The sequence below is a fragment of the Nitratireductor sp. CH_MIT9313-5 genome, assembly GCF_037029545.1.
In the GTDB taxonomy this organism is placed as follows: domain Bacteria; phylum Pseudomonadota; class Alphaproteobacteria; order Rhizobiales; family Rhizobiaceae; genus Chelativorans.
In genome coordinates this window covers 1-57282 of the sequence record NZ_JAYMER010000014.1, presented here as the reverse complement: position 1 = coordinate 57282, position 57282 = coordinate 1, and the positions used below count along the sequence as shown (strand labels likewise).

Sequence of the window (57282 nt, the reverse complement as noted above, 5' to 3'; positions counted from 1 at the left end):
GGGCACCTCGTAGCAGATGTGGTGCATGCCGCCTGACGGATTACGCTCCAGAAACTGCGCTATAGGCGAATTCTCGCCAAGCGGCTCCAGCAGTTCCACCTTGGTGTTGCCAAGATCGATAAAGACGACAGTGACACCGTGCTCGGGAAGCTCCTGGCGCTGGGACAGCGATGCACCAAGCGCATCGCGATAGGTGATGCAGGCCGCCTCGAGATCCGGAACGGCAATGGCAACGTGGTTGAGCTTCCCGATCATATGCCCTCTCCTACTGGGTGACGAAGACCGTCACGATCGGCTTTTTGCCCCAGGACTGGGCGGATGCGCCACGAACGGCACGACGCACCGCTTCCGCCACAAGGTCCAGATCGCGACGCTTCTGGCGAGGGATGGAGCGAACCGCCGAAATCGCCGATTCCGTCATCAGATCCTCGATATATGCGCCGCTGTCATCCTTTTCAGGCACACCGATGGCAACGAGATCCGGATCGCCGTCGAGATTGAGCTTGTCATCCAGCACGACATTGACCGCCACGTGACCGGCAAAGGACAGTTTGCGGCGGTCGCGCACGCCTACCTGCTCATCATCACCAATGATCTTGCCATCGCGGAAGATGCGACCGACCGGTGCCTGATCGATGATCTCGGCTGCACCGGGCGCAAGCCTCAACACGTCACCATTGCGGATCTGGGCGACTTCCGGAATACCCGCCTGGGCGCCAAGCGCACCATGTGCCACCAGATGCGCCGCCTCGCCGTGAACAGGCACGAGCACCTTGGGCTTCACCCATTCATACATCTGGCGGAGTTCATTGCGGCGTGGATGTCCGGAGACATGGACGAGCGCGTCCGTATCCTCGATGATCTTGATGCCCTGCTCGATGAGCAGGTTCTTCGTCTCAAGAATTGCTTTCTCATTGCCGGGAATAACACGGGAGGAATAGACGACGGTATCGCCCGCCGTCAGCGCCACATTGCGCATCTCGTCGCGTGCAAGCTTGGCGAGTGCCGCGCGGGATTCGCCCTGGCTGCCGGTACAAAGAATGACCGCGTTCTCGCGCGGGAGGTAGCCGAAGTCCTCTTCCGGCAGGAATGGCGGCAGGCCTTCGAGATAGCCCAGATCGGTCGCGACATCGATGACGCGCTTGAGCGAACGGCCAAGCACGAGCACCTGACGGCCTGCATCGCGGGCGGCTTCCGCGATGGAACGGATGCGACCGACATTGGAGGAGAAGGTGGTGACCGCAACGCGGCCTGCCGCCTCTTCGATGACTTCTCGCAGTCCCTTGCCGACGGCTTCTTCCGAAGGCGATTCGCCTTCACGCATCGCGTTGGTGGAATCACACACCAGTGCCAGAACACCCGCCTCCCCCAATTCCCGGAAACGCGCTTCATCAATGCGCTGGCCGAGCGATGGAGCGGGATCGATCTTCCAGTCACCCGTATGGATGACAGTGCCAACCGGGGTGGTGATTGCAAGCGATACGGGCTCGGGGATGGAGTGGGTCACATGGATCGCTTCGATGGAGAATGGACCAACATCGAAGGTTTCACCCGGCTTGAAGATGCGCACAGGCACGTCGGGTGCGTTGTGCTCGCCCTCGCGCTTTGCTTCCAAAAGGCCGGCGGTGAACGGGGTCATCCAGACTTCGGCCTTCAGGCGCGGCCAAAGGTCAAGAAGAGCGCCATAATGATCTTCGTGGGCGTGGGTGATGATGATGCCACGCAGGCGCTTCACCTCACGCTCGATGAACTGCGTGTCAGGCAGAACCAGATCGACGCCCGGCAGGTCGGGGCCCGGGAAGGTCACGCCGCAATCGACCACGATCCACTCGCGCTTGTCGCGAGGGCCATAGCCGTAAAGGCCGAAATTCATCCCGATTTCGCCGACGCCGCCCAAGGGGCAGAAGACCAGCTCGTTCTTATCGTTTGCCACGTTCTTTCACCTGTTCTTCATTGCCGCACGGAGGCGACAGCGCCAAAATGCACATCGCCTGCTGCGATGCGCGTGCGCGTTCCATCATTTTCCCGGATAACAAAGCGACAGCTTTCGTCAATGGTTTCAAACACACCACGGACGACCCGCCCGTCGACGCGGACGGCGACATCGCTGCCGAGACCTGCGGCCTTTTCAAGCCATCGATCGCGTATCGCAGGCAGGCCCTGTCCCTTGTCCCAGAGGCGATAATTTTGCACCCAACAGGCGCTCAACATTTCGAAAAGCTCTTCGGCTTTCAGACTTGAACCGAGTGCGGCGAGCGAGCTTGCCGGATATGGCAGCCCTTCCGGTGCCGCGACCACATTCACGCCAATGCCAATGACAACAGAAAAGCGCCCATCCTGCAGTATGGAGCTTTCAAGAAGAATTCCCGAAAGCTTTGCCCCGTCGGCAAGAACATCATTGGGCCATTTGAGCTGAAACAGCGGACGGGCATTTTCGTCCTGAGCATAGTCAGGCGCCATCCGCATCCGCAGTTCAGGTGCGGCCATTTCGAGGGCATCGGACAAGGACAGGCCCGCAACGAAGCCAAGCGAGGCCGCAATGGCGGGGTCGAGATCGTCCGCGAGGAGCAGCGAGGCTGCGAGATTGCCGTGGGGCGATGCCCAGTCGCGCCCTCGCCTGCCTCGGCCGCTGGTCTGCTGGAGTGCTGCAAGCCAAAGCGGGCCCCGCTCACCGGCAGCAGCCCGCTCAAGTCCCAAAGCATTGGTCGAACCGACCGCGTCGAAGCCCTCCAGGCGATAGCCTGCTTCGAGGGCTTCTGGCGCGAGCGTGAACATCAGCCTCTTAGAAGAAGGATGTTGCAGCGGCTTCGGCCATCAGTTCGACGGGTGCGCCGACGAGCATGTAAAACAGGACGAAGGCACCCGACAGCAGCATGACGAAGCGCAACTCGCCTGCCATTGGCTGAAATCCGCCAGCGGATTCGTCGAACCACATCACCTTCACGACACGCAGATAGTAGAAGGCACCAACGACCGATGCGAGCACGCCAATGACCGCGAGTGCGATCAGGCCAGCATCGATGGCTGCCAGGAAAACATACCACTTGGCCCAGAAACCGGCCATTGGCGGAATGCCTGCAAGCGAGAACATCATGATGGTCATGATGGTCGCCATCATCGGATTGGTCGAGGAAAGACCCGCCAGATCGCTTACCTGCTCGACATTGGTGTCGTTGCGGCGCATGGCGAGGATGATGGCAAATGTACCAAGCGTCATTGCCAGATAGATCAGCATGTAGACGGCAACGGCGCGAACACCAGCTTCGGAATTGGCCGAAAGACCAACAAGCGCGTAGCCCATATGGCCAATCGACGAATAGGCCATCAGCCGCTTGATGTTGCGCTGACCGATTGCAGCGAATGCGCCCAGCACCATGGATGCGATCGAGATGAAGACGACAATCTGCTGCCAGTCGACGGCGATCGGCTCGAAAGCACTCATGGTCACGCGCACGAGAAGTGCGACCGCTGCCATTTTCGGTGCAGCGGCGAAGAATGCCGTGACGGGCGTCGGGGCGCCTTCATAGACGTCTGGTGTCCACATATGGAAGGGAACGGCAGAGATCTTGAAGGCCAGGCCTGCGAGAACGAACACCAGACCGAAGACGAGGCCGAGCTGACGCTCACCGCCGCTGAGTGCTGCCGCAATGGCATCGAACTGCGTGCCACCGGTGAAGCCGTAGACGAGCGAAACGCCGTAGAGCAGCATGCCCGAGGAAAGCGCGCCAAGGACGAAATATTTCAGGCCGGCTTCGGTCGCACGGGCGCTGTCGCGGTTGATTGCGGCAACGACATAAAGCGCCAGCGACTGCAGCTCGAGGCCGAGATAGAGCGCGATCATGTCATTGGCAGAAATCATCAGCATCATGCCAAGAACCGAGAGCATGATGAGGACCGGATATTCGAACTTGTCGAACTTTTCCGCCTTGGCGAAGCCCACCGACATTATGAGCGTGACGGCCGCACCGATCAGCGTCAGCACCTTGAAGAAGCGCGAAAAGCCGTCGGAGACGAAGGCACCGGCAAACGCGTAGCCTTCGGTCGGGAAGATAATTATCCAGGCAATGGCGCCAAGGAAGAGCGCCACGGCAAGGCCGGTCACGGTCGTGTCGGCTCGGTCGCCTGAAAAGACGCCGATCATGAGGAGCAGCATCGCGCCGAGGGCAAGTGCCAACTCGGGAACGGCGAGGATCAGGCTGGAGGTCAGATCAAATGTCATCGTCTAGCGTTCCCGTTCAGTTTGCTGCGGCGGCTTGCGCCGTTTCGGCCGATACACCGACCTGGTTGATAAGCGCCTCGACGGAAGCTGCCGTCACATCGAGCAGCGGAGCCGGATAGACGCCAAAGAAAATCACCAGGATGACAAGCGGATAGAGGATGGTCTTCTCGCGCAGCGACAGGTCCGAAAGGCCCTTGAGGCTTTCCTTGGTCAGCGCGCCGAAGATCACCCGACGATAGAGCCAGAGCGCATAGCCTGCGGACAGGATCACGCCTGTTGCCGCGAAGAAGGCGACCCAGCTGTTTGCACGGAAGGCGGCCATCAGGGTCAGGAACTCACCGACAAAGCCGCTGGTGCCCGGCAGACCGACATTGGCCATGGTGAAGACAAGGAACACCACCGCATATTTCGGCATGTTGTTCACCAGACCGCCATAGGCCGCGATCTCTCGGGTGTGCATGCGGTCATAGATGACACCCACACACAGGAAGAGCGCGCCGGAAACGAGGCCGTGCGAGATCATCTGGAAGATTGCGCCCTGGATGCCCTGCTCGTTGAGAGCAAAGATACCCATGGTCACGAAGCCCATGTGAGCGACGGACGAGTATGCGATCAGCTTCTTGATGTCTTCCTGCATCAGCGCCACCAGTGAGGTGTAGATGATGGCGATGACCGACAGGGTGAAGACCAGCGGAGCCAGGTCGATGGAGGCGACCGGGAACATGGGCAGCGAGAAGCGCAGGAAGCCGTAGCCACCCATCTTCAAGAGGATGCCTGCCAGGATGACCGAGCCGGCGGTAGGCGCCTCGACGTGGGCGTCCGGCAGCCAGGTATGTACCGGCCACATGGGCATCTTCACCGCGAAGGAGGCAAAGAAGGCGAACCATAGCCAGTATTGCATGCCTGACGGGAAGACATGGGTCAGGAGCTGCGGGATATCGGTCGTGCCTGCATCCCAATACATCGCCATCATGGCCAGCAGCATGAGCAGCGAGCCGAGCAGCGTGTAGAGGAAGAACTTGTAGCTGGCATAGACGCGGCGCTTGCCGCCCCACACACCGATGATGATGAACATCGGGATGAGGCCGGCTTCGAAGAAGACGTAGAACATGACGATGTCGAGCGCGCAGAAGACGCCGATCATCAGCGTTTCCAGGATCAGGAACGCGATCATGTATTCCTTCACGCGATGCTCGATCGCTTCCCAGCTCGCCAGGATGCAGAAGGGCATGAGGAAGGTCGTCAGGATGACGAAGAGCATCGAGATGCCGTCGACACCCATGTGGTACTTGATGCCGGAGGCAAGCCATTCCTGCTTCTCAACCATCTGGAAGCCGGGCGCGGAATTGTCGAAGCCGATCCAGATGAAGAGCGACAGGATAAAGGTGAAGACGGTCGTCAGCAGCGCGACATTGCGGATATTGCGCCGCGCATTCGCGCCATCATCCCGGATAAGCAGGATGAGGAACGCGCCGACCAGCGGCAGGAAGGTGACCGTGGAGAGAATGGGCCAGTCGGTCATTGTGCCAAAATCCATTTCTTTATCATGGTGCTGCCGCCCCCGATGACGACGTCGCCGATATCAATCATTTTCAGAACGAGCCCCCGAGCATCATCCAGGTGACCAGTGCCGCGACACCGATCAGCATGGCGAAGGCATAGTGGTAGAGATAGCCGCTCTGCAGCTTGACCATGCGGTTGGTCACATCGACCACTCGGGCCGAAATGCCGTCCGGGCCAAGGCCGTCGATGACCATGCCGTCGCCCTTCTTCCACAGGAAGTGGCCAAGGCGCTTTGCAGGACGGACGAAGAGGAAGTCATAGACCTCGTCAAAGTACCACTTGTTGAGCAGGAAGGCGTAGAGGCCGCGATGCTGTGCTGCCAGTTCCTTCGGTGCTTCCGGTGAGCGGATATAGAATTTCCACGCAAGAGCCAGGCCAAACAGCATGGCGAAGAGCGGTGAGAACTTCACCCAGAGGGGGACCTCATGGAAGTCATGAAGGACATGGTTTTCCGGCAGCGTGAAGAGCGCGGTCTTCCAGAAGTGGTCGTATTCGTGACCGATGAAGAAGTCGTGGAACACGATGCCTGCAAAGAGCGCACCTGCTGCCAGGATGAACAGCGGAACCAGCATGACAAGCGGCGACTCGTGCACATGATGCATGACATCTGCGGAAGCGCGCGGCTTGCCGTGGAATGTCATGAAGATCAGGCGCCAGGAATAGAAGCTGGTCATTGCGGCGGCCACGACGAGAAGCACGAAGGCTACCGCGGCAACCGCATTCTCACCCACGAAGATGCCTTCGATGATCGCATCCTTGGAGAAGAAGCCGGCGGTACCGATAATCGTGCCGGGGATGCCGACGCCGGTCAGCGCGACCGTGCCGATGATCATCATCCAGTAGGTCTGCGGGATCAGCTTGCGTAGCCCACCCATCTTACGCATGTCCTGCTCGTCGGAGACTGCGTGGATGACCGAACCGGCTCCAAGGAAAAGCAGAGCCTTGAAGAAGGCATGCGTGAAGAGGTGGAAGATCGCCGCGCTGTAAAAGCCCGTGCCGAGTGCCACGAACATATAGCCAAGCTGCGAGCAGGTCGAATAGGCGATGACGCGCTTGATGTCGTTTTGCACCAGGCCGACCGTTGCCGCGAAGAAGGCGGTGAATGCGCCGACTGCGGTCACGACTGTCAAAGCGGTGTGCGACAGCTCGAAGATCGGCGACAGGCGCGCGACCATGAAGACACCGGCGGTGACCATGGTTGCGGCGTGAATGAGCGCCGAAACGGGTGTCGGGCCTTCCATGGCGTCAGGCAGCCAGGTGTGCAGCGGCACCTGAGCCGACTTGCCCATTGCACCGAGGAAGAGCAGCAGGCACGTCACGGTGAGCGCGCCACCCATGGTCAGCGTGTAGCCCAGGAAGGTCATTACCGTTTCACCGGCAGTCCCCTCCCCGCCTTCCACCGGAACATAGTTGGCGGCAGCAGCGAAGATCGTGTCGAAATTGACCGAGCCGAATAGTACGAAGACACCGAAGATGCCGAGAATGAAGCCGAAGTCACCGACGCGGTTGACGATGAAGGCCTTCATGGCAGCAGCGCTTGCCGATGGCTTCTTGTACCAGAAACCGATCAGCAGATAGGAGGCCAGACCCACGCCTTCCCAGCCGAAGAACATCTGCACCAGATTGTCAGACGTCACCAGCATCAGCATGGCGAAGGTGAAGAGCGACAGATAGGCGAAGAAGCGCGGGCGGTGCGGGTCGTGGTGCATATATCCGATGGAATAGATATGCACGAGCGCCGACACCGAGTTCACCACGACGAGCATGACGACCGTCAGCGTGTCGATACGCAGCGCCCAGTCGACCTGCAACGAGCCCGAAGAAATGAAATGCAGCACCGGCACGGTGAAGGTCTCACCGGAGCCAAAGGCTACGGTGAAGAACGCCACCCATGACAGGAGAGCTGCCACGACCAGCAGGCCGGAGGTGACATATTCGGATGCCTTGGCGCCAATCGACCGGCCGAAAAGACCGGCGATCAGAAAGCCTATGAGCGGAAGGAAAACGATCAGGTGATACATGTTCTTATGCGTTCCCTCTTCAGCCCTTCATCATGTTGATGTCTTCGACCGCGATGGAGCCGCGGTTGCGGAAGAACACGACGAGGATGGCAAGGCCGATGGCGGCTTCTGCGGCGGCGACTGTCAGCACGAACAGGGCAAAGACCTGGCCGACGAGATCCCCCAGCACGGCCGAGAAAGCCACGAAGTTGATGTTGACGGCGAGCAGGATGAGCTCGATCGACATCAGGATGATGATCACGTTTTTCCGGTTCAGGAAGATGCCGAACACGCCGAGCGTGAACAGGATCGCCGAGACGGTGAGAAAATGTGCGATACCGACTTCCATCGTCAGATGCCCTCGCCCGATTCAACCTTGCGGATTTCGATAGCGGTCTCCGGCGTACGCGCCACCTGAGCCGGAATGGACTGACGCCGCACGCCTTCCTTGTGGCGCAGGGTCAGCACGATTGCGCCGATCATTGCCACCAGCAGAACCATGCCTGCAATCTGGAAGAAGTGGATGTAGTCCGTGTAGAGAATGTCGCCGAGTGCCGCCGTGTTGTGGCGTTCGGCAATGTCTGGAATGGGCTTGGCAATCTCCGTCGCCACTTCCGGCGAGAAGGCGTAGCCGCCCAGAACAACGATCAGTTCGACTGCCAGGATTATGCCGATGACAGCGCCGATGGGCGCATATTGAAGAGCGCCACGCTTCAATTCGGCAAAGTCCACATCCAGCATCATGACGACAAAGAGGAAGAGCACCGCCACCGCGCCGACATAGACGACGAGCAGGATCATCGCCAGGAACTCCGCGCCGGTCAGCAGGAAGAGTGCCGCCGCATTGAAGAAGGTGACGATCAGATAGAGCACCGAGTGCACCGGATTGCGCGCGGCAATGACCATGAAGGCCGCCGCCACTCCAATAAAGGCGAAGAGATAGAAGAAGATCGCCTCAAGTCCTGTAAGCATGGTTCCCTCGGTACCTGACCCGCACCTGACGCGGGGCTGCCCCTAGTGAGTTCTGCCTTGCCCCAAAACGAAGCCCGGCAGGTTTTGCGTGTCTCTTAGACCATGAGGGGGCGCACATGAAGCGCTGACCCTCAGGTCCGTTCAGTTGTTCACCGGACAGAGTTCCGCCCGGCCTAAAAAGCCCTTCCCTTAGCGGTAGGGCCCATCAAGCTCGATATTGCGCGCAAGTTCGCGCTCCCAACGGTCGCCATTGGCGAGCAGCTTTTCCTTGTCGTAGTAAAGCTCTTCGCGGGTTTCCGTCGAGAACTCGAAATTCGGGCCCTCGACAATGGCATCCACCGGGCAGGCTTCCTGGCAGAAGCCGCAATAGATGCATTTCACCATGTCGATATCGTAGCGTACGGTGCGGCGGGTGCCGTCATTGCGGCGCGGGCCGGCCTCGATGGTGATGGCCTGCGCCGGGCAGATGGCTTCGCACAGCTTGCAGGCAATGCAGCGCTCTTCGCCATTGGGATAGCGACGCAGCGCGTGCTCACCACGGAAGCGCGGGCTGAGTGGGCCCTTTTCGTGCGGATAGTTGATCGTGGCCTTGGGCGCGAAGAAGTGCTTCATCGAGAGCACGACGGCTCCGAAGAACTCTTTCAGGAGCAGCGATTTCGCGGCCTGTGCAAGAGCTGACATTGTCATTCTCCAGCTTGGGTGGCGTTGATGACGACGCGCATCATGCAAGCCCCGTGATCTTGAGGAAGGCGGCGGTCGCCACCACCATGAAGAGCGAGATTGGCAGGAAGACCTTCCAGCCAAGGCGCATCAGCTGGTCGTAGCGGTAACGCGGCACGAAGGACTTCACCAGTGCGAACATGAAGAAGACCATCACGACTTTCAGCACGAACCAGATCAGGCCCGGCACCCAGGTGAAGGGTGCGAAGTCGAAGGGCGGCAGCCAGCCACCAAGGAAGAGAATGGTGGTGAGCGCGCACATCAGGACGATGGCAACATATTCGCCAAGGAAGAAGAGCAGGAACGGCGTCGAGGAATACTCGATCATGTGACCGGCTACCAGCTCCGATTCCGCTTCGACCAGATCGAAGGGCGGACGGTTCGTCTCGGCAAGTGCCGAGATGAAGAAGATGATGAACATCGGGAAGAGAACGAGCCAGTTCCAGTCGAGGAAGCTGTTCGGCAGGCCGATCATGGTGCCAAGACCGTCACTCTGCGACAGGACGATGTCCGTGAGATTAAGAGAGCCGACCGTCAGCAGGACCGTCACGATGACGAAGCCGATGGAGACTTCGTAGGAGACCATCTGTGCGGCAGAACGCAGCGCGCCGAGGAACGGATATTTCGAGTTCGAAGCCCAGCCGCCCATGATCACGCCATAGACTTCAAGCGAAGCGATGGCGAAGATGTAGAGAATGCCGACATTGATGTCCGCGATCGCCCAGCCTTCGCTGACGGGAATGACCGCCCATGTGGAAAGGGCGAGCACTGCGGCGACCAGTGGGGCAAGGATGAAGACGACCTTGTTCGCGCCGGACGGGATCACCGGCTCCTTGAAGACGAATTTCAGAAGATCGGCGAATGCCTGGAATAGCCCCCACGGGCCGACCACATTCGGGCCGCGGCGCAGCTGGACGGCGGCCCAGATCTTGCGGTCGGCATAAAGGATATATGCCACGAAGATCAGAAGCACCGAGATGAGGAAGACCGACTGTGCGAGGATCAGCAGGCCTGGAAGCACATAGCTGGAAAAGATGGATTCCATGGTCTCTCTCTATTCCGCCGCCTGTTTCAGTTCGCCGCGCGCAAGTGCGGAGCACTCGGCCATGACAGCAGAAGCGCGTGCAATCGGGTTGGTGAGGTAGAAGTCGGTTACAGGCGAAACGAATGCCGCGCCCGACATCTTCTTTGCAAGCTTCTTCAGTTTGGCAAGCGATGCCGCATTGCCCGCCTGGACGGCGTCGATGGCTGCCATATGCGGGAACTCCTCATAGAGCGAAGCGCGCAGCTGGGTAGCGGAGTCGAAGGGCAACTTGTGGCCGAGAACCTCCGAAAGTGCGCGGATGATCGCCCAGTCTTCCTTGGCCTCGCCAGGAGCGAAACCGGCGCGGGTGGTCATCTGCACGCGGCCTTCGGTGTTCACATAGGTCGCTGACTTTTCCGTATAGGTCGCAGCCGGCAGGATTACATCGGCGCGGTGGGCGCCTGCGTCACCATGGGTGCCGATATAGACGGTGAAGGCTTCACCCAGCGAAGCCATGTCGATCTCGTCAGCGCCGAGCAGGAACATGACATCCATGTTTCCACCCATGCCTGCAATGTCGCGACCGCCCTCGCCCGGCACGAAGCCGATATCGAGCGCACCGACGCGCGAAGCGGCGGTGTGGAGAACGGCAAAACCGTTCCATTCTTCGCCAACGGCACCGACGGCATCGGCAAGCTTTGCCGCCTGGCCGAGAACCGCTTGGCCGTCATCGCCCATCAGCGCGCCCTGACCGATGATGATCATCGGGCGCTTTGCGTTCTTCAGAACATCGAGGAAGGCGCCATTGCCTCCTGCCAGTTCGGCAAGCGTGTCGGAACCGGCGCCGAGCATTTCGTAGTCGTAGCGCAGGTCACCCGGATTGCCGATCACGCCGATGGGGAAGTCGCCCATGCGCCAGCGCTTGCGGATGCGCGCATTGATGACGGAGGCTTCGAAGCGCGGATTGGAGCCGATGATCAGCAGAGCGTCTGCCTCATCAATGCCCTCGATCGTGGGATTGAAGAGATAGCTTGCGCGGCCAAGGGACGGATCAAGCTTGGTGCCGTCCTGGCGGCAGTCGTGATTGGTCGAGCCCAGCGACTGCATCAGCTTCTTGAGCGCGAACATCTCTTCGACACCGGCAAGATCGCCGGCAATCGCGCCGATCTTCTCGCCGGAGGTCTTGGAGACGGCCTTGGCGATTGCCTGGAAGGCTTCTACCCAGGTTGCCGGCTGAAGGCGCTTGCCCTTGCGGACATAGGGACGGTCGAGGCGCTGCGTGCGCAGGCCATCCCAGACGAAGCGGGTCTTGTCGGAAATCCACTCCTCGTTCACCGCCTCGTTCACGCGCGGCATGATGCGCATGACCTCGCGGCCACGGGCATCGACGCGGATGGCCGAGCCGACCGCATCCATCACGTCGATGGACTGGGTCTTGGACAGCTCCCACGGACGCGCCTGGAAAGCGTAGGGCTTGGAGGTGAGCGCACCGACCGGGCACAGGTCGATGACATTGCCCTGAAGCTCGGACGTCATGGCCTGTTCGAGATAGGTGGTGATCTCCATATCCTCGCCGCGGCCTGTCGCGCCGAGCTCGGAAATGCCTGCAACTTCAGTGGTGAAGCGGACACAACGCGTGCAATGGATGCAGCGCGTCATGATCGTCTTGACGAGCGGTCCGATATATTTGTCTTCAACCGCGCGCTTGTTCTCGTGGAAGCGCGAGGAATCCACGCCATAGGCCATGGCCTGGTCCTGCAGATCGCATTCGCCGCCCTGATCGCAGATCGGGCAGTCGAGCGGATGGTTGATGAGCAGGAACTCCATGACGCCTTCACGCGCCTTCTTCACCATTGGCGTCTTGGTGAAGATTTCCGGCGTCTCGCCATTGGGGCCAGGACGCAGGTCGCGCACACCCATGGCGCAGGATGCGGCAGGCTTGGGCGGTCCGCCCTTCACTTCCACCAGGCACATGCGGCAGTTGCCGGCAACCGACAGGCGCTCATGGAAACAGAAGCGCGGCACTTCCGCGCCCGCTTCTTCAGCGGCCTGCAGCAGCGTGTAGTGATCGGGTACTTCGATCTCCGTGCCGTCGACTTTGAGTTTTGCCATTATCGCTGTCCGTTGCCTCTCGCCCTCACTAAGGGCTTGAACCTTTAACCTACTCCGCTGCCACCATCGCCGGTTCGGCGCGGTGTGCGTTGCGGGTGAATTCATCGATGCGCCGCTCGATCTCGGGGCGGAAGTGGCGGATGAGACCCTGGATGGGCCATGCAGCCGCGTCGCCAAGCGCACAGATCGTGTGGCCTTCAACCTGCTTGGTCACGTCAAGCAGCATGTCGATCTCATGCTTGTGGGCTTCGCCGCGCACGAGACGCTCCATGACGCGCCACATCCAGCCGGTGCCTTCGCGGCACGGCGTGCACTGGCCGCAGCTTTCGTGCTTATAGAAGTAGGAGAGACGGGCGATCGCCTTCACGATATCGGTGGACTTGTCCATCACGATGACCGCCGCGGTACCCAGACCCGACTTCAGTTCGCGCAGACTGTCGAAATCCATCGGCGTGTCGATGATCTGCTCGGCGGGCACGAGCGGCACCGAAGAACCGCCCGGAATGACGGCAAGCAGATTGTCCCAGCCGCCGCGAATGCCACCGCAATGGCGCTCGATCAACTCGCGGAACGGGATCGACATCTCTTCTTCCACAGTACACGGATTTTCCACGTGACCGGAGATGCAGAAGAGCTTGGTGCCCTTGTTGTTTTCGCGCCCGAAGGAGGAGAACCACGAAGCGCCGCGACGCAGGATGGTCGGTGCAACGGCGATGGACTCGACATTGTTGACCGTGGTCGGGCAGCCATAAAGACCGACATTGGCCGGGAATGGCGGCTTGAGGCGGGGTTGGCCCTTCTTGCCCTCAAGGCTTTCCAGAAGTGCGGTTTCCTCACCGCAGATATAGGCGCCTGCACCGTGATGGACGAACACGTCCATGTCCCAGCCGCATTTGTTGTTCCGACCCAGAAGCCCTGCGTCATAGCATTCGTCGATGGCGCGCTGCAGAGCCTCGCGCTCACGAATGAACTCGCCGCGGACATAGATATAGGCGGTGTGCGCACCCATGGCGAAGCCGGCAATCAGGCAGCCTTCGATCAGCGTATGCGGATCGTGACGCATGATGTCGCGGTCCTTGCAGGTGCCCGGCTCCGACTCGTCGGCATTTACGACGAGATAGTGCGGACGTTCGCCCTGCTCCTTCGGCATGAAGGACCATTTGAGACCGGTCGGGAAGCCTGCGCCACCACGGCCGCGAAGGCCGGAAGCCTTCATCTCGTTGATGATCCAGTCGCGGCCTTTCGCGATGATCTCGTTGGTGCTGTCCCAATGGCCACGCGACATGGCGCCCTTCAACGACTTGTCGAAGCGACCATAGATATTGGTGAAGATGCGGTCCTGATCCTGAAGCATCAAACTCTCCTCACCGCGGCTTCTTGCCGAAAACGCGGATATATTCGGCTTCGCCACCACGGGCCAGCGCGTCTGCCTGCTTTACCCAGTTGTCGCGATCAATGCGACCCTTGAAGCGCAAATATCCGTCGACCCAGTCGCGCTGATCCTGCGTCCAGGCAGCAATCTGCGCGAAGGTATAGATGCCCAGCTCGTTCAGGATGCCCTCGATCTTCGGGCCAACGCCTGAGATCATCTTGAGGTCATCCGGTTCAGCCGGACGGCGAATGCCTTCGGGTCGGCGCTCGTCATCAAGCGAAGGCTTTGCGGCCTTGTTGGGCGCAGGCGATTCCGGTCCCGGCTCGGGATCACGAACGGCCTTGGCCTTCTGCAATTCGGGAGATTCGAGCTCCGGTTCCTCGCCCTCAACGCGATGCCCATCGCTGTGATTGCGGGTCTTGACCGTCTTTTCGGTCTCTTCGGCCACGCGATCGGCCTGAACCGGCTTTTCCTTCGGCGCGTCAGCGCTTGCAGCCTTCTCTACCGAATTGTCGCTCTTGACCGGCGATGGCGACTTGATTGCGGGATCGGTCTCGCGCGCATCCGTTTCGGGCTTCGCGGCACGGGACGGCGGGACCTGGGTGTCGGCTTCTGCAGCACTTGGCTCTTCGGCATTGGCAGAGCCCTGCCAGTGCTTGCGCTTCACCGCCTGTTCGTCGGTGAGCGAGGTGAGGCCGGAGGCCGGAGCGGAATAGGTGCGGTCGATCTGGGGACCAGGCGTGATCGTATCGCCCTTGTCCGCCTCGAAAGCCTCAATGATCTCATCGAGCCGCTCAACCGTCAGATCTTCATAAGTGTCCTTGAAGATCATGACCATGGGAGCGTTGACACACGCGCCCTGACATTCGACCTCTTCCCAGGACAAGGTGCCTTCGGCATTGGTGTGGAAGGGCTCGGGATGGATCTTCTTCTTGCAAAGATCGATGAGCTCCCCTGCCCCGCGCAACATGCAGGGCGTTGTGCCGCAGACCTGGATGTGGGCCTTGGTGCCGATGGGCTGGAGCTGGAACTGGGTGTAGAAGGTCGCGACCTCGAGGACGCGGATCAGCGGCATGTCGAGCATGTCTGCAACATGTTCGATGGCAGCACGCGTGACCCAGCCTTCCTGTTCCTGTGCGAGCATCAAGAGCGGGATGACCGCGGAGTGCTGACGGCCTTCGGGATATTTAGCGATCCAGCCTTTCGCCTGCTCGCCCATCTCGGGAGAGAAAGCGAAGGAAGCGGGCTGAACGGCTTCGTCTGCAAGACGGCGGACTGACATTAGCGGTCTACCTCACCAAACACGATGTCGAGGGAGCCGAGCACGGCGGATACGTCGGCGAGCAGGTGTCCGCGGCACATATAGTCCATGGCCTGCAGATGAGCATAGCCAGGTGCGCGGAACTTGCAGCGATAGGGTTTGTTGGTGCCGTCGGCAACGAGATAGACGCCGAATTCGCCCTTCGGCGCTTCAACGGCGGCGTAAACCTCACCGGCAGGCACGTGGAAGCCCTCTGTATAGAGCTTGAAGTGATGGATCAGCGCTTCCATCGAACGCTTCATGGCCGGGCGCTTGGGCGGCACGATCTTGCCATCGGTGTTGGAGACCGGACCCGTGCGCTCGGAACCCAGAAGACGGTCCACGCACTGGCGCATGATCTTTGCCGACTGGCGCATCTCTTCCATGCGGATGAGATAGCGGTCGTAGCAGTCGCCATTCTTGCCGATGGGAATGTCGAACTCCATCTCGGAATAACATTCATAGGGCTGGCTCTTGCGCAGATCCCATGCGGCACCCGAACCGCGCACCATGACGCCGGAGAAACCGCGCGCCCAGGCATCATCCAGGCTGATCACGCCGATATCGACATTACGCTGTTTGAAGATGCGGTTGTCGGTCAGGAGATTGTCGAGATTCTCGACCGTCTTCAGGAACGGGTCGATCCAGTTGCCGATATCCTCGACAAGCTGATCGGGCAGATCCTGATGAACGCCGCCGGGGCGGAAATAGGCCGCGTGCATGCGCGCACCCGATGCGCGCTCGTAGAACACCATCAGCTTCTCGCGCTCTTCGAAGCCCCAGAGCGGCGGAGTGAGAGCGCCCACGTCCATGGCCTGGGTGGTGATGTTCAGAAGATGCGAAAGGATGCGGCCGATCTCGGAATAGAGCACGCGGATCAGCTGGCCGCGGATCGGCACATCGATGTCCAGAAGCCGCTCGATGGCCAGTGCATAGGCATGCTCCTGGTTCATCGGCGCGACATAGTCGAGACGATCGAGATAGGGCAGACCCTGCAGGTAGGTCTTGTACTCGATCAGCTTCTCGGTGCCGCGATGAAGCAGACCGATATGCGGATCGACACGCTCGACCACCTCGCCGTCAAGCTCCAGCACAAGGCGCAGAACGCCGTGAGCCGCCGGATGCTGCGGACCGAAATTGATGTTGAAATTGCGGACGGATGTTTCAGGCATGACGCATGGCCCCTTCGTGGCCAGAGCGAATAGCGAGTAGTGAATAGCGAATAGGGTGCGATTGCCGCATCATGTATTCTTCTCCTGCAACCGCCTGATCATGGTTCTGACCATCTTTCCTATTTCCTCGGTCGCCGCCAGCATCTCGCCCAGCTTTGGCTCACTCAACATGTTCAATCGAGACGCCAATATCAGATGCGTCTCCAGTTCTTTCAGCGAACCTTGAGCAACACGTAGAAACTGGATGAATGCGCCTGTCGTGTCTCGACCATGACCTTCTGCGATATTGGCTGGCACCGAGACCGATGCCCGCCTGATCTGCGAAGTCATGCCGAACTGCTCTTCAGCAGGAAAACCCTTCGTGACCTCGTAAGACTGAACTGCCAAATCCATGGCCATTCGCCAGACATGCAAGTCACGATAGGATGTTATCGGCAACGCCTTCCCCTACTCTCTACTCGCTACTCCCTATTCGCTAGTTCTCTGCCTTCTCATCCCCCGGCAACACATATTCCGTTCCCTCCCACGGAGAGAGGAAGTCGAAGTTGCGGAATTCCTGGCGCAGCTCCACCGGCTCGTAGACCACGCGCTTGGCTTCGCCGTCGTAGCGAACCTCGACATAGCCGGTCAGCGGGAAATCCTTGCGTAGCGGATAACCCTCGAAACCGTAGTCAGTCAGGATGCGGCGCAGGTCCGGGTGGCCGGTGAAGAGCACGCCATACATGTCGTAGACTTCCCGCTCGTACCAGTCGGCACCGGGGAAGACGTCGATGACGGAAGGCACGGGCGTGTCTTCATCGGTCGACAGCTTCACGCGGATGCGCTGGTTCTGACGCGGAGACAGGAGATGGTAGACCACCTCGAACCGCTTCTTGCGCGCCGGATAGTCGGCACCGGAAATGTCGATGAAGGACACGAACTGGCACTGAACATCGCTTTTCAGGAAGTTCAGCACATCGACGATGTCGCCGGCCTCGACTATCAGCGTCAGTTCGCCATAGGCCACAACTGCATCCTGGATCTGAGCATCCAGCTTCTCGGTGATATAGGCCGCCAGGTCCTTTAGCGCTTCGCTCATGACTTCAAACCTCAGCGCTCGATCGTGCCGGTACGGCGGATCTTCTTCTGCAGAAGAAGGATACCGTAAAGCAGTGCTTCAGCGGTGGGCGGGCAGCCCGGCACATAGATGTCCACCGGCACGATGCGGTCGCAGCCGCGCACAACCGAATAGGAGTAGTGGTAGTAGCCGCCACCATTGGCGCAGGAGCCCATGGAGATGACGTAACGCGGCTCGGGCATCTGGTCATAGACCTTGCGCAGAGCGGGCGCCATCTTGTTGGTCAGCGTGCCGGCGACGATCATCACGTCGGACTGGCGCGGTGAGGCGCGCGGCGCGATGCCGAAACGCTCCGCGTCGTAGCGCGGCATGGAGACATGCATCATCTCCACCGCGCAGCAGGCCAGACCGAAGGTCATCCACATCAAGGAGCCGGTACGCGCCCAGGTGATCAGCGCCTCCGAAGAGGTTACGATGAACCCCTTGTCAGAAAGCTCGTCATTGATGCCGGTGAAGAACGGATCATTCTCGCCAACCGGATTGCCGGTGTTCGGGTCGATCAGACCGCGCGGCTGGGGCGCGACGAGGGTCTTGTCATTCAATCCCATTCCAGCGCTCCCTTCTTCCATTCATAGATGAAGCCGATGGTGAGAACACCAAGGAACACCATCATGGACCAGAAACCCATCCAGCCCACTTCGCCGAAGGACACGGCCCAGGGGAAGAGGAAGGCGACTTCCAGGTCGAAGATGATGAAGAGGATGGCCACCAGATAGAAACGCACGTCGAACTTCATGCGCGCGTCGTCAAAGGCGTTGAAGCCACACTCATAGGCGGAAAGCTTCTCCGGATCCGGATTGCGATAGGCAACCAGGAACGGGGCAATCACAAGCACCAGACAGATGGCCAGCGCCACGCCCATGAAGATGATGATTGGTAGATATGAACTCAGTAGATCGTTCATTGTCCGACTTTCCGTTACCGGTTTTCAGCCCGGTTCCGTACTGGGGCTGTCGCGGACCTGTCGAAGCTGGAAATCGGCAGCGCGGCTCATGCCCATGTTGCAACGCGGCGAGGGTTAGCGCAGGCGCTTGAGCGACGCAAGTCTAACGTGGCAAAGTTTGGGCATAAGTGACTGATTGCGCCCTTTTCCACCGCGGTCACCTCACCTGTCAGGAGAGGAGCTTGGGCGGCTGGCCCTGCAGGGCCTGCGCGCATAGCATGGCTGAGGCAGGCGGGAGCAGTTTCATACATGCAGACAATCACCAATCTTCAGGCGCGTCGCATCGCGCTTTTGGCGCAAGGTTTTGGTGATGCTTCGCCAAAGGCGGTTGGCCGAACCCAACTTCTGAAGACGCTAAGGCGAATCGGACTGTTCCAGATCGACTCGGTCAATGTCGCGGTGCGCGCTCATTACATGCCGCTGTTTTCACGAATGGGTGCATATCCGCAGGCGCTGCTGGAAAGCGCGGGCAAGCGCCGCCCGCGTGCAACATTCGAATATTGGGCGCATGAAGCCTCGCTGTTGCCCGTTGAGGATCAGCCGCTTTTTCGCTGGCGGATGGAGCGCGCACGCAATGGCGAAGGGATCTATTCCGGGCTTGCACGCTTCGGAGAGGAAAAGAAGGACTTCATCAAAAGCGTTTTACAGCGCGTGGAGCGCGAAGGCCCCCTCACCTGCTCTGCGATTGAAGGTCACAAGGGGCAGGCCGGATGGTGGGAATGGTCGGATGCAAAGCGGGCGCTTGAATGGCTGTTCTGGGCGGGGCTCGTCACCACCCATTCACGGGGCACGAATTTCGAACGCATCTATGATGTGCCTGAACGCGTGCTGCCACCCGAAATCGCAGCCACCGACACTCCGAACCGGCAGGATGCGCAGCGCCAGCTGATTGAAAAGGCAGCGCGGGCGCTCGGCGTGGCGACCCAGGGCGATCTGCGTGACTATTACCGGCTTTCTCCAGCCGACGCCTATCCAAGAATAGAGGAACTTGTCGAAGAAGGTGTGCTGGAGCCAATTAATGTAAGAGGATGGCGCAACACGGCCTATCTGCACAGGGACGCCCGAAAGCCGCGCCCGGTGCATGCCAGGGCCCTGCTGGCTCCCTTTGATCCACTGATATGGGAGCGGTCCCGGGCGGAGCGCCTGTTCGGATTCCACTATCGGATCGAAATCTACACGCCCGCGCACAAGCGCCAGCATGGCTATTATGTCTATCCGTTTCTGCTTGGCGAATCGCTCGTGGCGCGTGTGGATCTCAAGGCTGACCGCAAGGCTGGCGTCCTCCTTGTCCAAAATGCTTCACTCGAGGCAGGAGCCGCAGCGGAAGAAACCGCCAGCGCCCTGGCTGAAAGCCTGCTTGAGATGTCCCGTTGGCTTGGCTTGTCCGGCGTCTGTGTAGCGGGCGAGCGTGATTTCTGTCTGCTGCTTGGCCACGCTCTCGACCGTGCATAGTAAAAACCGGATGCCAAGAGGCACCCGGTTTGAACAATGCCGAATCGAATCAGGGCCTTATTCGGCCTTCTTCAACTGACCCGGTGCGCAATCACGGGCGTGGTCGACATCGCCCATCTTCATGGCCTGACCCGGTGCAACTTTGCCAGCGGGATTCTTTACTGCGTCGTCACAGACCGAAGCGATGGTCTCATCGCTGACTTCACCTTCGACATTGGCGTCGGCATCTACCGTGGCCTCGCCCTCGGCATTTACATCAGCATCACTATCCGCAGCGACATCGGCATCGGCCTCTGCGCCTGCATCAATATCGGCGTCGGCATTCAGCTCACCGTCAGCTGAACCATCCGTATCGGCACCGGCATCAGCATCCGCCGTTGCATCGACAGAACCGTCCACGGAAGTGTCCGTGCCGCCTGCATCGGCGTCAGCCGTGGCGTCGGTCGAGCCGTCTGCCGTTGCATCAGTCGAGCCGTCGGACGTGCCAGCAGTTGCGGTCCTGTCATTGTTGACAGTGGAGCCGCCAGTGGCCGATCCGCCGGAAGCCATCTGCTGCATGACAAACTGGGTGAGCTCCTGCGAGCCGGTGGTCGCCGTGCAGTTTGCATCGCCGCTGGAGAGCTGGGCGGAAAGAACATTTACGCTTACATCACAGACATTGGCTGCGACATTCACCGGTACCTGTACCGTCACGGGGATATTGTTGTCCTCGACGTTGAGATCAACAGCGATGTCCTGCAGGACGTCCTGGATATTCACATTGACCAGACCTTCCAGCGAAGGCGTCGTCTGGGCGTTGGCAAGACCGGTAGAAAGGCCAAGGGCAGCGATCGAGAGAGCAAGACGTTTCATGTGTACCTCCTTTTGAAACTGCTCGTGACCCGCCGAACATCCCCACTGGAAGGATGTTCCAGCAGAGGGATGACGATATTTTTAGCTGGGTAAAGAAGCGTGCAGGTGACGGAGCAGCGGGAACCGTTGAGGCTGTTGTTCCGTTTCGCCAGCATGGCTGAAGATGATCCACACAGCATCAATGACATATTGGACCGCCTTCACGAGACGGCGGAGCATGAGAAAAAGGTCAGCGTCGGGCAGATGATGGATGCCTTTGGGCATCGCTCCTACGGCCCCTTTCTCATCGTCCCGCCCCTGATCGAATTTTCGCCTCTTGGCGCGATTCCCGGCGTGCCGACCGTGCTGGCGCTGATCATCCTGATCTTTGCCGTACAGATTCTCATTGGCAAAAAGCACTTCTGGCTGCCCGACTTCATCCTCAAACGCGCGGTATCGGCCGACAAGCTGGAGAAGGGTACGAAAAAGGCGCGTTCCACGGCCAGGTTCCTGGACCGCCACTTTCACGGACGAATGCGGTGGCTGACGACCAAGCCTTTCGTGCGTGTGGCTGCAGCGATCACCATCCTTCTCACTTTGGCCGTGCCGCCACTGGAGCTTCTCCCCTTCGCAAGCACCGGCCCAATGCTGGCGATAGCCACCCTGGGCCTGGCGCTTCTCGTGCGCGATGGAATGTTGATGATTCTCGCCTCGGTTATTGCGATCGCGGCTGTGGGCGCGGGCCTCTGGTTCTTCGTCGGCGGCTGACACCAAGGTTTCAAAGAGTTTCAGGAACAAACGAAAAAAGCCCCGGAGGGGCTGTCTTTTCGCAACGTGCTTACTTTTGAGAGAAAGCGGTAGCCACTTCACCGTGGTGGGAAGTGGCGCGAGTGACGGGGCTCGAACCCGCGACCTCCGGCGTGACAGGCCGGCACTCTAACCAACTGAGCTACACCCGCTTTTCGTTGGGCCGAAGCAGTGCGCCCCGGCGTTGTGGCGCTGAATTAGGGGGTATTCGTCCGACTGTCAAGCAGGTGAAACGCACTTTGCCGAATGAATTTTCAACAGGTCTAAAATCAACGCAAAAATCCACAATGGGACTTGCGATAATTTCAAGAAGCGCCTAAACGGACGGCCTTGCCAACGCGCAACAAGCGCGGGGCTGCAAGGGCGATTAGCTCAGTTGGTAGAGCGCTTCGTTTACACCGAAGATGTCGGGAGTTCGAGTCTCTCATCGCCCACCATTTCCCTAGCCTGCATTTACCGTGGAAACGAAGTTGCTGCTGCGAGCGGCAGGGTTTCCGCGCCCTTTTCATCTGCATGCACAAAGACCGCACATGCTGCCTTGCACATGCGGCCTTGTTCGCGCGGGTTTGAAGGGCTGCGGCTGGCTCTATTTGCCCCAGCGCAGGGCGAGAATATCCAGGTCACGCGCCAGTGAGACGAGACGCTCCTTCGTGCGTGCGCTCATCGGGCGCAGGGGGTGGCGCACATAATCCGAGCCGATCACGCCGCCTTCCTTGAAGATGGTCTTGCAGGCGCGCAGTCCGCATTGGCGATTCTCATGATTGATGAGCGGCAGGCAGGCCTGCCAATGTTCAAGCGCTGCAGCCTTGTCGCCTGCCAGATAGCTGGTCACGATGGGCTTTATCTTGTCTGGGAACATACCCGAGGTCATCGTGCCGGTGCAGCCGGCATCCAGATCGGCCAGAAGCGTCACGGCTTCTTCACCATCGAAAGGCCCCACCACATGCTCACCGGCAGCCTCGATGAGGGCGGCCAGCTTGTCGGCAGCGAAGGGGCATTCGATCTTGAAATAGCTGACCTGCTCGATCTCGCGTGCCATGCGTGCAAGCAGGGGGACCGGCAGGTTCACCCCGGAAAGCGGTGCATCCTGCACCATGATGGGTATGGAGATGGCGTCACTCACGGCACCGAAATGCTCCATGATGGCTTCGTCGTCAGCCTTGAGACCCGTGCCGTGATAGGGCGGCATCATCATGAGCATCGAGGCACCCAGTGCCTCGGCTTCGCGTGCGCGCGCGACTGCTATATTGGTGGAGAAATGGCTTGTGGTCACGATGACCGGCACGCGACCGCCCACATGCTCCAGGCTGAGGCGGGTCAGAACCGCCCTCTCCTCATCCGACAGCACGAATTGCTCGGAGTAGTTGGCCAGAATGCAGATCGCATCGGAACCCTGGTCAATCATGCAGTCGAGAACCCGGCGCATGCCTTCTTCATCGACACGTCCATCATCATGAAAAGGTGTGGGCGCGACTGGAAGAATGCCGGTCAGTGGCGTTTGCATCAAAATGCCTTTCGGTGATTACCAGTGAAATGGGGGAACGGTCACGCGTTTGCCAAGCGTGAAGGCGTCGGCGACATGGCGCATGGGTGCAAGATCAACATCGATCGCACCGGTGGGGATGAGTTCGGCGAATCGCGCATAAAGGCGCGGATATTCCGCATCGCCGCCCGAAGCCTTCTCCTTGCCGTCGATGAGAAGGCGTGCTCCGCCCTCGCGCAGCAGCATGGCGCCGCCATCCGTGTCGATTTCGATGTCCCAGAGCGGGCTTCCCTCTTCCAGCCAGTCGAACTCCGCTGTGATCGGAATGTCCGTCGGCGCCCGGAAACGCAGACTGGCCGCGATGGGCGTGTCCCGGTTCTCAGGGAACGACAATTCAGCGCGGGCCACATGTATGGCGAATGGCAGGATCTCGGTGAGCACTGACAGGCCGTTGATGCCCGGATCGAACACTCCCACGCCACCGGCTTCCCAGATCCACTCCTGGCCGGGATGCCAATGGCGCACATCCTCTTTCCAGTTGATTCTGATCGCGTCGATCCTGCGGTCGGCCAGCCAATCGCGTGCCGCATCAACCGCCGCCGCATGGCGGGAATGCCATGTGGCATAGAGGCTTACATTCTTCGACCTGGCCAGTTCGACAAGATCATGAACCTCCGACAGGGTGGCACCGGGTGGTTTTTCCAGCATGACATGGCGACCGGCCTCGAGCGCCAGACGCGCATCCACGTAACGTGCCTGCGGCGGCGTGCACAGGGATATGCAGGTTATGCCCGGTTCCGCGTCAAGGAGCTCGGCCAGCGTCCGGTAGGCGCGGGTTCCCGAGATTTCCGCATTGCGACTGGCGGTGGCTGCAAGTTCGAAAGCCTGGCTACGCTCTATGGCCGGCACATGCTGGTCCCGTGCAATCTTGCCAACGCCGACAATGGCGACCTTGTGTGTCTTCGCAACCATCACTCAGCCTCGCTTCTGCTTGTTGTAGACGTCGAAGATCACGGCAGCGAGCAGCACGAGACCCTTGATGACCTGCTGATAGTCGATGCCGATACCCATGATCGACATGCCGTTGTTCATCACACCCATGATGAAGGCGCCAACCACCGCACCAACGATCTTGCCCACGCCGCCCGACATGGAAGCGCCGCCGATGAATACGGCTGCGATCACGTCGAGTTCGAGCGCGAAACCTGCCTTCGGCGTCGCCGTGTTGAGACGTGCGGCAAAGATGAGACCGGCAAGTGCTGCGAGGAAGCCCATATTCACGAAGGTCAGAAAGGTCAGCCGCTCGGCGGGTATGCCCGAGAGTTTTGCAGCCTTCTTGTTGCCGCCAATGGCGTAGATGCGACGGCCCAGCGTGGAACGCTCGGTGATGAAGGCGTAGATGATGGTCAGGATGCCCATGGTGATGAGCACGTTGGGCAGCCCGCGGAAGGTGGAGAGCTTGTAGATCAGGAACATGAATGCGCCGGCAATGATGACATTGCGTGCAATGAAGAAGCTCTTTGGCTCATCTTCGATGCCATAGGCCTCATTGCGCTGACGCTTACGCAGGCCAAGCCAGATGATGCAGGCAACAACCGCACCGCCAACGGCCATGGCAAAGCCGTTCATGCGCTTGTCGCCGGTCACAGCCATGATGCCATCACCGATGAAGGGCAGGAAGTCGGGTATGAAGCCGGTCGACAGCGCCTGGAATTCACGCGGGAACGGGCCGACCGACTGACCTTCGAGAAGCCAGAGCGAAAGGCCGCGGAAGACCAGCATGCCGGCCAGCGTGACGATGAAGGAGGGAATGCTCCAATAGGCGACCCAATAACCCTGAGCCGCACCGATGAGCGTGCCCATCAGAAGGCAGGCGGGGATTGCGACCCACAAGGACACGTCCCATTGCACGATCATTACGGCAGCCAGTGCGCCTATGAAGCCCATGACGGAACCCACCGACAGGTCGATATGGCCACAGACGATGACGATCAGCATGCCGAGCGCCATGATGATGATGTAGCTGTTCTGCAGGAACAGATTGGTGATGTTGACCGGGCGCAGCAACGTCCCATCGGTAACGATCTGGAAGAAGACCATGATCGCGATCAGGGCGAAAAGCAGCCCGTATTCGCGGATATGTGAAGTAAGATAGCTGCCCCAGCTACGGGTGGTGGTGGCATTCGCGGTCACTGTCTCGGACATCGCGTCATTCTCCCTAATGCGTGACGATGAGCGACATGATCCGCTCCTGGCTTGCTTCATCGGCTGAAAGCTCACCGACAAACGCGCCCTCGTTCATCACGTAGATGCGGTCACACATGCCCAGAAGTTCAGGCATTTCCGAACTGATCATCACGACCCCTCGCCCTTCGGCAGCCAGTTCATTGATCAGCGTGTAGATTTCATATTTCGCGCCGACATCGATGCCGCGCGTCGGCTCGTCGAGAATCAGCACTTCAGGATTGGCGAACAGCCATTTGGACAGGACGACCTTCTGCTGGTTGCCGCCCGACAGATTGCCGACTTTCTGGAAGACGTGCGGCGTGCGGATATTCATCGCCTTGCGGTATTTTTCCGCCACGCGCACTTCTTCTTCGGGCTGGATAACGCCGTTGCGTGCAACAGCGGGAAGATTGGCAAGCGTGGTGTTGCGCACGATCTCGTCATCAAGCACCAGCCCAAGCCCCTTTCGGTCCTCTGTGACATAGGCAAGACCAACATCAATGGCACGCCCGACGGTCGACAGATCGACGGGTTCACCCTTGATCCGCACGGTACCACTGTGATTACGGCCATAGCTGCGCCCAAACAGGCTCATGGCAAGTTCGGTACGCCCTGCCCCCATCAGGCCAGCAATTCCGACCACCTCGCCGGCATTGACGTGGAAGCTGACATCGCGCACGGCCTGACGCTCGGCATGTTCGGGATGCGTCACGCTCCAGTTGTCGACTTCGAGCAGACGCTCATCGCGCGGGCGGCGCATGCGTGGAGGATAACGGTTTTCCAGGCTACGCCCGACCATGTCGCGCACGATGATCTCCTCGGAGAGATCACGTCCCCGCGCGTCGTGGGTCGCAACCGTAGCACCGTCGCGAATGACGGTGACCGTGTCAGCAACACGACGGACCTCGTTCAGCTTGTGGCTGATGATGATCGAGGTGACGCCCTGCGCCTTCAGTTCAAGAATCAGATCCAGCAGTGTCTGGCTGTCAGCCTCGGACAAGGCGGCTGTCGGTTCGTCCAGGATGAGAAGACGCACATCCTTGGACAAGGCCTTGGCGATTTCAACAAGCTGCTGTTTGCCAACACCCAGATCGTCCACCAGTGTTTGCGGGGGTTCGCTCAAACCCACTTTCTTCAAGAGGCCTTCGGTGCGGCGGTAGGTTTCCTGCCAACTGATGACCCCCTTGGTCGCACATTCATTTCCCAGAAACAGGTTCTCGGCAATGGACAGCAGCGGAACCAGAGCAAGCTCCTGATGGATGATGATGATGCCGGCCTTCTCGCTGTCATTCACCCCCTGAAAGCGGCAGACCTCCCCGTCGAAGATGATCTCACCCTCATATTCCCCGTAAGGATAAACGCCGGACAGCACTTTCATCAGCGTCGACTTGCCGGCACCGTTTTCGCCGACCAGCGCGTGGATTTCGCCCTCCTCAACGGACAGCGAGACATTGTCGAGCGCACGAACGCCTGGGAAGGTTTTCGTGATCGACCGCATTTCTAGCAGTACGGACATGGGTGTTGTTCTTTCCGGCGAAGACGGGCGAAGCCATCGAAGCTTCGCCCGGCCAGTACAAGTTGCGATTACTCGATTTCTGATTTTTCGTAGTAGCCGGAGCCAATCAGGACCTCTTCCCAGTTGCTCTTGTCCACGGAGACAGGCTCGAGAAGATAAGACGGAACGACCTTCACGCCGTTGTCGTAGGTCTCGGTGTCATTGATCTCGGGCTCACCGCCCTCGAGCAGTGCCTCGACCATGCCAACCGTGACGCGGGCCAGTTCGCGGGTATCCTTGAAGATGGTCGAATACTGTTCGTCAGCCAGGATCGACTTGACAGACTGCACTTCCGCATCCTGCCCGGTGACGATCGGCATCTGCGTGTCGCCGGAACCGTAGCCCACGCCCTTCAGCGAGGAGAGGATGCCGATGGAAAGGCCGTCATAGGGCGAAAGCACGCCATGGACGGTGTCGTCGGTATAGTGAGCGGAGAGCAAGTTATCCATGCGCGCCTGGGCAACCGCACCGTCCCAACGCAGCGTCCCGACTGTGTCCATGCCCATCTGGCCGGATTTGATCTCGATCTTGCCCTCGTCGATCAGGGGCTGAAGGACCGACATCGCACCATCATAGAAGAAATATGCGTTATTATCGTCCGGTGAACCGCCAAACAGTTCGACATTCCAAGGGGAGACATCGGGGAAGCGTTCTTCGAGACCTTTCACGAGCGATGTCGCCTGCTGAACGCCGACCTTGAAATTGTCGAAGGTCGCGTAATAGCTGACGTCACCTGAATCACGGATCAGACGGTCATAGGCGATGACCGGAATATCCAGTGCTGCGGCATTGGCCAGCGCATTCGACAGAGTGGTGCCGTCGATAGCCGCGATCACGAGAGCATCAACCTCCTTGGTGATCATGTTCTCGATCTGGGCGAGCTGATTGGGAATATCGTCTTCGGCGTATTGGAGATCGGTTTCGTAACCGGCTTCCTCGAACTGCTTGACCATGGACTCACCGTCCGAGATCCAGCGGGCCGAGGACTTGGTGGGCATGGCGATGCCGATCGTGCCCTTTTCCTGCGCCAAAGCGGATGGCGCACCAAGGCACGCCACCATGACCAGGGCTGTCAGCCCTGCGGTAAACTTCTTCATGATTTCCTCCCTGCGGCAAAGCGAGCCGCGACCTGTGCGATCTGTAACTACAACGCAGTTCGATCATTGCGCGCGTTGACTTGCCGTTCAAATAATATCTCATAGGAATGTCATAACCATTTTGGTATGCATCGCTCATGCGAAACCTAGCTTCCCGTCTCAGCCTCAAGCACCTGCGGCTGGTCACATCGATTGCCGAAACCCGGCAGCTTTCGCTTGCAGCGGATGCATTGGCCATCACACAGCCAGCCGCTTCACGCAGTCTGGCTGAGCTGGAAAAGATTGTCGGTCGTCCATTGTTCGACAGGCACCCGAAGGGCATGGAGCCAACGCCGGCAGGTGAAATTCTCATCAGGAACGCGAAGATATGTCTGGGGCAGATGTCTGCCGCGACAGCAGAACTGGAAGCACTTGAAGGCGGATTGGCCGGGACCGTGCGGGTTGGTGCGGTAACCGGTCCGGCGGTCCGTTTCGTCGTTCCCGCTTTGCAGAAGCTGAAGACAGAGGCACAGCGCACCGAGGTTTCAGTCAATGTCGCCCCCAGCTCCGAACTGGTCGACGGCCTCTTGCGCGGCGACTACGACATGGTACTTGCGCGGGTGCCGCCATATATCGATGCACGGCGACTTGATGTGCGACGCGGGCGGGTTGAAGTAGTGCGCTATCTCACCCGTGCTGACCACCCGCTGCAAAGTCGCCAAAGGGTCACTTACATCGATCTGGCCAATCTTACCTGGATCATCCAGGCCCGCGGCATGCCTATTCGCGAAGGTGTCGAGCAGGCCTTTATCAATCGTGGACTTCCCGTTCCCAAGGATAGTGTCGACACGGCCTCGCTGCTCGTCGCACTCAGCTATCTGCGGGAATCGGATGCGGTCGCGGCCATGACGGAAGAAGTGGCTGAACTTGTAGCCCAGACCGGCAATGGCGAGATCAAGGAGCTTCCTTTCAAGGAGACGCTGATCCTGACGCCCTACCAGCTCATCATGCGCAAGGGGGTCCCGCTCAGCCCGATTTGCAGCCGCTTCCGGGATCTTCTCATTACCGAGCTTTCGCCCCGCGGATAAGGACTTCAGATTTACCAAGCGTCGAACTGTTGCTGTGCAAGAGGTAAAGTCAGTTTGCTGACTGACAGATTCAGTGATAGCTCAGATTATCCAGTATTCTGTTCCACTTAGGGAGGATCACGTGAATAGAAGACAATTTGCGATTTTCGGGGCGGCTTTGTGCGGGCTTGCCATCAGCGGCGTGGCATTGGCACAGCAGCCGCAGTTCTTTCGCATCGGCACCGGCGGAACGGCCGGCACCTACTATCCAATCGGCGGGCTGATCGCGAATGCGATCTCCAATCCTCCAGGCTCCCGTCCCTGCGAGGAAGGCGGTTCCTGCGGTGTGCCCGGCCTTATCGCCACGGCCCTTTCGGCCAATGGCTCGGTCGCCAATGTGAATGCGATCGCCGGTGGTTCGCTGGAATCGGGGTTCTCGCAGTCCGACGTTGCCACCTGGGCCCATAGCGGCACGGGCATCTGGGAAGGTCGCGACGCGGTATCGAATCTGCGCGCCATTGCCAATCTCTATCCTGAAACCATCCACCTCGTGGCAAGTGCTTCGAGCGGCATCGAGAGCGTTTCGGATCTCGCGGGCAAGCGCGTTTCGCTTGATGAGCCGGGTTCCGGCACACTGGTTGATGCACGCATCATCCTTGGCGCCTACGGCCTTTCGGAAGAGCAGGTGGAAGCACACTACCTGAAGCCTGACCAGGCTGCAGAGCGCATGCGTGACGGCGCCATGGATGCCTTCTTCTTCGTCGGCGGCTTCCCTGCAGGTGCAATCGCCGAACTGGCGAGCCAGCACGACATCAAGCTCGTCTCCATTTCCGGGGAAGAAGCGGATTCGGTGGTGAGCGAGCACGGCTTCTTTGCAGTGAACAAGGTGCCTGCCGGGACCTATGAGGGTGTGGACGAGGAAGTGACGACACTTTCCGTCGGTGCGCAGTGGGTAACGAGCGCAGAGCAGCCGGAAGAACTCATCTACGAGATCACGAAGGCACTCTGGAACGACAACACCCGCAAGCTTCTCGATGCCGGTCATCTCAAGGGCCGCCAGATCACGCTGGAGACGGCTTTGGATGGCGTTGGTATCCCGCTGCATCTTGGTGCAGAGAAGTTCTACCGCGAAGCCGGTGTGTTGAACAACTGATCCACCCACGCTGGTTCAATCATGCATCAAGGCCGGTTTCACCGACCGGCCTTGATCACCACCGTCTACGCGCGACCAAGGCGATCTGAACGAGGCTTTGCAGGATGGTTACACCGTCTGAGACCGAACGCGCGGAAGCGCTGAGCGAAGAGGAAATGAAAGCGCTGGAAGAGCGCTTCGATCCGGAAGTCCGCTTCAGGCCCTTGCCGTCCCTGCTGGGATGGGCCGCCGGTGGCGCGCTGTTCGTTCTCTCCTGCTACCACTACTACACGGCCGGGTACGGCATCCCGCAGGCGACCACCCATCGCGGGCTGCATCTTGCCTTCACCCTCGCCCTGATCTTCATATTCTTTACCGCCTGGAGCCGACCGACTTCGCCCAAGAGCGGCATTCTGAGCCCCTTCGGCTTTCCCCTGACCGACTGGCTCCTGGCCATCGCCGGTGCAATCTCCGCACTTTATGTGCCGTGGATCTTCAACGATCTCGCCTTTCGAGTCGGCGATCCACTGCCGATAGATGTCTTCATGGGGACGGTGCTGATCGCCGTATTGCTGGAGGCCACCCGCCGGGCGATGGGGTGGCCCCTGCCCGTCATCGCACTCCTGTTCATTGCCTATGCCTATTTCGGACAGGCCATGCCGGGTATCTTCGCCCATCCGGGTGCGAGCTGGAACAATATTGTCAACCACCTCTATCTGACGAGCCAGGGCATTTATGGCACCGCACTTGGCGTCATCTCGACCTATGTTTTCCACTTCGTGCTTTTCGGCGTTCTGGCAACGCGTATTGGCCTCGGCCAGCTCTTCATTGATCTGGCTTCAGCGCTTGCCGGGCGATATTCCGGAGGACCTGCAAAGGTCTCTGTCCTTTCCTCGGCCATGCTGGGCTCGATTTCGGGTTCGTCCATCGCCAATACGGTGACCACCGGCTCGCTGACCATCCCGGCCATGATTCGCATTGGCTATCCCCGCCACTTCGCCGCAGCGGTCGAAGCGGCAAGCTCCACGGGCGGGCAGATCACGCCGCCGGTGATGGGTGCTGTTGCCTTCCTCATGATCGAATATCTGGGAGTGCCGCTGACGACCATCCTGACCGCCGCGCTCGTACCGGCCTTCATGCATTTCTTCGGCGTGCTCGTGCAGGTGCATCTGGAGGCGCGACGGCGCGGCTTGCGCGGGCTTACAAGGGACGAATTGCCGGTTGCGTGGACGGTGTTCAAGGCGGGATGGCTCACCACCCTGCCACTCTTCGTTCTGGTTGCAATCCTGCTTTCGGGAAAGACGCCGTATCTTGCCGCCTTCTGGGGCATCACTGCCTGCCTTCTCGTGCTCGTCATCCAGAACTTCCTGCGCCATGACGTGAAGACCGCCATAACCCAGACAGTGCGCGAGACCTGGGACGGCATGGTCGTCGGCGCGAAATATTCGCTGTCCGTGACTGCCGCAGCCGCGCTTGTGGGCGTGATCATCGGCGTCGTCACGCTGACCGGCGTGGGCTTCAAGATTGCCTATATGGTGACCTCGGTCGCCGCTGGATGGGCGCAGAGCGTTCATGAAACCCTCGCCTTCCTTCCGGTTGAGATTGCAAGTGTCGCGACCCTGACCCTGCTGTTCACACTCATCATGACCGCGGTGGTCTGCGTGCTGATGGGGTGCGGCATTCCCACGACAGCGAACTATCTGATCATGATCGCGGTTGCCGCTCCCATTCTCAGCCTGCTTGGCGTGCAGCCAATCGTGGCGCATTTCTTCGTCTTCTATTTCGGGGTTCTGGCAGACATAACCCCGCCGGTCGCACTGGCCGCCTATGCGGCGGCAGGCATTGCCGGTGCCAATGCGTTCAAGGCCGGCAATACGGCCTTCCGCCTCGGCATGGGCAAGGCCCTCGTTCCCTTCGTGTTCGTCTTCTCCCCTTCCATGCTTCTGGTGACCGACAATTTCAGCTGGAGTGAATTCTTCCTTGCCACCATCGGCGCCATGCTTGGCATCTGGATGCTGTCGGCCGCCTTCGCGAACTGGTTGATGGGTCCGTTGCGAACCTATGAGCGCATTCTGCTTGGCTTTGCCGCACTGCTGTTCGTCGCGCCGGACCTTTACGCCACGATTGTCGGAGCCGTTCTGGTTGCTCCGATCATTCTGCGTCAGGTGACTGCAGCCAGATCTGCGGCTGCAAACTGAACATCCAATCCTTGCTGACTGACGATTGATTGAGCGCTTGCTCAATCAATCGCGGTTCATGCGACTGTTGATCGTCAAGAAACTGAAACAGTTCCGACATGGAGCTGTAACAAGAGAAGCCTAACTCCCGGGCCGCGAGATTACTCAGCGCAACCCCTTTGGGAGACAATTGATGAAAACGAAGCTTCTCTTGTCGGTCGGTGCCGTTCTCGGCGCTCTCACCGCACCTGCTCACGCAGAAACCGAGATCACCTGGTGGCACGGCATGGGCGGTGCGCTCGGCGAGACCGTGAACAAGATCGCCGCAGATTTCAATGAAAGCCAGGACGAGTACAAGATCACGCCTGTCTTTAAGGGCACATATGAAGAGACGCTGACGGCTGCCATTGCTGCTTTCCGCGCCGGCGAACAGCCGAACATCGTTCAGGTCTTCGATGCCGGTGCAGCCACCGTGATCGGCGCCAAAGGTGCGGTCGTGCCGGTTGAGGACCTCCTCAACCAGAATGGTGTCGAGTTCAATATCGAGGACTACATCGCCGGCGTTCGTTACTTCTATGCCGATTCCGACGGCAAGATGATCGGCATGCCGTTCAACTCCTCGACCCCGATCCTCTATTACAATGTAGAGGCGATGGAAAAGGCCGGTGTTACACCGCCCAAGACCTGGGAAGAGTTCGAGACCGTTACCGCTCCTGCTCTCAAGGAAGCCGGTTATACGCCGCTTACCCAGTCGCACATGCCGTGGATCTTCACGGAGAACTTCTTCTCCCGCCACAACCTGCCATTTGCCACCGAAAACAACGGCTATGACAGCGTGAATGTGTCGATCAATGCCGATGCGCCTGAGCTGAAGGCTCACTTCGAGAGCTTCAAGAACTGGATCGACAATGATCTGGCCGCTTTCTACGGCGCGGCATGGGACGACAATGCCAAGCCGTTCGAGGCTGGTGAAGTTGCGATGTGGCTCGGCTCGTCCGGCTCCTTCGGTGGCCTCGTCCAGAAAGCAGACTTCGACTTCTCCGCCACCTACCTGCCCTACTGGGAGAAGGTGACGAAAGAGCCGACGCAGACCTTTATCGGTGGTGCCGCTCTCTTTGCGATGTCGGGCCACTCGGATGAAGAAAACAAGGCGGCAGCCGAGTTCTTCCGCTATCTGACCTCGCCTGAGGTTCAGTATATGTGGCACCGTGAGACCGGCTATGTGCCGATCACGGAAGCTGCTTACGAACTCGCCAAGAAAGATGGCCACTACGAGAAGTTCCCGGCTGCCGAAATCGGCATCCAGCAGCTTCAGCTTCCTGCCGGTGACAACACCAAGGGCTATCGCATGGGCTTCTACGTCCAGATCCGTGACGTGATGAACCGCGAATATACCCGCTACCTGAACGGCGAAACCTCGCTCGATGACGCTTTCGCGACCATCAAGAAGGAAGCCGATGCGCTTCTCGAGCGCTTTGCGCAGACGCAGGGCGGCCAGGGCTAAGGCCTGCCACTCATCTGAGACAGGCGGCCATCCGGTCGCCTGTCTTGCCGCATCAGGCGGCATGTTCTTCCACATTCCAGATGCGAGTTGATCCGTGAAGCGCTCTCAGTTTTCACACATTTCGCTGCCGATCCTGCTGCTGGTACCGCAGCTCATCATCATCGGCGTGTTCTTCTACTGGCCGGCCTGGCGCGCGCTCCACTCCTCCTTCTATCTCGAAGATCCCTTCGGCTTCGGTTCGCAATTTGTCGGCATGGCCAATTACACGCGGTTGTTCACCTCCGCCGAATACATGAAGGTCGCGCGCTTCACGCTGTTCTTCACCGCGCTTGTCACCTTCCTCGCGCTCGCCATATCACTGTTGCTTGCAGTCAAGGCGGACAAGGTCATCCGTGGCGCGAAAACCTATCGCACGCTTTTGATGTGGGTCTATGCCGTGGCACCCCCGGTGGCTGGTCTGGTCGGCGTCATGCTGTTTGACCAGAATATCGGCATCATCACCGACTTCTTCGCCTTTCTCGGCTACGACTACCGCCTGGGTGTCAGCTATGCCGATACCGCGCTGGCCATGATCGTCGTGTCAGTCTGGATCCAGATCCCCGTCAATTTCATCTTCTTCCTGTCAGGACTGCAATCCATTCCGCGTCATGTGCGTGAAGCGGCGATGATCGACAATCCTTCAGGCTTTCGCCGCTTCTGGGAAGTCACCTTTCCCCTGCTGGCGCCGACGGCGTTCTTCCTGGTCGTCATCAACATCACCTATTCGCTGTTCGATACATTCGGCGTCATCGACACGCTGGTGAAGAACAACCCCGCCTCCAATCCGATGACCCTTGTCTACAAGGTCTTTGTCGATGGCTTCCGCGGCAATGATATTGGCGGATCCTCGGCGCAGTCTGTGGTGCTGATGGTGCTTGTGCTTGCCCTGACAATCTTCCAGTTCCGCCTGCTTGAGCGGCGGATCCACTATACTTGAGGAGGTCGTGATGGCCGTTGCAGACAGTATCATCTCCGTGTCACAGACCCATGAACCGGCGAGAGCCAAGCGCCGCGGCGTCAAGCTCTCGACCATAGCCGATCACGCCATCCTGATTGCCGGCGCGCTTTTCATGCTGGTGCCGGTCTATCTGGCCCTCACCACCGCCAGCCACGACGCGGTGCATATCCAGCGCGAGGGGCTGTCCTTTGGTTTCAGTGACGATCTGGTGAAGAACTTCGATGCAGCGCTTTTCGCCAAGGGCGGCTTCACCGGTGCCATCACCGGCACGACCATGCTCCTGAATTCATTCATTCTGGGCGTGGGCTTTGCGGTAGGCAAGATCGTGCTGTCGATGATCGCAGCCTATGCGATCGTCTATTTCCGCCTGCGCTTTGCCACCTTCGCCTTCTGGGCCATCTTCACGACGATCCTGCTGCCGCTGGAGGTGCGCATCGTGCCCTCCTACGAGGTCATCCAGGGCATTGGGCTGACGAACACCTATACGGGCCTGATCGTGCCGCTTCTGGCGTCTGCGACCGGCACCTTCTTTTTCCGTCAATTCTTCCTTTCCGTGCCCGACGAACTGGTCGAGGCTGCGCGGATCGATGGTGCGGGACCGGTCAAGTTCTTCATCGACATCCTCGTGCCGCTGTCACGCACCATGATCGCGGCCATCTTCATCATCATGTTTGTCTATGGCTGGAACCAGTATCTCTGGCCGACCCTCATCACCACTGAAGAAGGCCTGTTCACGCTGGTGCGCGGCATCCGCCAGATCATCCAGGCCATGGCCGAAGGCTCACAGATCCCAGAATACGGACGCATGATGGCACTTGCGATCATCGCAATGCTGCCGCCGGTGGCCATCGTCATCCTGTTCCAGAGCTGGTTCGTGAAGGGCCTTGTCGAGTCCGAGAAATAAGAAAGTACAGACAATGGCGAAAGTCAGCGTAAGCAATCTCTCCAAGACCTATGGCAAGGGAACTCAGGCGGTCAAACCCTGCAGCTTCCACATTGCCGATGGCGAATTTGTCGTTCTCGTCGGCCCGTCGGGTTGCGGAAAATCCACGCTTCTGCGGATGATAGCGGGACTGGAAGATATCACCAGCGGGGAGCTTCGCATCGGTGACCGCGTGGTCAATGACCTTGATCCCGCCGAGCGTGACATTGCGATGGTGTTCCAGAATTATGCGCTCTACCCGCATATGACCGTTGCCAAGAACATCGCCTATGGTTTGAAAAATCGCGGTACACCAGCGCCTGTGATCGAACAGAAGGTGCGTGAGGCTGCCGATATTCTCAACCTCACCGAATATCTCGACCGCAAGCCCGGTCAGCTCTCCGGGGGCCAGCGCCAGCGCGTGGCCATGGGACGTGCGATCGTGCGCGACCCTGCACTCTTCCTCTTCGATGAGCCCCTTTCAAACCTGGATGCCAAGCTACGCAACCAGATGCGCATCGAGATCCGCAAGCTGCAGCGCCGACTTGGCGTGACATCCATCTATGTGACCCATGATCAGGTTGAAGCCATGACAATGGCCGACCGCATCTTCGTCCTGAATGACGGGCGGATCGAGCAGGTTGGAACGCCGGCGGAGATCTATCACAAGCCCGCCTCCACATTCGTGGCAAGCTTTATGGGTGCGCCGCCGATGAACCTTCTGCCGGGCAACTACAATGGAAACGGCTCGGTTCTGCTCGATGACCAGACCGCAATCAAGATTGGCCAGGCAGCAAATCACAAGGGAGCGGTGCAGGTTGGCGTGCGTCCTGAAGATGTCGTCCTTGCCTCGCCGCGGGATGGCGTCCCGTTCCAGATCGATGTCGTGGAAGAACTTGGCGCGAACCGCCTTCTTCACGGCAATCTTGCCGGCCATCCATTCACAGTCAGTGTCGGCAAGGAAGCGGACGCCGCTCCCGGCATTTCGGGACTCCGCTTCGATCCTTGCGCCATTCACCTGTTCCATCCGGAAGAGGGGCATCGGCTATGACACCCACAGTCCGCAAATTGCCCGAGGTGACGCCGGATCAACGGCAGCGGATCAGTGATGCGCCGCGCACGCCCGACGCACATTCGGCGCTGATGGCTGAAGTTGATGCGATGAATGTGCTGCAGGTTGGCGGAAAAGGCTCCCTCCCCTTCCTGCCGTCCGGTTTCACCGTTGCTGCCTGGAATGTTGAGCGCTGCCTGTTTCCCGATCGCAGCGCTGAGCACCTGAAACCCTTCGGACCGCAGATCGTGCTCCTGTCTGAAATGGACAACGGCATGGCCCGCACCGGCCAGCGCGATACGACCGCGGAGATGGCTCAAGCGCTTGGGATGCATTTCGTCTATGGCGTGGAGTTTCATGAACTTGGCCTCGGTGGCGAGACCGAACGCAAATATTGCGCGGACGATTTCAACGCCCATGGCTGGCACGGCAATGCCATTCTTTCCGCAGCGCCCTTCGAGCGCGTCGAGCTGATCCGGCTCGATGAGGAGGGTCACTGGTTTTGCAGTGAGAAGGCCGATCCCGGTCAGCCGCGTATTGGCGGTCGTATGGCGGTGGCTGCAATCGTGCCGACGTCGGAGGGACCGATATGTGTGGTTTCAACACATCTGGAGAGCAATGCGGACGGATCATATCGTCACCGGCAATTTGAGCGATTGCTCAATGCTATCGACGCCTTTGCGCCGGACCTGCCGGTCCTGATCGGAGGCGACCTCAATACCGGCAATCACCTGCCGCCGGACTATGACTGGCGCAAGGAGACCCTGTTCAGCATGGCCGAAGCGCGTGGCTATGACTGGGGCCTCACGCCTGAGGGCATCACCACGCGCGCCAGCCTCATCAGCCCGCATGAAAACCGGAAGATGAAACTCGACTGGTTCGCGGCACGCGGCATGGGTGGCAAGCCAGCACGGCTTCTTCCGTCTCTGGACAGTGATGGCACGCCGCTGTCGGACCATGAATGTATTGTCGCGACGGTGGACTTGACCACTGCGGCTATCGGCCTTGGTGATCGCAAGGCTGTCGATTTATCTGCCTGAGCGCGTTCGCAGCAGCGCCACACAACGAAAAAAGCCGGGCGTACTGCCCGGCTTTTCCGTATTCGGCGTGGTGCCTGCGATCAGTTGATCGCGTCCTTCAAGCCCTTGCCGGCCGAGAACTTCGGCACGTTGCGAGCCGGAATGTCGACCTCTGCGCCGGTCTGCGGGTTGCGGCCCTTGGAGGCTTCACGGCGCGAGACGGAGAAGTTGCCAAAACCGACAAGCCGAACGTCGCCGCCCTTCTTGAGCTCATTGGTGATGACCTGGAAAACCGCATCGACTGCAGACTGGGCGTCACCCTTGGAAAGGTTCGCTTCTTCTGCAACGGCGGACACGAGTTCGTTCTTGTTCATAAAACTATAAACCCCTTCCTGATTACGACCGACGTTAAGACTCGCCGGTGAGGTGGGCAGTCTATTTAGAACGCATGCTCCAACCAAGCGAGAAATGCGCTTTGAGCGCCCGGAATCCCATGTTTTCCGCCACTTTCAGAAGAAAAGCCGGCCCAATTGGACCGGCTTTTGCAGATTTTCGTTTGACGGGCCTCTAGTGGGCGATGGTCGTGCCGCCTGATTCTTCGGCGACATCCACTTTCGAGGCCTCGGCGACCGGCTCAACCCAGTCTTTCAAGGGCTCCAGCTTGCGCGTCAGCGCATGTTCCAGAACCTCGCCGACACGGCTGACGGGGATGATTTCCAGACCGCTCTTCACATTCTCGGGGATATCCGCCAGATCCTTGGCGTTCTCCTGAGGAATGAGCACGGTCTTCAGACCACCGCGAAGGGCTGCAAGCAGCTTCTCCTTCAGACCGCCGATCGGCAGGACACGTCCGCGCAGGGTGATTTCACCCGTCATGGCAATGTCCTTGCGCACCGGAATGCCGGTCATGATGGAGACAATCGAGGTGGCCATGGCCACACCGGCCGACGGACCGTCTTTCGGTGTTGCACCCTCGGGCACGTGGACGTGGATGTCCTTGCGCTCGAAGACCGGCGGCTCGATGCCGAAGTCAACAGCACGGGAGCGGACGTAGGATGCGGCAGCCGAAATCGACTCCTTCATCACGTCGCGCAGATTGCCGGTGACGGTCATCTTGCCCTTGCCGGGCATCATGACACCTTCGATGGTCAGCAATTCGCCGCCGACTTCCGTCCATGCGAGACCGGTAACAACGCCGATCTGGTCCTCGCCCTCGGCCTCGCCGAAGCGATAGCGCTGGACGCCCAGATAGTCGGAGATGTTTTCCGCCGTCACGTCCACGCGATCCTTGTCGGTGCGCAGGATCTCGGTCACGGCCTTGCGGGCAAGCTTCATCAGCTCACGCTCAAGGTTACGCACACCTGCCTCACGCGTATAGGTGCGGATGACAGTCTGCAGTGCCTCGTCGGTGACGGAGAATTCGCCGTCGCGCAGGCCATGCTCACGGATCGCCTTGGGCAGAAGATGGCGCTTGGCGATCTCCACCTTCTCGTCCTCGGTGTAACCGGCAATACGGATGATCTCCATACGGTCCATCAGGGCCGGCGGGATGTTCAGCGTATTGGCGGTCGTCACGAACATCACGTTCGAGAGGTCATATTCGACCTCCAGATAGTGGTCCATGAAGGTCGAGTTCTGCTCGGGGTCGAGGACCTCCAGCAGTGCCGAAGATGGATCGCCGCGGAAATCCATGCCCATCTTGTCGATTTCGTCGAGCAGGAAGAGCGGGTTGGACTTCTTCGCCTTCTTCATCGACTGGATGACCTTGCCGGGCATCGAGCCGATATAGGTGCGGCGGTGACCGCGGATCTCGGCCTCGTCACGCACGCCACCCAAGGCCATGCGAACATATTCGCGGCCGGTCGCCTTGGCGATGGACTTGGCGAGCGAGGTCTTGCCGACGCCGGGAGGGCCGACGAGGCACAGGATCGGGCCTTTCAGCTTCTTCTGGCGCGCCTGCACGGCGAGATATTCGACGATGCGCTCCTTGACCTTTTCCAGACCGAAATGATCGTCGTCGAGAACCTCTTCGGCCTTGTGGAGGTCGTGATTGACCTTGCTTGCCTTCTTCCACGGAATGGACAGGAGCCAGTCGAGATAGTTGCGCACCACCGTCGCTTCCGCAGACATGGGCGACATGGTCGCAAGCTTCTTGAACTCGGCTTCCGCCTTCTCGCGGGCTTCCTTGGAAAGCTTGGTTTTCTTGATGCGGTCTTCGAGCTCGGCGGTCTCGTTGCGACCGTCCTCGCCCTCGCCAAGCTCCTTCTGAATGGCCTTCATCTGCTCATTCAGGTAATATTCGCGCTGGGTCTTCTCCATCTGGCGCTTGACGCGCGAGCGGATGCGCTTTTCGACCTGAAGCACCGAAATCTCGGCTTCCATGAAGCCCATGGCTTTTTCCAAGCGCTCGCGAACCGAGCGGGTGGCCAGCATTTCCTGCTTTTCAGGGATCTTGATTGCCAGATGCGACGCAACCGTGTCGGCCAGCTTCGAGTAATCCTCGATCTGGCTCGTGGCGCTGATCACTTCGGGCGAAATCTTCTTGTTGAGCTTCACATAATTTTCGAAGTCGGCAACGACCGAGCGCGCAAGCGCCTCGATCTCGACCTCGTCATCTTCCGGATCGGGAAGAAGCTCGGCATAGGCCTCGTGAAACTCGGAACGCTCGGTGAACTTGGTGATGCGCGCACGCGAAGCACCTTCGACCAGCACCTTGACGGTGCCATCGGGAAGCTTCAGCAACTGCAGCACATTGGCCAGCGTGCCGATATCATAGATGCCGCTGGCATCCGGATCGTCATCAGCGGCGTTCATCTGGGTTGCAAGCAGGACCTGCTTTTCCGCCCCCATCACCTCTTCCAGAGCCTTGATCGACTTGTCGCGCCCCACGAAGAGCGGCACGATCATGTGCGGAAACACCACGATGTCGCGCAAGGGCAAGACGGGGAAGAGAGTGTCACTGCCGATATTCGGAGTTTCTGTCATTGTTCTGCCTTTTCAAACCACGACCTCCCATGAGGCAAGCCGCGGACATTTTCAGACGAAGGAGCGCCCCGCTCCGACAAGGCTCGCATTCGCGACACCGGTCCGTTGACCCGGGGCACCCGCTCACTCCCTAGTTGGAGAGTGCGGGCGCGCATATCAAGGTCTTGACACCATGTCGCTCAATGCGGCGCGTGCCCATCCGGCCTTCAAGGTAGACGCGGATGGCCCAGGGTTAAAGAACTGAAACGCGGTTACAGGGAAACAACAGTGCAAAAACGTGAAAAAGGGCGGGAGAAAGCGGCACTACCGCGATCAGCCCCGCCCCTTGATGTCACGTCCTGCAATCAGGCGCTGACGCTGTCCTTTTCCTTCTCGCGCTCTGCATAGATGTAGAGCGGACGGGCATTGCCGGCCACGACCTCGTCAGAGATCACGACTTCCTGAACACCCTCGAGAGCGGGCAGCTCGAACATCGTGTCGAGCAGGATCGCTTCCATGATCGAGCGAAGACCACGAGCACCCGTCTTGCGTTCGATTGCCTTGCGGGCGATCTCACGCAGCGCGTTTTCGTGGAAGGTCAGTTCCACATTCTCCATCTCGAAGAGGCGCTGATACTGCTTCACAAGCGCGTTCTTCGGCTCGGAGAGGATCTGCACCAGCGCATCCTCGTCGAGATCCTCGAGCGTTGCCAGCACCGGCAGACGACCAACGAATTCGGGGATGAGACCGAATTTCAGAAGATCTTCCGGTTCGACCTGCTTGAGAAGCTCGCCGGTGCGGCGGTCTTCCGGCGAATCCACGGTCGCGGCAAAACCGATGGAGGTCTTGCGACCACGATCGGAAATGATGCGGTCGAGACCGGCAAAGGCACCGCCGGAGATGAAGAGGATGGAGGATGTATCCACCTGCAGGAATTCCTGCTGGGGATGCTTGCGTCCGCCCTGCGGGGGAACGGAAGCAACCGTGCCTTCCATGATCTTCAGCAGCGCCTGCTGGACGCCCTCGCCCGAGACGTCACGCGTGATGGACGGGTTGTCCGACTTGCGCGAAATCTTGTCGATCTCGTCGATATAGACGATGCCGCGCTGGGCGCGCTCGACATTGTAGTCGGCAGCCTGAAGCAGCTTCAGAATGATGTTCTCGACATCCTCACCCACGTAACCGGCTTCGGTCAGAGTGGTCGCATCGGCCATGGTAAAGGGCACATCAATGATGCGCGCCAGCGTCTGGGCCAGAAGCGTCTTGCCGCAACCCGTCGGACCGATCAGCAGGATGTTCGACTTGGCAAGCTCCACGTCAGGATTCTTGCCCGCATGGGCCAGGCGCTTGTAGTGATTGTGAACCGCCACGGAAAGCACGCGCTTGGCATGAGGCTGACCGATGACATAGTCATCGAGAACCTCGAGAATTTCCTGAGGCGTTGGCACGCCTTCGCGAGACTTCACCATGGAGGATTTGTTTTCCTCGCGGATGATGTCCATGCACAGTTCGACGCATTCATCACAGATGAACACGGTCGGGCCAGCAATGAGCTTGCGTACTTCGTGCTGGCTCTTGCCGCAGAACGAGCAGTACAGCGTGTTCTTGGAATCACCGCCGCTGTTATTGATCTTGCTCATTTCTCACGTCCTTTCAGTACCACCGGCAACCCCCAGAGATGGACAGTCCTGCCGGAAGAGAGAAGGGCAGAAGCCTTAAAAGGCAAGGCTGCACTTCGCCCAAATCCCGTTTTCCGAACGAAACACAAATCGGAAAGCGCGGCAACAGATCAATCTCCGCTTCAGAGTAGGAGATCGAAAATCAACATAGGCTTAACGTAGGTCGCCCCGTCCCCTGTGGGAACAGCAAATTGTGACGGAAATCGCACAGTCGGCGCGATTTCCCGTCTTTGCCTGCGCTTTCTACACAGTTGCCTAAAGTCGGCTCAGCTTTCAGCCGGCGTTTCCAGCGCTTCGCGAGAGGAAATGACCTTGTCGATCAGGCCAAATTCCCTTGATTCGTCCGCTGTCATGAAATGGTCGCGGTCGAGCGTCTTTTCAATGGTCTCGTAGTCCTGACCGGTGTGTTTGACATAAACTTCGTTCAGGCGACGCTTCAGCTTGATGATGTCCTGGGCGTGACGTTCGATGTCGGAAGCCTGGCCGGAGAAGCCGCCGGAAGGCTGATGCACCATGATGCGCGCATTGGGCGTTGCAAAGCGCATGTCCTTGTGGCCAGCGCAAAGCAGAAGCGAGCCCATGGAAGCCGCCTGACCAATGCAGAGGGTCGAAACGGCAGGCTTGATGAATTGCATCGTGTCGTAGATTGCCATGCCGCTGGTCACCACGCCGCCGGGCGAATTAATGTAGAGCGCAATTTCCTTCTTCGGGTTCTCGGCCTCGAGGAAGAGGAGCTGGGCGCAGACGAGCGTCGCCATGCTGTCTTCGATCGGGCCGGTGATGAAGATGATGCGCTCCTTCAGGAGGCGGGAGAAAATGTCGTAGGCACGCTCGCCACGGTTGGTCTGCTCGACCACCATCGGCACAAGGTTCATCGCGGTCTCGACTGGATTGGACATGGAAGGCCTTTCGGTTTTTCGGGCTAAAGAGCTGCCGAGCCTAAAGGCGGCAGATTCGGCTGTAATTCACACAATAGATAGGATGCAGCCTTGCGCTTGTGCAAGGCCCGTGCGCTGGAGGCGGCGACGGAGAAACGACTGTCACCAATGCGCGTTAGAAAATGGTTGACGCGAGACGCCCCTCGCCTGCCGCGAAGGGCGTCTTGCAAGAGGATCAGCTGTCGGGACCGACACGCACGACGAGCTTGCCGAAATTCTCGCCTTTCAACATACCGTAAAGTGCCTGCGGGGCTTTCTCCAGCCCTTCCACCATGTCTTCGCGATACTTGATCTTTCCTTCCTTCAGCCAGGCCTGCATGACCTTCTGGAATTCGGGGAACTTGTGGCCGAAGGTGTCGAAGATGATAAAGCCCTGCACGCGCAGCTTCTGCGTGAGGATCGTGCCGAGGATCAGCGGGGAGCGATCGGGGCCTTCTGGCAGCGAGGTCGCATTATACTGCGCAACCAGGCCACAGACAGGGATGCGGCCATGAGGATTCATTAGCGGGAGAACCGCGTCGAAGACCGCACCGCCCACATTCTCGAAATAGACATCGATGCCGTCAGGGCATGCTTCCTTGAGTGCTACCTTCAGATCACCTTCACGGCGATCGATACAGGCGTCGAAACCTAGCTCCTCGATGGCATAACGACATTTTTCCTCGCCGCCTGCGATACCCACAACGCGGCAGCCTTTAAGCTTGGCGATCTGGCCGACCGTCGCGCCGACCGGTCCGGTTGCAGCGGCGACCACCACGGTCTCCCCTGCCTTCGGCTCGCCAATAAATTCAAGCCCAGCCCAGGCAGTGAAGCCCGGCATGCCGAGGATTCCAAGCGCCCAGGAGGGGTTCGGTGTGTCGGCTCCCAGATTGATGACGCCCTCGCCATTGGTGATGCTGTAATCCTGCCAGCCGCCCTGGGAGAGCACCCAGTCGCCCTCGTTGAAGCGCTTGTTCTTCGAGGTCACGACGCGCGAGACGGTGCCGCCAACCATGGTGTCGCCGATTTCAACGGGGTTGGCATAGGACTTCGCGGCACTCATGCGTCCGCGCATATAGGGATCGAGCGAAAGATAGACAGTGCGCAGCAGCACCTCGCCATCGCCGGGCTGGGGGATGCTCGCCTCTTCCAGACGAAGCGTGTTGTCGTTCGGCTCGCCCTTTGGGCGTTCGTTCAAAACAATCCGGCGGTTCTTGTCGGAACTCTGCATGAAATCTCTTCCGCTAAAAATGAAGTTGAGACATCCCAACTATGCACTTTCGGCGCGATTTGAAGGGCCAGCGCGAAGAACCCGGTTCAAAAAAATTCAAGCCGGCCCTCGAGATGAGGACCGGCCTGAAAAAGTTCGCACGTTCAGAACTGTTTATCCGGCCTTGGCCAGCGCCTGCTCCAGATCGGCGATGATGTCGTCGGCGTTCTCGATGCCGATGGAAAGACGGATCACGTCATTTCCGGCACCTGCCGCTTCGCGCTGCTCTTCGGTGAGCTGGCGGTGGGTGGTGGAAGCCGGGTGAATGACGAGCGACTTGGTGTCGCCGATATTGGCCAGGTGGGAGAAGAGCTCGACACCTTCGACGAATTTCACGCCAGACTCGAAACCGCCCTTCAGACCGAAGGTGAAGACCGCACCTGCGCCCTTGGGTGAGTATTTCTTCATCAGGTCGTGGTTCGGATCATCTTCCAGACCGGGATAGGACACCCAGGCCACGCTTGGCTGATCCTTGAGCCATTTGGCGACCTTCAGCGCATTGTCGCAATGGCGCTGCATGCGCAAGGGAAGCGTCTCGATGCCAGTCAAAAGCATGAAGGCATTGAAGGGCGAGATCGCGGGACCAAAGTCGCGCAGGCCAAGCACGCGCGCAGCGATGGCGAAGGCGAAATTGCCGAAGGTCTCGTGCAGCTTGACACCGTTATATTCGGGCCGCGGCTCGGAGAGCATCGGATAGTTGCCGGACTTCGACCAGTCAAAGGTTCCGCCATCGACCAGAATGCCCCCCATGGAGTTGCCGTGGCCGCCCATGAATTTGGTCAGCGAATGCACGACGATGTCCGCGCCATGCTCGATGGGGCGAATGAGATATGGCGTGGCCATGGTGTTGTCGACGATCAGCGGCAGGCCGTGCTTGCGGGCAACTGCAGAGATTGCATCGAGATCGACGAAGGTGCCGCCTGGATTGGCGAGGCTTTCAACGAAGATCGCTCGGGTGCGCTCGTCAATCTGACTTTCAAAGCTCGACATGTCCTGCGGGTCGGCCCAACGCACCTGCCAGCCGAAATTCTTGAAGGCATGGCCGAACTGGTTGATCGAACCGCCATAAAGTCGCTTAGCGGCGATGAAGTTGTCACCCGACTGCATCAGATTGTGGAAGACGAGAAGCTGTGCGCCGTGGCCGGAGGCGGTGGCCAGTGCTGCCGTGCCACCCTCAAGGGCTGCTACACGCTCTTCCAGAACCGCCTGGGTCGGGTTCATGATGCGGGTGTAGATATTGCCGAAGGCCTTGAGCCCGAAGAGCGAGGCCGCGTGTTCCACGTCGTCAAACACATAGGAGCTTGTTTGATAGATTGGCGTGGCGCGAGCGCCGGTGGTGGGATCAGGTGCCGCACCTGCATGAACGGCGAGAGTTTCAAAACCGGGCGTGCGGTCACTCATGATACATCCTCCTTGGGAACAATTTGCGGCCATCAATACAGAGGCGCCGCGTGCAGGCAAAGAAGATTTGTCCAATTTCCAGAGGTCCGGCGAAACAAGATTGCTCGCCGGGACCGCGACGAGCCGCTAGCGCGGGCGGAGGCCGAAGCTCTGGAAGCCTTTGCGCAGCAACGGCTTCTTCGAGGAAATGACGCGGCTGTTGATGCCGTTCCAGCCAATCTCGCCGGAAAGCCGCGCATATTCGATCTTCGGACAGCGATCCATCACGACCTGAATGCCGGCCTCTTCCAGACGTGCAGCCGAAGCATCGTCCCGCACGGACAACTGCATCCAGACGACTTTGGGCAGCGGATCGAGTGCGAGCACCTCCTCGGCGATGCCCGGCACCGCACTTGAGGTGCGGAAGATGTCGACCATGTCGATCGGCTCGGGAATGTCTGCCAGACTGGCATAGGTCAGCGCGCCCGCGATTTCGCCGCCGGCATGTCCCGGATTGACGGGAAAGACCGTGTAGCCCTTGTCCATCATGTATTTGGTCACAAAGAAGCTCGGCCGCACATCCTTGGGCGAAGCGCCAACAACGGCTATCGTCCTCACGCTTCGCAGGATCTCGCTGATATAGCCGTCAGTGTAGTTGTCGTGGTTCATCTGCTAACGCTTAAATCCGAAATGATGACCGAGATACTCGAAAAGTTGCTCAGCGGCTTTCGCGTCAAACTGTAGCGACTGACTAACCTTATTGGGCATCTCGCGGCTATCGCGACCGAATGTATCGATCTGAATAAGCTTTCGGCCATCCTTCTCGAAAAGATACAGGCCGGCATCAACTGGGTCATGAAGCTGAACCCGATCCCGCTGTTTCAGTTCTATATTTTCTACACGTGCCATTTACTCGCCTTTCCATTCCGGCTTGCGCTTCTCGATGAAAGCGCCGATGCCCTCTTCCGCGTCGCGGGCCAGCATGTTTTCGACCATCACGCGGGCGGTGTATTCATAGGCCTCGCCCAAGCTCATTTCCACCTGCTCATAGAATGCTTCCTTCCCGATCTTGAGTGTCAAAGGTGATTTGGAAGCAATGGTTTGCGCGAATTTCATCGCAGTTTGATTCACCTCGTCGGGCGCGACGACGCGGTTGACGAGGCCAAAGGCATGGGCAGTCTCAGCATCGATCATCTCGCCGGTGAGCAGCATTTCCATGGCCTGTTTTCGCGAGACATTGCGGGAGAGCGCGACCATGGGCGTGGAGCAGAACAAGCCGATATTGACGCCCGGCGTGGCGAAGCGCGCGCCGCTTCCCGCCACTGCGAGGTCGCAGGAGGCGACAAGCTGGCAACCGGCTGCCGTCGCCACGCCGCCAACTGCGGCAATAACCGGCTTGGGATGGCGCACGATGGTCTGCATGAGCCTTGAGCAGAGGCCCATGGTGCGCGCGAAGAATTCGCGGCCGCGATCTTCATCCGCGCGATGCGCCGTCATCTCCTTCAGGTCATGACCGGCACAAAAGACCTTGCCTTCATGCGTTATGATGATGGCCCGCACCGCGTCGTTGTCGCGCGCCCTTTCCAAGGCACCTTGCAGCGCTTCCATCATGGCTATGGACAGCGCATTGGCGGGCGGGTTGTTGAGCGTGAGGATGAGCGTTGCATCCTCCTGCCGCGCCTCGACAAGGCTGATGGCTTTACCTGATGGGGTTTCGGCAAGCTGAGCCATTGGCTTCTCCTCCTCCAAAGCTTGAGCGGAGGCTAGCATGGGCCGCACACCGGTTTACAGGGCGAGCAAGGCTCTTTTCTTGGCACAGCCGCAGTGCCAGAATTGAGCGTGAGTGCGAGTGGAGGAGGCAACGCATGGACCAGAAGGTCAAGCAAGGCAGCACGATGACACCGGTGATGAATGCCGAAGAAGTCAACGCCTATCTGTGCGAGGTCTATCCGCAGCTCAATCACGAGCATTCCGAATATCGTGCGGTTGATGTATGGCCTGGTGGCTGTCTGGTGCGACTACAGGCCAGCGACCGCCATCTGCGCCCGGGCGGCACGGTCTCCGGCCCTTCCCTGTTCACGCTTGCCGATATTGGCGGTTATGTCTGCGCGCTCTCGCATATCGGCCGCAAGGCGCTGACGGTGACCACAAATCTGAACATCAATTTCATGCGGAAAGCGCCAGCAGGTGACATTGATGGCCGATGCTCGATCCTGAAGCTGGGGCGCAGCCTGATGGTGTTCGATGTGGCCATTTCCGTTTCGGGAAACAGTGACCTGGTGGCCCATGCCACCGGCACTTACGCGATTCCGCCTCAAAAATAGTGTGGTATTATTTTACCTCTTTTCTAATCTGTTGTTTTCGTTGATTGTTTTTGTCGCCGGGTCGTTTTTCGTGAATTGACTTGTTCGCTCCCGCTCTCTATAAGCCGCGCAGACTTCAGGTCCTGCATCTGGGGTTCATTCGAGGGCCTTTGAGCCATCGGTTGAAGCAACAAGAAACGCTCGAGCCACAAGGTTCGGGTCCAAGAGATTGGAAAACATCATGAAAACCTTCTCGCAGAAGCCTGCGGAGGTGGAGAAGAAGTGGGTATTGATCGACGCTGAAGGTCTCGTCGTCGGTCGTCTCGCCTCCATCGTCGCCAACCGCCTGCGCGGCAAGCACAAGCCTACTTTCACGCCTCACGTCGACGATGGTGACAATGTCATCATCATCAATGCCGACAAGGTCGTGCTGACGGGCCGCAAATACGACAACAAGAAGTATTACTGGCACACCGGTCATCCCGGCGGCATCAAGGAGCGCACGGCGCGCGACATTCTCGAAGGCCGCTTCCCGGAGCGCGTTGTCGAGAAGGCCATCGAGCGCATGATCCCGCGCGGTCCGCTTGGCCGTCGCCAGATGAAGAATCTGCGCGTTTACGCAGGTGCCGATCATCCGCACACCGCACAGCAGCCCGAGAAGCTCGACGTGGCTTCGCTGAGCAAGAAGAATGTAAGGGTCAAGGTCTATGGCTGAAATCAACTCGCTCCAGGATCTGGGGGCAGCAACGCAGGCAGCCCAGACCGAAACTGAATCCGCACCGGTGCATGTCCAGAAGCTCGACGCTCAGGGCCGCGCCTATGCAACGGGCAAGCGCAAGAACGCGATCGCTCGCGTTTGGGTCAAGCCGGGCTCCGGCAAGATCACCGTGAACGGCAAGGAATTTGCTGCCTATTTCGCACGTCCGGTTCTGCAGATGATCCTGCAGCAGCCGATCGTTGCAGCCAACCGCAACGGCCAGTACGACATTGTCGCTACCGTTGTTGGTGGCGGTCTCTCCGGTCAGGCCGGTGCTGTTCGTCACGGCATCTCCAAGGCCCTCACCTACTACGAGCCGGAGCTTCGCCCGGTTCTGAAGAAGGGTGGCTTCCTGACCCGCGACAGCCGTGTGGTCGAGCGTAAGAAGTACGGTCGCGCCAAGGCACGTCGTTCCTTCCAGTTCTCCAAGCGCTAAGCGTTACGGAAAACTCTGCAGTTTCGAGAAAGCGGGCCTTCGGGTCCGCTTTTTCTTTTTGGTCTTCCGAGAAAGTCTACTCAGCGGGCGTGGAGCTTTGTGCCGGCGACCTTGCGTTGATGCGCGCCAGTCGCATGACCAGACGGCGCCCCGGCTCTTCGACAAGATGGTAGAGAATTGCCGATGCGACGATGGTTGCGGGTATCGCGACGCCGGCCATAACCCACTGCAGGCCCGGATAGGGCTGAAGATAGCCACTCACGAGCTTGACCAGGAAGTGAATGGCATAGACGTGAACGAGATAGACCGAGTAGGACCAGTCGCCGATCCGGCGCAGCCATTCAATACGAGCGCTGAAGATGCCCAGGGCACCAGCCACGATCATGGCAGCAGGCACACCCCAAAGAAGAGACCGAAGGTCAGGCTCTACCGGGGCAAATTGCAGAGCGATCAGTGCCACTCCCACAAGGAACACCACAAGTGCCAGGAGAAACGGCAGTCTCCCGCGCTTGAAGGCAATGTGATAGACAAGGATGCCGAGCGCAAATTCCAGGATGATCGGGTCGAGGTAAAAGCGCGCGAGCAGCGCGTCGCTGTCCATCACGACACCCAGCCCCACGAGCATCGCCAGCATGACAATAACGCTGAACAGCGTCCGGTCCTTGAAGACGCGCAAGGCAATCATCACCAGGAGATAGAAGAACATCTCGTAATTGAGGGTCCAGCCGAGGATCAGTATCGGTGCGTTGCGCCCTCCCCCGCTGTCAAAAGGCAGAAAGAAGAGCGATGTGAGAAGATGCAGCGGATTGGCAGTGGTGCTGTTGAGAAGCTGGGGTGCTGCGAGCGCGACGGCAAAGAGCAGCAGTGTCAGCAGGTAGTAGAGCGGCGCGATACGCGCGAAGCGGCGCAGCATGAAGCGGTCGGCGGGGTCTGAACGCTTGGCTGCGATCATGGCCATGATGAAGCCGCTCAACACGAAGAAGATGTCGACGCCTACCGCGCCCCTGGCGAAAGAAATCAGGGATCGGGTCTCATCATGCAGCGCAATGACCAGATGGTAGAACACGACCAGAAAGGCTGCACCGGCACGCAGATATTGTACGGCATAGATCGTTGTGTCCCTGCCCGCACGCATATCAACAGGATCTTGGCTAGGCTTCAAAAGACTCTACTTCCCCTGCATTCTATGCCAAATCAGGCGCATCTGGTGGCCAAAGCCCCCGATATCGGCTGCCACACAAGGCGAACAGTCTAAGCGCCAATTCCTAACGATTGGCTTTGAGGTTCTGGCAGTGCAATAGAGGCTGCATCACACAGTTAACGGAGCGCGGATAATGCCCTCTCAGTCCATCGACAACGCCTTCACCGCCCGCAATCTGACGGGTGGTGCCAGCGACCCGACCTATGCGGGCGCGCTTTCCTTCATGCGTCGCAAGTTCTCCAAGAACCTCAAGGGGGCGGAAGCTGTTGTGTGGGGACTGCCCTTCGATTCCGCTGTCTCCAACCGCCCCGGTTCGCGGTTTGGTCCGCAGGCCATTCGCCGCGCGTCGGCCATCTTCGACAATGACCCGCAATATCCGTTCCATCGAGATCTTTTCGAAGACCTTGCGGTGATCGACTATGGCGACTGCCTGTTCGATTACGGTTATCCGCAGCGCGCGCATGGACAGATCCGGCGCGAGGCCGACAAGATCCTGCGTTCCGGAGCCTTCCTCCTCTCGCTGGGCGGAGATCATTCCGTCACCTGGCCGCTCCTGCAGGCGCACAAGGAAAAGCATGGCAAGCTGGCGCTGATCCAGTTCGACGCCCATCAGGACACCTGGCCCGATGACGGCAAAAGGGTCGATCACGGGTCCTTCGTGCTGCGTGCGGTGCGCGAGGATGTCATCGACGCCGGCCGCTCCATCCAGATCGGCATCCGCACCCATGCCCCGGAAGATTGCGGCATCCGCATCCTCCACGGCTATGACGTGGAAGAGATGCGCGCGCAGGAGATCGCTGACCAGATCATCGCCCATGTGGGCGAGGTGCCGGCCTATGTCACCTTCGATATCGACTGCCTTGATCCCGCCTATGCTCCGGGCACGGGAACGCCGGTTGCGGGCGGCCCCTCTTCGGCGAAGATCCTGTCGGTCCTGCGCAGGCTTGGGCCAGTGAACATGGTTGGCGCCGATATCGTGGAAGTGGCCCCCGCCTATGACCATGCCGACATGACGGCGATTGCGGGCGCATCCGTGGCGCAGCACTATCTCGGCCTTCTTGCGGAAAAGAAGGCCCGCTAACTGCTTCGCGAACCGATTCAGCGCCTTGATGGATTGATTCCGCTTTGCGCTTCATCCATCTGATTTCAGATTCTTTTCTTCGGCTTGAGACATGACTGCAAAAATCTTCATCGACGGCGAACACGGCACCACTGGCCTTCAGATCCGCTCGCGGCTCGAAGGCCGCAAGGACATCGAGATCATCTCGGTGCCGGTGGAACGGCGGAAGAACAAGGATGCGCGCGCGGAATATCTGGACAAGGCCGACATCGCGATCCTGTGCCTCCCCGATGATGCTGCGCGCGAGAGCGTTTCACTTATCCCGAATGACACGACCCGCGTCATTGATGCCTCGACCGCCCATCGCGTCGCCGATGGGTGGACATATGGCTTTGCCGAGATGGACGAGGCGCAGGCCAAGGCCATTGCAGCCGCACGCTTCGTCGCCAATCCCGGCTGCTGGCCGCAGGGGCCGATTGCGATGCTTCGCCCGCTCCTGAAGGCAGGACTTCTGCCGAAGGACTATCCCGTCACGATCAATGGCGTCACCGGCTATTCCGGCGGCGGGCGTCAGATGATGGAAGACTATGAGGCCAAGGGCGACGCCGCACCGCGGTACCTGCCTTACGGGCTGACGCTCAATCACAAGCATCTGCCCGAGATCAAGACCTATACCGGCCTGGATAATGACGTGATCATGCAGCCGGTGATCGGCAATTTCGCGCAAGGCATGCTGACGGCGATCCCGCTACAGCTCGGCCAGCTCGATCACGCGCCTTCGGGCAAGGACATCCATGCCGCCCTCGAGGCGCACTACGGCAAGTTGGAAAACAGCGCCGTGGAAGTCGCGCCCCTCGAAGAGCTGGAGCGCTCCCCTGCCCTCGACCCGCAGTCGCTCAACGACACGAACAATATGCGCATCCATGTCTTTGCCAATGACGCGCGCAAGCAGGCGGTGCTGATCGCCGTCTATGACAATCTCGGAAAGGGTGCCTCGGGCGCTGCCGTTCAGAACATGGACCTGATGCTTGGCCGCGTAGGCTAGGTTATCAGGACCGTGTCATGACCGCATGCTCGGGCGGATAGGCGCCCTTGCATGCACGCCAATGGGCAGCGGCGAAGCCGAGCACGACCAGCGCCATGCCCTGATGCACCAGTGCCCAGCCGAGCGGCACGACCATCACAAGCGTAATGATACCGACGAGCGCCTGTGCGACCACCAGAAGTGCCAGAACGACTGCCCGACGAGAGTGGGTTGAGCCTGCCTCTGCGGCCCAAGCCTGATAGACATGGACAAGCGCCAGAGCCAGCACCGTATAGGCACCAATGCGGTGGATGAACTGCACCGTCTTCGGGTTTTCGAACGGATTGATCCAGAAGGGTGACTGGACGAACAGACCGCCCGGCACCACGGCTCCGTCCATCAGCGGCCAGGTATTGTAGGTAAAACCGGCATCCAGGCCCGCCACCAACCCGCCGAGATAGATCTGGATGAGCACGGCCACGATCATCCAGCCTGCGAATTTGCGCGTGCTGTCGCCGGATGTGCCGCCCGAATGCGGTGCAAGCCCGCGCGCGATCACCATCGTCACGAGGAAAATCAGGCAGGCAATGGTGAGGTGGGTGGCGAGCCGGTACTGGCTGACATCAACACGGTCCACCAGTCCGGAAGCCACCATCCACCAGCCAACCGCGCCCTGCAGTCCGCCGAGTGCCAGAAGCCCCACGAGCTTTGGCTTCAGATGGCTCTCCAGACGCCCCGTAAACCAGAAGAAGGCCAGCGGCAGCGCGAAGACGAAGCCGACGCCGCGCGCCAGGAAGCGATGTGCCCATTCCCACCAGAAGATGGTCTTGAACTCGTCCAGGCTCATGCCCTTGTTGATCTGCTGGTATTCCGGGATCTGCCGGTATTTCTCGAACTCTTCCTGCCATTCAGCTCCGCTTAAGGGCGGGATCACACCGTGGATGGGTTTCCATTCAGTGATGGAGAGGCCGGAATCGGTCAAGCGGGTGGCGCCGCCGACGACAACGAGGGCGAAAATCATGACGAGGACGACGTAAAGCCAGGACCTGACAAGGAACCGGTTCCTTTCGGCCTTGAGCATCTTTTCGGCTGGTCCTGAAGTCGTTTCCATGCTTGCCATGACGTAAGATCGTCCCCTGCTTGCCTGCCGGTTTATTGAACCAGCGGCCTCTTGCGCGCAAGGGAACACGTAGCGTGACATGCAGTCGCGGTTGCGAATGGTTCAAATTCATATCATAGGAACCACACCGCAAGAGTAGAAAGGGTCCGGCACCTTGCCCGTAAGGCTGAAGAAATTCATTGGCATGATCGCGCTGATCGCGCTCGTTGTTCTCTACGCGCTGATCTCGACGGCGTTTGCTGTTGCCGTTCTCGCCGACAAGAGTGCCTGGACGCATCTGGCCTTCTATCTGGTCAGTGGCCTTATGTGGATATTGCCGGCCATGTGGATCATCAAGTGGATGGAAACTTCAAAGCGGCGCGAGAGCGAATAGGAAGGCTTGTTCATTTTTCGCTGCTATGATCGCCCAGGTAATCATGTTCAGGGGCAACGGTGATGGCGGCAGCCGGTTCTGGCGAGAACAGGTCGAGGCAAAGTGCAGCGAAGGAACGCCGCCTTGGCGTGACGCTTCATCCCGCTGACGAAGAAGGGCTGAGGCTGTACCGCGCGGCTGCATCCGCACTGACCTACGCTCCGCCGCAATCGCCCGAATGGACGGAGAGTTTTCTCTCAGTTGACGAAGCCGAAGGCCTGATCGCCATCTTTCGCGACGGAGACGAGCCGATTGCTGCCGTCGCACTTGAAATCATCCGCAGTCACCGCATTGTAACGGCACGCTTTCCCGGCGGCAGCCATGCCAATGGCAATTTCATGCCCTGCCACCGGGAACTCAGCGGCAATGGCGTGCTTCTCACCATGCTTGAGGCAGCGCTTGCCGACCATACCGCACGCATCGACATGCTTTCGCTTGAACGCCAGCGCGAGACGCTGGAGGGCGTGCGCAATCCTTTCTTGACGGCTGACGCATCGGCCAGCGCCGATGTTGCACTTGCGGTCGATCTGACTGGCGGGATCGACAAGGTCCTTTCGGGAAGTACGGGCAAACGCAAACGCAAAAAGCATCGCTCGCAAAGGCGCAAGCTTGAGGCCGCTGGCGGTTATCGCCGGTTCACGGCAGCCAGTGACGCGCAAGTTGAGCGGTTGCTCAATGCATTTTTCCGCATGAAGGCCGAGCGGTTCGGAAAACTTGGTATCAGGAATGTTTTCGAAGAAGCGCGGGTTCAGCAAGCGTTTCTCCAGCTCTTCAAGAGCGGTCTTGGCAGCACTCCGCCACGTTTTCAGCTTGATGGTCTGGAAGTGGATGGCAGGCTTCGCGCGGTTACCGGCTCAAGCCGCACTGAAACCGGCATCATCTGTGAGTTTTCCAGCTTTCTCGAAGACGATCTGGTCCATGCGAGCCCGGGAGACTTTCTGTTCCACGAGAACATCCTGGCAGCCTGCGAGGAAGGGCTTGCGCTCTACGATTTCAGCGTCGGGGACGAGTTCTACAAACGGCAGTGGTGCGATGTGGAACGACGCTATCGCGATCTCTTTATCGGCCTGACGGGCAAGGGCAAGGCGCTCGCGCGCAGCAAGCAGGTGTCAGCCGGGTTGAAACGCCGCCTGAAATCCAGCCCCGCAGCCATGCGGACATTCAAGAAGCTTCGCAGCCTTACGGGCAACTGACCGCGCTTCAAGCCACCGTGCGTCCCGGTGGAACGGATTCCGGCTCATGGCCGACCGGCGAGACCAGAACCGGGCTGCCAAAGCCCTCTTCCCTCAAGGCCTCTGCCGTCTCTTCGATGGCTTCGTCTTCCGGATCAATCAGGCTGACGAATATCTGCGTGTTGTCATCGGCAAGACGTTCGATGCCAGCGGCGTCGGTCACACCACATTCGACCAGAACGATCTCATAAGCCGTCGTCAGCGAATTCATGATCAGCGGCAGACGATCAATGCCTGAAAGTGCCCGCGCAGGATCAGCTGTGCCAATCGGAATGACATGACAGTCGGAATAGAGATCTGCGTGGATGATATCCGCGAACTGTGCCTCGGCAGCCAGTATATTGGTAATGCCGGCATAGGAGGTGGTTTCCAGCATTGGTCGCGAGGCGGCACCTGTCGAAGTAAGGTCGATCAGGAGGACACGCAGGCCGGTGTCGGCGATCTCACGCGCCACCAGAACCGCGGCAGCGGCGGCCTCGTCCCCTTCCGGTGAAATGAACAGCGCCCGCGTGACGCCGTTGGCAACAAGCCGGTCAGCGGCCTTTTCGATATCGAGGGCCGTCAGCCCGGCCGGTGTGGTCGGCACCTGCGTTGCCGGCTCCATTTCGAGCGGGCGCGGTGCAGGTGGCAGCTCTGGCGAAGGTGCAGCCGGTTTTGCCGCATCGGTCGCGGCAGAGGCCGCCATCGGTGCATCGGCCTCGCCCGGCACATAGGCTGGACGCATGGCACGACCGCTGAAGAGTTCGCGCAACAGAAGAACAATCGCGCCGACGAGCAGTGCCGCAACAAATGCAGCGATGGTCAGCGGCAGCACCTTCGGGAAATAGGCCTCCTGTGGGACAATCGCGCGGGAGAATATGCGCGCATCCACGGGCAGAAGATCGCGGTCGCGACGTGCCGAGGCTTCGCGGTAGCGGGTGAGATAGGATTCCAGCAGTTCGCGCTGTGCAGCGGCTTCACGCTCCAGGGCGCGCAATTCCACCTGCTCTTCGTCTGCGCGGGCGCTTTCGGCCTTCAGGCGGTTCAACTCGGCTGTCAGATCCTCTTCGCGCTGACGCGCTGTTTCGGCCCGCGTTTCAAGGCCGGTGATGATCTTGCGGATTTCGGAACTGATCTGCGCATCAAGGTCGGAGAGCTGCGATTGCAGCGCACGGATACGCGGATGATTGCCGAGAAGCGTGGTGGAGAGGTCAGCAATCTGCGCCTGCAGATCGACCTGCCGTTCACGAAGGCGCTCGACCAGACCCGATTCAAGAACATCAGGCAGCGTGTCGAGCGAACCGCCGCTTGAGAGGGCGCGACGGGCTGCCTCCGCATCGGCCTCGGCAGCGGCACGAGCAGCGCGCGCACGCGACAATTCGCTGGAGATTTCGGAAAGCTGCTGGGTTGCGAGAACGGTGTTGTTCTGGCCAATCAGAAGGTCGGATTCAGCCCGGTAGCGGGCGACACGTTCTTCGGCCTCGCGGACGCGCTCGCGCAGATCGGCAATTTCCGGTTCAAGCCATTCGGTTGCGTCCGCATTGGACTGCTGGCGGGCTTCGCGCTGATTTTCCAGATAAGCGTCGGCGATGGCATTGGGAATTGCCGCGGCCAGACGCGGGTCTTCCGAAGAAAAGCTGATGACGATGACGTGTCCGTCGTCAGAGGTTTTGAGCAGTTCGGCGGCCTGATCTAGTGGAGGCTCTGGCTCATCAGGGTTTTCATCTTAAGCGGC

At 59.4% G+C, this 57282-nt stretch carries 53 protein-coding genes and 2 tRNA genes (1 of these 55 only partly in view); 18 read left to right on the top strand and 37 right to left on the bottom strand.

Features of this window, described 5'->3' with window-relative positions:
* The 18 genes from mce to WA367_RS07700 form a co-directional block, all read right to left on the bottom strand.
* Window positions 1-255: the 5' portion of a methylmalonyl-CoA epimerase gene (gene mce, locus WA367_RS07785; RefSeq protein WP_336056226.1), read on the bottom strand. Its footprint begins 150 nt before the window's first position; only the first 255 of its 405 coding nucleotides appear in the window; the start codon lies at window positions 253-255; its stop codon lies off the left edge, out of view.
* Window positions 256-265: 10 nt separating this feature from the next.
* Window positions 266-1873 carry a ribonuclease J gene (locus WA367_RS07780; protein WP_442935562.1) on the bottom strand — a complete coding sequence of 536 codons (1608 nt, stop codon included), beginning with the start codon at window positions 1871-1873 and terminating at the stop codon, window positions 266-268.
* A 77-nt stretch (window positions 1874-1950) separates the two neighbouring features.
* Window positions 1951-2778, bottom strand: a complete 828-nt coding sequence (locus WA367_RS07775; protein ID WP_336057067.1) for a biotin--[acetyl-CoA-carboxylase] ligase — start codon at window positions 2776-2778, stop codon at window positions 1951-1953.
* A 4-nt stretch (window positions 2779-2782) separates the two neighbouring features.
* Window positions 2783-4219 (bottom strand): NADH-quinone oxidoreductase subunit NuoN, encoded by a 1437-nt coding sequence (gene nuoN, locus WA367_RS07770; RefSeq protein ID WP_036481128.1) that lies wholly within the window; start codon window positions 4217-4219, stop codon window positions 2783-2785.
* 16 nt (window positions 4220-4235) lie between these two features.
* Window positions 4236-5741 carry an NADH-quinone oxidoreductase subunit M gene (locus WA367_RS07765; RefSeq protein ID WP_036484181.1) on the bottom strand — a complete coding sequence of 502 codons (1506 nt, stop codon included), beginning with the start codon at window positions 5739-5741 and terminating at the stop codon, window positions 4236-4238.
* Window positions 5742-5811: 70 nt separating this feature from the next.
* Window positions 5812-7803, bottom strand: a complete 1992-nt coding sequence (gene nuoL, locus WA367_RS07760; protein WP_336056224.1) for an NADH-quinone oxidoreductase subunit L — start codon at window positions 7801-7803, stop codon at window positions 5812-5814.
* A gap of 19 nt (window positions 7804-7822) precedes the next feature.
* Entirely contained in the window at window positions 7823-8131 is a 309-nt protein-coding gene (nuoK, locus tag WA367_RS07755; RefSeq protein ID WP_036481131.1) for an NADH-quinone oxidoreductase subunit NuoK, read from the bottom strand.
* 2 nt (window positions 8132-8133) lie between these two features.
* Window positions 8134-8754, bottom strand: coding sequence for an NADH-quinone oxidoreductase subunit J (locus tag WA367_RS07750; RefSeq protein WP_336056223.1), 621 nt, complete (start codon window positions 8752-8754; stop codon window positions 8134-8136).
* Window positions 8755-8943: 189 nt separating this feature from the next.
* Complete coding sequence (gene nuoI, locus WA367_RS07745; protein WP_036481135.1) at window positions 8944-9435, bottom strand: NADH-quinone oxidoreductase subunit NuoI; 492 nt, start codon at window positions 9433-9435, stop codon at window positions 8944-8946.
* A 40-nt stretch (window positions 9436-9475) separates the two neighbouring features.
* Window positions 9476-10519 carry an NADH-quinone oxidoreductase subunit NuoH gene (gene nuoH, locus WA367_RS07740; protein ID WP_336056222.1) on the bottom strand — a complete coding sequence of 348 codons (1044 nt, stop codon included), beginning with the start codon at window positions 10517-10519 and terminating at the stop codon, window positions 9476-9478.
* Between the two features lie 9 nt (window positions 10520-10528).
* A complete protein-coding gene (gene nuoG / locus WA367_RS07735; protein WP_336056221.1) occupies window positions 10529-12610 on the bottom strand; it encodes an NADH-quinone oxidoreductase subunit NuoG in 2082 nt (693 codons plus the stop codon).
* Between the two features lie 49 nt (window positions 12611-12659).
* Window positions 12660-13964 (bottom strand): NADH-quinone oxidoreductase subunit NuoF, encoded by a 1305-nt coding sequence (gene nuoF, locus WA367_RS07730; protein WP_336056220.1) that lies wholly within the window; start codon window positions 13962-13964, stop codon window positions 12660-12662.
* Between the two features lie 10 nt (window positions 13965-13974).
* Complete coding sequence (locus WA367_RS07725) at window positions 13975-15264, bottom strand: NADH-quinone oxidoreductase subunit E (RefSeq protein ID WP_336056219.1); 1290 nt, start codon at window positions 15262-15264, stop codon at window positions 13975-13977.
* Complete coding sequence (locus tag WA367_RS07720; RefSeq protein WP_336056218.1) at window positions 15264-16454, bottom strand: NADH-quinone oxidoreductase subunit D; 1191 nt, start codon at window positions 16452-16454, stop codon at window positions 15264-15266. The genes WA367_RS07725 and WA367_RS07720 overlap by 1 nt, the downstream gene beginning before the upstream one ends.
* Window positions 16455-16523: 69 nt before the next feature.
* Window positions 16524-16892: a four helix bundle protein gene (locus WA367_RS07715; RefSeq protein ID WP_336056217.1), complete on the bottom strand. Its 369-nt coding sequence runs from the start codon at window positions 16890-16892 to the stop codon at window positions 16524-16526.
* 37 nt (window positions 16893-16929) lie between these two features.
* A complete protein-coding gene (locus WA367_RS07710; protein ID WP_336056216.1) occupies window positions 16930-17532 on the bottom strand; it encodes an NADH-quinone oxidoreductase subunit C in 603 nt (200 codons plus the stop codon).
* A gap of 11 nt (window positions 17533-17543) precedes the next feature.
* The gene (locus WA367_RS07705; RefSeq protein WP_336056215.1) at window positions 17544-18119 is read right to left on the bottom strand and encodes a NuoB/complex I 20 kDa subunit family protein; all 576 of its coding nucleotides are present in this window, start codon (window positions 18117-18119) and stop codon (window positions 17544-17546) included.
* Complete coding sequence (locus WA367_RS07700; RefSeq protein WP_036481151.1) at window positions 18110-18475, bottom strand: NADH-quinone oxidoreductase subunit A; 366 nt, start codon at window positions 18473-18475, stop codon at window positions 18110-18112. Before WA367_RS07700 ends, WA367_RS07705 begins: the two co-directional genes overlap by 10 nt.
* A 288-nt stretch (window positions 18476-18763) precedes the next feature.
* On the opposite strand from WA367_RS07700, the gene WA367_RS07695 reads away from it, so the two are divergent.
* Entirely contained in the window at window positions 18764-19966 is a 1203-nt protein-coding gene (locus WA367_RS07695; protein WP_336056214.1) for a winged helix-turn-helix domain-containing protein, read from the top strand.
* 57 nt (window positions 19967-20023) lie between these two features.
* On the opposite strand, the gene WA367_RS07690 is transcribed toward WA367_RS07695, so the two are convergent.
* Complete coding sequence (locus WA367_RS07690) at window positions 20024-20818, bottom strand: hypothetical protein (protein WP_336056213.1); 795 nt, start codon at window positions 20816-20818, stop codon at window positions 20024-20026.
* Window positions 20819-20923: 105 nt separating this feature from the next.
* Here WA367_RS07690 and WA367_RS07685 point away from each other — a divergent pair, with 105 nt between their 5' ends.
* Complete coding sequence (locus WA367_RS07685; RefSeq protein WP_336056212.1) at window positions 20924-21565, top strand: exopolysaccharide biosynthesis protein; 642 nt, start codon at window positions 20924-20926, stop codon at window positions 21563-21565.
* A gap of 114 nt (window positions 21566-21679) precedes the next feature.
* On the opposite strand, the gene WA367_RS07680 is transcribed toward WA367_RS07685, so the two are convergent.
* Window positions 21680-21756, bottom strand: a tRNA-Asp gene (locus tag WA367_RS07680).
* Between the two features lie 209 nt (window positions 21757-21965).
* On the opposite strand from WA367_RS07680, the gene WA367_RS07675 reads away from it, so the two are divergent.
* Window positions 21966-22041, top strand: a tRNA-Val gene (locus tag WA367_RS07675).
* A gap of 149 nt (window positions 22042-22190) precedes the next feature.
* On the opposite strand, the gene WA367_RS07670 is transcribed toward WA367_RS07675, so the two are convergent.
* The 5 genes from WA367_RS07670 to chvE all read right to left on the bottom strand — a co-directional run bounded on the left by WA367_RS07670 (window position 22191) and on the right by chvE (window position 27965).
* Window positions 22191-23108, bottom strand: coding sequence for a dihydrodipicolinate synthase family protein (locus WA367_RS07670; protein WP_336056211.1), 918 nt, complete (start codon window positions 23106-23108; stop codon window positions 22191-22193).
* A gap of 18 nt (window positions 23109-23126) precedes the next feature.
* Window positions 23127-24059 (bottom strand): Gfo/Idh/MocA family protein, encoded by a 933-nt coding sequence (locus tag WA367_RS07665; protein WP_336056210.1) that lies wholly within the window; start codon window positions 24057-24059, stop codon window positions 23127-23129.
* A gap of 3 nt (window positions 24060-24062) precedes the next feature.
* Window positions 24063-25292, bottom strand: a complete 1230-nt coding sequence (mmsB, locus tag WA367_RS07660) for a multiple monosaccharide ABC transporter permease (protein ID WP_336056209.1) — start codon at window positions 25290-25292, stop codon at window positions 24063-24065.
* Window positions 25293-25305: 13 nt separating this feature from the next.
* Window positions 25306-26829 carry a multiple monosaccharide ABC transporter ATP-binding protein gene (gene mmsA / locus WA367_RS07655; RefSeq protein WP_336056208.1) on the bottom strand — a complete coding sequence of 508 codons (1524 nt, stop codon included), beginning with the start codon at window positions 26827-26829 and terminating at the stop codon, window positions 25306-25308.
* Between the two features lie 68 nt (window positions 26830-26897).
* Window positions 26898-27965: a multiple monosaccharide ABC transporter substrate-binding protein gene (chvE, locus tag WA367_RS07650; RefSeq protein ID WP_442935554.1), complete on the bottom strand. Its 1068-nt coding sequence runs from the start codon at window positions 27963-27965 to the stop codon at window positions 26898-26900.
* Window positions 27966-28102: 137 nt separating this feature from the next.
* On the opposite strand from chvE, the gene WA367_RS07645 reads away from it, so the two are divergent.
* The 8 genes from WA367_RS07645 to WA367_RS07610 all read left to right on the top strand — a co-directional run bounded on the left by WA367_RS07645 (window position 28103) and on the right by WA367_RS07610 (window position 37834).
* Window positions 28103-29032: a LysR substrate-binding domain-containing protein gene (locus WA367_RS07645; RefSeq protein ID WP_336056207.1), complete on the top strand. Its 930-nt coding sequence runs from the start codon at window positions 28103-28105 to the stop codon at window positions 29030-29032.
* Window positions 29033-29153: 121 nt separating this feature from the next.
* Window positions 29154-30164, top strand: coding sequence for a TAXI family TRAP transporter solute-binding subunit (locus WA367_RS07640; protein ID WP_336056206.1), 1011 nt, complete (start codon window positions 29154-29156; stop codon window positions 30162-30164).
* A gap of 104 nt (window positions 30165-30268) precedes the next feature.
* Window positions 30269-32341, top strand: coding sequence for a TRAP transporter permease (locus WA367_RS07635; RefSeq protein WP_336056205.1), 2073 nt, complete (start codon window positions 30269-30271; stop codon window positions 32339-32341).
* A 172-nt stretch (window positions 32342-32513) separates the two neighbouring features.
* On the top strand, window positions 32514-33824 hold the full coding sequence (locus WA367_RS07630; protein WP_336056204.1) for an extracellular solute-binding protein: 1311 nt from the start codon (window positions 32514-32516) through the stop codon (window positions 33822-33824).
* 94 nt (window positions 33825-33918) lie between these two features.
* Window positions 33919-34800, top strand: coding sequence for an ABC transporter permease subunit (locus tag WA367_RS07625; protein ID WP_336056203.1), 882 nt, complete (start codon window positions 33919-33921; stop codon window positions 34798-34800).
* A gap of 10 nt (window positions 34801-34810) precedes the next feature.
* Entirely contained in the window at window positions 34811-35725 is a 915-nt protein-coding gene (ugpE, locus tag WA367_RS07620) for a sn-glycerol-3-phosphate ABC transporter permease UgpE (RefSeq protein ID WP_336056202.1), read from the top strand.
* Window positions 35726-35738: 13 nt separating this feature from the next.
* Complete coding sequence (locus WA367_RS07615; protein ID WP_336056201.1) at window positions 35739-36794, top strand: sn-glycerol-3-phosphate import ATP-binding protein UgpC; 1056 nt, start codon at window positions 35739-35741, stop codon at window positions 36792-36794.
* Window positions 36791-37834 carry an endonuclease/exonuclease/phosphatase family protein gene (locus WA367_RS07610; protein ID WP_336056200.1) on the top strand — a complete coding sequence of 348 codons (1044 nt, stop codon included), beginning with the start codon at window positions 36791-36793 and terminating at the stop codon, window positions 37832-37834. The genes WA367_RS07615 and WA367_RS07610 overlap by 4 nt, the downstream gene beginning before the upstream one ends.
* 80 nt (window positions 37835-37914) lie before the next feature.
* On the opposite strand, the gene hupB is transcribed toward WA367_RS07610, so the two are convergent.
* The 9 genes from hupB to WA367_RS07565 all read right to left on the bottom strand — a co-directional run bounded on the left by hupB (window position 37915) and on the right by WA367_RS07565 (window position 47754).
* Window positions 37915-38187: a DNA-binding protein HupB gene (gene hupB, locus WA367_RS07605; protein ID WP_336056199.1), complete on the bottom strand. Its 273-nt coding sequence runs from the start codon at window positions 38185-38187 to the stop codon at window positions 37915-37917.
* A gap of 193 nt (window positions 38188-38380) precedes the next feature.
* The gene (gene lon, locus WA367_RS07600; RefSeq protein ID WP_336056198.1) at window positions 38381-40798 is read right to left on the bottom strand and encodes an endopeptidase La; all 2418 of its coding nucleotides are present in this window, start codon (window positions 40796-40798) and stop codon (window positions 38381-38383) included.
* A gap of 344 nt (window positions 40799-41142) precedes the next feature.
* A complete protein-coding gene (clpX, locus tag WA367_RS07595) occupies window positions 41143-42417 on the bottom strand; it encodes an ATP-dependent Clp protease ATP-binding subunit ClpX (RefSeq protein WP_036481200.1) in 1275 nt (424 codons plus the stop codon).
* 305 nt (window positions 42418-42722) lie between these two features.
* Window positions 42723-43355, bottom strand: coding sequence for an ATP-dependent Clp protease proteolytic subunit (locus tag WA367_RS07590; protein WP_336056197.1), 633 nt, complete (start codon window positions 43353-43355; stop codon window positions 42723-42725).
* A 214-nt stretch (window positions 43356-43569) separates the two neighbouring features.
* Complete coding sequence (locus WA367_RS07585; RefSeq protein ID WP_336056195.1) at window positions 43570-44604, bottom strand: NADP-dependent oxidoreductase; 1035 nt, start codon at window positions 44602-44604, stop codon at window positions 43570-43572.
* A gap of 153 nt (window positions 44605-44757) precedes the next feature.
* Window positions 44758-46044, bottom strand: coding sequence for an O-acetylhomoserine aminocarboxypropyltransferase (locus WA367_RS07580; RefSeq protein WP_336056194.1), 1287 nt, complete (start codon window positions 46042-46044; stop codon window positions 44758-44760).
* Window positions 46045-46170: 126 nt separating this feature from the next.
* The gene (locus tag WA367_RS07575) at window positions 46171-46692 is read right to left on the bottom strand and encodes a CoA-binding protein (protein WP_336056193.1); all 522 of its coding nucleotides are present in this window, start codon (window positions 46690-46692) and stop codon (window positions 46171-46173) included.
* Window positions 46693-46695: 3 nt separating this feature from the next.
* A complete protein-coding gene (locus WA367_RS07570; RefSeq protein ID WP_336056192.1) occupies window positions 46696-46932 on the bottom strand; it encodes a methionyl-tRNA formyltransferase in 237 nt (78 codons plus the stop codon).
* Entirely contained in the window at window positions 46933-47754 is an 822-nt protein-coding gene (locus WA367_RS07565; RefSeq protein ID WP_336056191.1) for an enoyl-CoA hydratase, read from the bottom strand. It lies immediately after the preceding gene.
* Window positions 47755-47888: 134 nt separating this feature from the next.
* Between WA367_RS07565 and WA367_RS07560 the strand changes: the two genes are divergently transcribed.
* The 3 genes from WA367_RS07560 (at window position 47889) to rpsI (ending at window position 49519) form a co-directional block, all read left to right on the top strand.
* Window positions 47889-48347 carry a PaaI family thioesterase gene (locus WA367_RS07560; RefSeq protein WP_336056190.1) on the top strand — a complete coding sequence of 153 codons (459 nt, stop codon included), beginning with the start codon at window positions 47889-47891 and terminating at the stop codon, window positions 48345-48347.
* Window positions 48348-48567: 220 nt separating this feature from the next.
* Complete coding sequence (gene rplM / locus WA367_RS07555; RefSeq protein ID WP_036481229.1) at window positions 48568-49041, top strand: 50S ribosomal protein L13; 474 nt, start codon at window positions 48568-48570, stop codon at window positions 49039-49041.
* Window positions 49034-49519: a 30S ribosomal protein S9 gene (rpsI, locus tag WA367_RS07550; protein ID WP_036481232.1), complete on the top strand. Its 486-nt coding sequence runs from the start codon at window positions 49034-49036 to the stop codon at window positions 49517-49519. Before rplM ends, rpsI begins: the two co-directional genes overlap by 8 nt.
* Before the next feature lie 76 nt (window positions 49520-49595).
* On the opposite strand, the gene WA367_RS07545 is transcribed toward rpsI, so the two are convergent.
* On the bottom strand, window positions 49596-50654 hold the full coding sequence (locus WA367_RS07545) for an acyltransferase family protein (RefSeq protein ID WP_336056189.1): 1059 nt from the start codon (window positions 50652-50654) through the stop codon (window positions 49596-49598).
* Between the two features lie 199 nt (window positions 50655-50853).
* Between WA367_RS07545 and speB the strand changes: the two genes are divergently transcribed.
* Both speB and argC read left to right on the top strand, forming a co-directional pair.
* The gene (gene speB, locus WA367_RS07540) at window positions 50854-51801 is read left to right on the top strand and encodes an agmatinase (RefSeq protein ID WP_336056188.1); all 948 of its coding nucleotides are present in this window, start codon (window positions 50854-50856) and stop codon (window positions 51799-51801) included.
* Window positions 51802-51892: 91 nt separating this feature from the next.
* A complete protein-coding gene (gene argC / locus WA367_RS07535) occupies window positions 51893-52825 on the top strand; it encodes an N-acetyl-gamma-glutamyl-phosphate reductase (RefSeq protein ID WP_336056187.1) in 933 nt (310 codons plus the stop codon).
* A gap of 4 nt (window positions 52826-52829) precedes the next feature.
* Here the strand turns inward: argC and WA367_RS07530 are convergent, their stop codons facing one another.
* A complete protein-coding gene (locus tag WA367_RS07530) occupies window positions 52830-53924 on the bottom strand; it encodes a COX15/CtaA family protein (RefSeq protein WP_336056186.1) in 1095 nt (364 codons plus the stop codon).
* A 154-nt stretch (window positions 53925-54078) separates the two neighbouring features.
* Between WA367_RS07530 and WA367_RS07525 the strand changes: the two genes are divergently transcribed.
* Window positions 54079-54297 (top strand): DUF2842 domain-containing protein, encoded by a 219-nt coding sequence (locus WA367_RS07525; protein WP_081871113.1) that lies wholly within the window; start codon window positions 54079-54081, stop codon window positions 54295-54297.
* Between the two features lie 62 nt (window positions 54298-54359).
* A complete protein-coding gene (locus tag WA367_RS07520) occupies window positions 54360-55529 on the top strand; it encodes a GNAT family N-acetyltransferase (RefSeq protein ID WP_336056185.1) in 1170 nt (389 codons plus the stop codon).
* 7 nt (window positions 55530-55536) lie between these two features.
* Here WA367_RS07520 and WA367_RS07515 read toward each other — a convergent pair whose 3' ends face one another.
* Entirely contained in the window at window positions 55537-56925 is a 1389-nt protein-coding gene (locus WA367_RS07515) for a GumC family protein (RefSeq protein ID WP_336056184.1), read from the bottom strand.
* Window positions 56926-57282: the final 357 nt, after the last annotated feature.

Excerpts from the sequence above, each read along its gene's own strand:
- WA367_RS07780 (WP_442935562.1), bottom strand. The coding sequence starts at position 1,873 with ATGAATTTCGGCCTTTACGGCTATGGCCCTCGCGACAAGCGCGAGTGG.
- nuoN (WP_036481128.1), bottom strand. The coding sequence starts at position 4,219 with ATGACATTTGATCTGACCTCCAGCCTGATCCTCGCCGTTCCCGAGTTG.
- WA367_RS07765 (WP_036484181.1), bottom strand. The coding sequence starts at position 5,741 with ATGACCGACTGGCCCATTCTCTCCACGGTCACCTTCCTGCCGCTGGTC.
- nuoL (WP_336056224.1), bottom strand. The coding sequence starts at position 7,803 with ATGTATCACCTGATCGTTTTCCTTCCGCTCATAGGCTTTCTGATCGCC.
- nuoK (WP_036481131.1), bottom strand. The coding sequence starts at position 8,131 with ATGGAAGTCGGTATCGCACATTTTCTCACCGTCTCGGCGATCCTGTTC.
- WA367_RS07750 (WP_336056223.1), bottom strand. The coding sequence starts at position 8,754 with ATGCTTACAGGACTTGAGGCGATCTTCTTCTATCTCTTCGCCTTTATT.
- nuoI (WP_036481135.1), bottom strand. The coding sequence starts at position 9,435 with ATGTCAGCTCTTGCACAGGCCGCGAAATCGCTGCTCCTGAAAGAGTTC.
- nuoH (WP_336056222.1), bottom strand. The coding sequence starts at position 10,519 with ATGGAATCCATCTTTTCCAGCTATGTGCTTCCAGGCCTGCTGATCCTC.
- nuoG (WP_336056221.1), bottom strand. The coding sequence starts at position 12,610 with ATGGCAAAACTCAAAGTCGACGGCACGGAGATCGAAGTACCCGATCAC.
- nuoF (WP_336056220.1), bottom strand. The coding sequence starts at position 13,964 with ATGCTTCAGGATCAGGACCGCATCTTCACCAATATCTATGGTCGCTTC.
- WA367_RS07725 (WP_336056219.1), bottom strand. The coding sequence starts at position 15,264 with ATGTCAGTCCGCCGTCTTGCAGACGAAGCCGTTCAGCCCGCTTCCTTC.
- WA367_RS07720 (WP_336056218.1), bottom strand. The coding sequence starts at position 16,454 with ATGCCTGAAACATCCGTCCGCAATTTCAACATCAATTTCGGTCCGCAG.
- WA367_RS07710 (WP_336056216.1), bottom strand. The coding sequence starts at position 17,532 with ATGAGCGAAGCGCTAAAGGACCTGGCGGCCTATATCACCGAGAAGCTG.
- WA367_RS07705 (WP_336056215.1), bottom strand. The coding sequence starts at position 18,119 with ATGGGATTGAATGACAAGACCCTCGTCGCGCCCCAGCCGCGCGGTCTG.
- WA367_RS07700 (WP_036481151.1), bottom strand. The coding sequence starts at position 18,475 with ATGAACGATCTACTGAGTTCATATCTACCAATCATCATCTTCATGGGC.
- WA367_RS07695 (WP_336056214.1), top strand. The coding sequence starts at position 18,764 with ATGCAGACAATCACCAATCTTCAGGCGCGTCGCATCGCGCTTTTGGCG.
- WA367_RS07690 (WP_336056213.1), bottom strand. The coding sequence starts at position 20,818 with ATGAAACGTCTTGCTCTCTCGATCGCTGCCCTTGGCCTTTCTACCGGT.
- WA367_RS07670 (WP_336056211.1), bottom strand. The coding sequence starts at position 23,108 with ATGCAAACGCCACTGACCGGCATTCTTCCAGTCGCGCCCACACCTTTT.
- WA367_RS07665 (WP_336056210.1), bottom strand. The coding sequence starts at position 24,059 with ATGGTTGCGAAGACACACAAGGTCGCCATTGTCGGCGTTGGCAAGATT.
- mmsB (WP_336056209.1), bottom strand. The coding sequence starts at position 25,292 with ATGTCCGAGACAGTGACCGCGAATGCCACCACCACCCGTAGCTGGGGC.
- mmsA (WP_336056208.1), bottom strand. The coding sequence starts at position 26,829 with ATGTCCGTACTGCTAGAAATGCGGTCGATCACGAAAACCTTCCCAGGC.
- chvE (WP_442935554.1), bottom strand. The coding sequence starts at position 27,965 with ATGAAGAAGTTTACCGCAGGGCTGACAGCCCTGGTCATGGTGGCGTGC.
- WA367_RS07645 (WP_336056207.1), top strand. The coding sequence starts at position 28,103 with ATGCGAAACCTAGCTTCCCGTCTCAGCCTCAAGCACCTGCGGCTGGTC.
- WA367_RS07635 (WP_336056205.1), top strand. The coding sequence starts at position 30,269 with ATGGTTACACCGTCTGAGACCGAACGCGCGGAAGCGCTGAGCGAAGAG.
- WA367_RS07630 (WP_336056204.1), top strand. The coding sequence starts at position 32,514 with ATGAAAACGAAGCTTCTCTTGTCGGTCGGTGCCGTTCTCGGCGCTCTC.
- ugpE (WP_336056202.1), top strand. The coding sequence starts at position 34,811 with ATGGCCGTTGCAGACAGTATCATCTCCGTGTCACAGACCCATGAACCG.
- WA367_RS07615 (WP_336056201.1), top strand. The coding sequence starts at position 35,739 with ATGGCGAAAGTCAGCGTAAGCAATCTCTCCAAGACCTATGGCAAGGGA.
- WA367_RS07610 (WP_336056200.1), top strand. The coding sequence starts at position 36,791 with ATGACACCCACAGTCCGCAAATTGCCCGAGGTGACGCCGGATCAACGG.
- hupB (WP_336056199.1), bottom strand. The coding sequence starts at position 38,187 with ATGAACAAGAACGAACTCGTGTCCGCCGTTGCAGAAGAAGCGAACCTT.
- lon (WP_336056198.1), bottom strand. The coding sequence starts at position 40,798 with ATGACAGAAACTCCGAATATCGGCAGTGACACTCTCTTCCCCGTCTTG.
- clpX (WP_036481200.1), bottom strand. The coding sequence starts at position 42,417 with ATGAGCAAGATCAATAACAGCGGCGGTGATTCCAAGAACACGCTGTAC.
- WA367_RS07590 (WP_336056197.1), bottom strand. The coding sequence starts at position 43,355 with ATGTCCAATCCAGTCGAGACCGCGATGAACCTTGTGCCGATGGTGGTC.
- WA367_RS07585 (WP_336056195.1), bottom strand. The coding sequence starts at position 44,604 with ATGCAGAGTTCCGACAAGAACCGCCGGATTGTTTTGAACGAACGCCCA.
- WA367_RS07580 (WP_336056194.1), bottom strand. The coding sequence starts at position 46,044 with ATGAGTGACCGCACGCCCGGTTTTGAAACTCTCGCCGTTCATGCAGGT.
- WA367_RS07575 (WP_336056193.1), bottom strand. The coding sequence starts at position 46,692 with ATGAACCACGACAACTACACTGACGGCTATATCAGCGAGATCCTGCGA.
- WA367_RS07570 (WP_336056192.1), bottom strand. The coding sequence starts at position 46,932 with ATGGCACGTGTAGAAAATATAGAACTGAAACAGCGGGATCGGGTTCAG.
- WA367_RS07565 (WP_336056191.1), bottom strand. The coding sequence starts at position 47,754 with ATGGCTCAGCTTGCCGAAACCCCATCAGGTAAAGCCATCAGCCTTGTC.
- WA367_RS07560 (WP_336056190.1), top strand. The coding sequence starts at position 47,889 with ATGGACCAGAAGGTCAAGCAAGGCAGCACGATGACACCGGTGATGAAT.
- rplM (WP_036481229.1), top strand. The coding sequence starts at position 48,568 with ATGAAAACCTTCTCGCAGAAGCCTGCGGAGGTGGAGAAGAAGTGGGTA.
- rpsI (WP_036481232.1), top strand. The coding sequence starts at position 49,034 with ATGGCTGAAATCAACTCGCTCCAGGATCTGGGGGCAGCAACGCAGGCA.
- WA367_RS07545 (WP_336056189.1), bottom strand. The coding sequence starts at position 50,654 with ATGCGTGCGGGCAGGGACACAACGATCTATGCCGTACAATATCTGCGT.
- speB (WP_336056188.1), top strand. The coding sequence starts at position 50,854 with ATGCCCTCTCAGTCCATCGACAACGCCTTCACCGCCCGCAATCTGACG.
- argC (WP_336056187.1), top strand. The coding sequence starts at position 51,893 with ATGACTGCAAAAATCTTCATCGACGGCGAACACGGCACCACTGGCCTT.
- WA367_RS07530 (WP_336056186.1), bottom strand. The coding sequence starts at position 53,924 with ATGGCAAGCATGGAAACGACTTCAGGACCAGCCGAAAAGATGCTCAAG.
- WA367_RS07520 (WP_336056185.1), top strand. The coding sequence starts at position 54,360 with ATGGCGGCAGCCGGTTCTGGCGAGAACAGGTCGAGGCAAAGTGCAGCG.